This window comes from Sphingomonas flavalba (genome assembly GCF_047553045.1).
Classification (GTDB): Bacteria; Pseudomonadota; Alphaproteobacteria; order Sphingomonadales; family Sphingomonadaceae; genus Sphingomonas_L; species Sphingomonas_L flavalba_A.
Window position 1 is genome coordinate 1,973,883 of sequence record NZ_CP180208.1, and the last position, 57,130, is coordinate 2,031,012.

Below are 57,130 nucleotides of genomic sequence, written 5' to 3' on the forward strand. Positions count from 1 at the left end.
ATTGAACAGAAATTCCTTCATCGCCGCGCGGTCCAGCCCGGCCAGGCCCAGCGCCTCCAGCGTCCGCCCGTTCGCGTACAGGTCCTCGCCGACAATCGCAGAGCCGATCGCCAGCAGGCCCGCCGCGATCGGCGTCGGCGCTCCGGCCCAGCGCCCGATCGACACGATCATGCTCAGTCCAAGCGCGGTATCCTCGCGCATGTAGCGATGGTCCTTCAGGTCGATCTTCTCGCGCCAGTCGCCGCTGTCGGTCAGTTTCTCATGCGCCGATCGGCCGTACATCCATTCGTCGCCATCGGTCGCGTAATGGTCGGCAAGGGGAAAATGCGGCGCGCCGTAGGACAGCGCCTCGCGTACCGCGATCCGCTCATTGTCCAGCGCGGTGGTCACCGCGCGGATCGACGGCTGGGTGCCTTCATTATGGATGTCCCAGGCCGGAAAATGCTCCAGCGGCCCGGCGTTCATGATGATCAGCGGCGGATGGATGATCGGCCCGGCATTCATCAGCCCGCCGGATAGCGCATCCTCGATCCGCTCGACCGCCGGATAGACCTGTTCCAGCACGGCAAAGGCGTGGTCGGCGTTGCGCGCCGGAAACACGCCGGTCGGCAGCCGGGTCGCATAGACGCTGATCACGATCTCGGCCGGTCCGTGCTTGCGAACCAGATAGGGCAAGGTGCCGGTTTCGGCGAAGCTGACGTCGGCGGTGTTGCCGGCATCCCGCGCCGCCCTGGCGAACAGGATCGAACCCAGCGTACCCGGCGGCAGGAACACCACCTGCCCGTCGCGCCAATAGGGCGCGGCCGCCGCCGCCAGCCCCGGCTGGGCCACCGCCGGCAGCGGTACGATCACCGCCTCGGCGGCGCCGATCGCCTCTTCGAGCGACGTCGTCGGGTGGGCGATGGCGACATCGCGCGTGCCCTTGAAATCGCGCACGCGGATTGTGCCGTTGGCCAGCACCGGCGCCAGCGCCTCGGCATCGCGCCGCCAGAACCAGACCTCATGCCCGCTTTCGCTCAATTCGGCCGCCGCCGCATAGCAGCCATTGCCGCCGCCCAATACCGCTACCCGCATCCGTCGTCTCTCCGTCCTGCCTGTCGAATCCTTGCCCAGCCTGTCTGGCTCCGCCTGGCGGCGCCAGCTATGCGCTATCAGCAAGCACCATGCGTTATCCGCAGAAAAGCGCCCGACAACACTCGACAAAAGGATGAATAGTGAACAAATAACCGGCTACCGGTTTGCCGGCACCCATGTCAGTTGTCATCAGCAAACACCCGGCCGAACACCGCTTTCATCTCGTCAAGCGTATAGGGTTTGGCCAACACCGGGGCAGCGGCATGGCGCGGCGGAACATTGTGGCCGTCGCCCCCGGTGGCCAGCACAAACGGGATTCCGCGCTCCGCCAGCCGGTCGGCGAGCGGCCACACCACCTCGCCTTCGCGCAGATTGACGTCGAGCAGCGCGGCATCGAACCCGCCCGCCTCCACCAGCGGCGCGGCATCGGCCAGGCAATCGGCCTGCGCGGCAACGCGATAGCCAAGCAGGTCGAAATAATCCTCGACCAGCATCGCGATCAGCGGCTCGTCCTCGACGAGGAGGATCGCCGGGGGTGCAGGGTCACGGGTCATCGCGCTGATGGATAGGCAGGAAATGCCCGGCGGGCCAGCCCTCATCGGATACCACGTCCTGCGTTCAGAACGAAACGGCGCCGTAGCGAATGGATGCGCGCCCTATTTCGGTTCGATCAGCTTGCGCGCCGCCTCGGCAAGCTGCTGGACAGAAAAGGGTTTGGGCAGGAACTCCATCCGGTCGAGGTCGATCGACTTGCGCAGTTGCTCCTCGGCATAGCCGGACATGAACAGCAGCGGCAGGTCGGGGTGTCGCGCGCGGGCCTCGCGCGCCATTGTTGGCCCGTCCATCGTCGGCATCACCACGTCGGAAATCAGCAGGTCGACGGTTATGCCCTCGGCCAGCCGCTCCAGCGCCTCTTCGCCGTTGGTCGCGGTGACCACCTTGTACCCGTGCCGGGTCAGCGCCCGCTCGGCGACGGCGCGGACCATATCCTCGTCCTCGACCAGCAGAATGGTGCCGCTGCCCCACAACTCACCGGTTCGCGCTTTCTCGCGCACCGGTGCCTCCGCCTCCGCCGGGTCGGCGCGGTGGACGGGCAAATAAAGGACAAAGCTGGTTCCCTTGCCCTCCTCCGATTCCGCAAAGATGAACCCGCCAGATTGCTTGACGATGCCGTAGACCGTCGACAGGCCAAGGCCGGTGCCCTTGCCGACTTCCTTGGTGGTGAAGAACGGCTCGAAAATCTTGGCCAGATGCTCGGCCGGAATGCCGACGCCGGTGTCGGTGACGCGCAGCGCGGTATATTCGCCGACCGGCATGATGTCGTTGTTCAGTTGGCGCGAATCCTGCCCTGTAACCGGGTAGGTCTGCAGGGTCAGCGTGCCGCCGCCTTCGCTACCGGCCTGCATCGCGTCGCGCGCGTTGACCGCCAGGTTGACGATCACCTGTTCCAGCTGGCCGGGGTCGGCGCGAACCGGCGCCAGGTTGCGGCCGTGGTTGATGGTCAGGGTAATCGTCTCACCCAGCAGGCGCTTCAGCAGGCTCGATACGTCCGACACGACATCGGGCAATTGCAGCACCTGCGGGCGCAGCGTCTGCTGGCGCGAAAAAGCGAGCAGTTGGCGGGTGAGGCTGGCGGCGCGGTTGGAATTGGCCTTGACCTGCTGGATGTCGTCATAATCGCTGTCGCCGGGGGTATGGCGCATCAGCATCAGGTCGCAATGGCCGATGATCGCGGTCAGGATATTGTTGAAATCATGGGCGACGCCGCCGGCAAGCTGCCCGACCGCCTGCATCTTGGTCGCCTGCGCGACCTGCCGCTTCAGCTTCGATTCCTCGCTATTGTCCTTCAGGCTCAGCAGTACCGCCGCCTCGCCCAGCCCGCGCGCGCCGGCGATCGACAGCGCCACCGTCTCCTCCGGCCGCGCGCGCAGCCGTACCGCGATGTCGCCGGAATAATGCTGACCGGCGGCGAAACGGCGCACAGCATCGGCCACCGCCGCCTTGTCTTCCCGCACGACCAGATCGCCGGGGTAGACCGGCGGCGGCGCGTCACCGACCCCGGCCGCCTTCAGGAACGCGGCGTTCAGGAACAGGAAGCGGCCATCGCGATCGGCCAGCGCCAGCGCGAACGGCAGCATCGAAAGCAGCGCCTCCAGATGCGGGGCGGCACCGGCCTCGGCGTCGATCCGCGGCGCCGCGTCGTCGTCGACCAGAAAAATCAGCGTCGGGCTGTCGGCCGCATCCCGCTCCAGCGGCACCTGGACCAGCCGCAGCGGTATGCCGCCCGCTCCCTCGCGCGCCAATCTTACAACCCCGCCCGCGTCGGTCTGCAACAGGTTGACGAAACTGCGCCCTTCCACGGCCGCTTCCGCACGGCCGGCGGCGCGCTGGGCAAACACCCGGTTGGCGGCACGGATCCGGCCATCCTGCCCGACCAGCACGGCCATCACCCCGGATTCGCCAAGCCGGTCGCCGCCGCCGCCGGACACCAGCCGCCGCGCCTCGGCGACGATGTCGAAACCGATCGCCGGACGGAATCGCCAGATCAGATGGTCCTCGCTACGGCCGCTGCGCACCACCTCGACCTGAAGCTGGATCGTGTCACGAGCCAACCGGTCGACATAGCCGGCGCCATCGCGCCAGGCGGCCCGCGCCGCCTCGGTCAGCCGGGCGATCGCCGCTTCGCCGACCGGCAATGCCGGCGGTGTCGAGAACCCGGAAAACCAGACGCCGAACAGATCGTTGGCGCAGACCAGTTGCCCGCCCCGGTCGGTAATCGCGATGGCGGTCGCGTCGCTTTCCGCCGCTTCGCGCATCAGCGACCAGTCCGTCGCCCCGGCCGTCGCCGGCATCGCCGGATAGAGCTGGCGATAGAGGTAGAGCAGGGCGGCAAGCGCGATCACCGCCGCCAGCCAGCCGGCGGCGGCGGCCATGCTGCCCAGCGCCCACAACACCAGCGCGGCGGACAGCAGCCCGGCACCAACAGCGATCAGCGCCAGCATCCGGCCGCGCCCGCCGACACCACCGTGGGCAGATGCGATCAGCGGGGGACGGAACGGCGCATTCATGCCGCCACCCTAGCCCAGCCTGCCGCCGGTTTCACCCCTGCCGCCGGCCGTGACCACGCCCGCGCCACTTGCGCCCGATCCACACGCGCCAGGCCAGCGCCGCCGTGACATAGCCGACAACGCCGGCGATGACCGAAATCGTCGTCAACCCCAGCAGAAAGGCGGGCGCCGCGTCGGACAGCAGCCAACGCGACCATTCGGACAGCGGCAACCCCTCGCGCACCATCATCAGCAGTTCGCCAGGCTGGGCGTGCATGCCGAACACCGCGCTGCCGACCCATAATGCCGCTATCACCAGCAATGGCGTCGTCACCGGGTTGCTCGCCAGCGTGGTTCCGGCGCAAAGCGGCACGTTGGCGCGGAACGGGATCGCGATCAGCGCCGCCGACACCGGCTGCACCACCGGCACCATCACCAGAATGCCGACAAACAGGCCCAGGCCGATCGCGCGCGGCACGGATCGGCGGGTGAACCGCCACAGCGCCGGGCGCAACAGCAGGTGCGCCACCGGCCGCAGCCAGCGGTTGCTCTCCAGTTCCTCGCGGCTGGGCATCAGCCGGCGGATCGTATCGACCGCCCAGGTCTTGCTTCTAGCCACGGTCCCTCAACAGCCGCGATTGCTCGCGTTTCCAGTCGCGTTCCTTCTCGGTGGAACGCTTGTCGTGCAGTTTCTTGCCCTTCGCCAGCGCCAGCTCCACCTTCGCCCGCCCACGCGGGTTGAAATAGATCGACAGCGGGATCAGCGTCATACCCTCGCGCTGCACCGCGTTGCGCAGCTTGTTGATCTCGCGTTCGTGGAGCAACAGCTTGCGTGGGCGCTTCGGCTCATGGTTGAAACGGTTGCCGTGGCTGAACTCCGGTACGTTGGCATTGACCAGCCAGACCTGATCGTCCTTCACCTCGGCATAGCTCTCGGCGATCGATCCCTCGCCGAAACGCAGCGATTTCACCTCGGTTCCGGTCAGGGCGATGCCGGCCTCGAAGAAATCCTCCAGGAAATACTCATAGCGCGCGCGCCGGTTCTCGGCGACGGTCTTGACCTTCTCGAACGCCGCTGGCTTCGGCCGGGCCATCAGACCAGCCCGGCGATCTCTAGCGCGGCATCCACCTGGGCGCGGGCGGCCGCCGACGGCGGCGTCATCGGCAGGCGCAGTTCCGCGCCGATGTCGGGCCTGACGCGGTTCAGCGCATATTTGACCGGGCCGGGCGATGCGTCGGCAAACAGCGCGGCGTGCAGAGGGAAAAGCCGGTCCTGCACCTCCAGCGCTTCCGCCCAGTCGCCGGCCAGACATGCCGCCTGGAACTCGGCGCACAGTCGCGGCGCGACGTTGGCGGTAACGGAAATGCACCCGCGCCCGCCCATCGCCATCAACGCCAGCGCCATGTCGTCATTGCCGGACAGCTGGCAGAAATCGGCCCCGCAGGCCAGCCGCTGGGCGGTGACGCGGCCAGCGACGCCGGACGCATCCTTGATGCCGACAATGCCGGGCAGCTTCGCCAGCCGGCCGACAGTATCGACCGAAATGTCCGTCACCGTGCGCGTCGGCACGTTGTAGAGCAGGATCGACAGGTCGCAATGCTCGGCCAGATAGGCGAAATGGGCATACACCCCGTCCTGGTTCGGCCGGTTGTAATAGGGCGCGACGACCAGCGCCGCCGCCGCGCCCGCGTCCTTCGCAAAGCGCATGTGGGTCAGCGCTGTCATCGTGTCGTTCGATCCGCAACCGGCGATCACCGGCACCCGGCCCGCCGCCTGGGCGATGGTCAGCGCGACGACGCGATGGTGCTCGTCGATGTCCATCGTCGCCGATTCGCCGGTGGTGCCGCACGGGACGAGCGCGCTGCTGCCGCTCTCGATCTGCCAGTCGATCAGCGCGCGCAACGCCGTCTCGTCGATCGCACCGTCGCGAAACGGCGTCACCAGGGCCGGAATGGATCCGGAAAACATGGCGTGAATCCTTCACTTCTGCTTCGTCACGCCGCATAGTGCCGGCATGCGTAGATGGCCTCGTTCATCGTCAGATAAGGAGCGTGGGGGCAACCTGTCCAGCATGGTTATGCGTGTTCCCCTGATGGCGCTGCTGCTCGCAACGCCCGCTCCCCTTGCCCTGCAACCGATCCGCGCGCAGCCGACGGCGGCCGCGACCGCCACCGTCGGCCCGGCGATCATCGAATGGAATCGGCTGCGCCAGACCGATTCCCTGCCCTTCTCCAGCTATGCCGGCTTCCTGATCGCCCACCCCGGCTGGCCGGGCGAAGCGGCGATGCGCCGCACCGCGGAACGCGTACTGGCGCCGGAAACGATGGAACCGCGCCAGACGGCGGCGTTCTTCGACCGCTTCGCTCCGCTCACCAACACCGGCCAGGCCCGCTATGCGGAGGCCTTGGCCGCGATCGGCCGGCAGGACGAAGCCCGCGCCGCCGCGCGCAAGGCGTGGACCTCCGGCTCACTGTCCACCGCCGATGAAGCGCGGATGCTCACCGCTTTCGGCGGCAGCTTCACCCCCGCCGATCAGGACGAACGGATGGACCGGCTGCTGTGGGCCGGGGCGACCAGCGCCGCCACCCGCCAATTGCCGCTGGTCACCATCGCCCGCCGCCCGCTGTTCGAGGCCCGTCTGGCCATGCGGACCCGCGCCGCCGATGCCGCGACCAGGGCCAATGCGGTACTGCCGGCCGCGCTCGGCGACGCCGGTTACCTCGCCGATCGGGCGTTGTGGCTGCGCGCGACGGGTCAGGCCGGCGCCGCCCGCCAGTTGCTCGCCCAGCGCCGGCCGCTCACCGCCCGCCCATCCGAACCGGTCAAATGGTACGAAACGCTGCTGACGGTGGCGCAAGATGCGCGATCCGGCGGCCAGCCGCAACTGGCGTGGGACATCGCCCGCCAGATCGACGACGCTTTCCCGCCCGGCACCGACTTCCGCAACCAGCCGCTGGCGGTGCGCGATCGCTATACCAGCCTCGCCTGGCTCGCCGGAATGACCGCGCTGAGCGATCTGCGCCGCCCGGCCGATGCCATCGGCCTGTTCCAGCGTTACGCCGCCGCCGCCAAGACCCCGCAAACCCAGACCAAGGGCTATTACTGGGCGGGGCAGGCCGCGAAGGCCGCCGGCAACAATCCGGCCGCTCATTTCGAACAGGCCGGCGCCTTTGCCGATCAGTTCTACGGCCAGCTCGCGCTGGAAGCGCTTGGCCGGCCGCTGCGCCCACCACCCGACATGCCCGCCGATCGCCCGTCACAGGGGGAACGCCAGGCATTTATGAACCGCGAAGTGGTGCGCGCCGCACGCTATCTCGGCCAGACTGGCAACTGGCGCGACCAGACGCTGTTCGTCCGGGCGATCGCCGAAAGCGTCGACAGCGGTGTCGATCACGTGCTGGCGGACGAATTGTCGCGAACGATTGGCCGCCCGGACCTTGCGGTCATGGTCGGCCGCGCCGCGCGCAGCGACGGGCGCAGCGATTACGCGCGGATCAGCTATCCGCAGGTGCCGGTACCGTCCGACAGCGCCCATGCCTGGACGATGGTCCATGCAATCGCCCGACAGGAAAGCCAGTTCGACCGTGACATCGTCAGCCGCGCCGGCGCGCGCGGCCTGATGCAGCTTATGCCGGCCACCGCCGCGGAAACGGCGCGCAAGCTCGGTATCGCGCACGATCCGTCGGCGCTGTCGGACACTGGCTACAACATCCGGTTGGGCGCCGCCTATTTTCACCGGATGCTCGATTATTACGGCGGCAGCCACGTGCTTGCCGTCGCCGCCTACAATGCCGGCCCTGGCAATGTGAACCGCTGGCTGAAGGCGAATGGCGATCCGCGCACCGCCGACGTCGACACGATCCGGTGGATCGAAAGCATCCCGTTCAGCGAGACACGCAACTATGTCCAGCGTGTGCTGGAAAATGCGGTCGTCTACGAACTGCTGAACCCGCAACGGGCGCGCACCGCCTCGGCGGCGTCACTGTCGGCCTATCTCGGCACCCGCCCGGCCGGCTGACGCGGTGGATCGGCCCAACTACATCACGCCGGCCGGCTATGCGGCGCTGCGCGCCGAATATGAGGCACTGTTCGCCGTTGAACGGCCGAAGCTGGTCGAAACGATCAGTTGGGCTGCCGGCAACGGCGATCGGTCCGAAAACGGCGATTACATCTACGGGCGCAAGCGCCTTCGTGAGATCGACCGGACGATCAACCGGTTGTCGCGCAAGATGAAGGCGGCAAAAGTCGTCGACCCCGCCGCCCAGCAGGATCGCAGCCGGGTGTTCTTCGGCGCGACGGTGACCGTCGCCGACGAGGATGACCGCGAACGCACGGTCACGATCGTCGGCAATGACGAGGCGGATGCCGGTGCCGGCCGCGTCGGCTGGGATTCGCCGATCGCGCGCGCCCTGCGTGGCGCCGCCGTCGGCGATCTCCGTCGCCTCCATCTTCCCGCGGGGGAGTGCGAATACGAAGTGATCGCGATTCGCTACCCGACTCCATAGGCTGCGCGCTGACGATGCGCCTGCCTTCGCGGGGGCACCGTGCGCTTCACGAACCAGCGTCGAACGCCGCCCTGCCTACACGCAGCGCGGGTCGCGCTCCGGCGGCGCGTTGGTCCGGGTCTTCCACTCACCGTTCGGCGACAGGTATTTTTCGCCCGGCGCGGTCTGCAGAATCAGGTTGCAACCGCTGGTGAACGCCATCTGCTCGACAGTGGCACCGGCGGCGGCGCTCGACGTGTACTTCGCCTTGCGCTGGATGTTGATGTTGTTGACCAGCCCGCGCAGCGCCGGAGTCGCGGCGCCGACGATACCAAGATAGCCGTCCGGCTGCTCGCCGACCTGCCCGGCGGTGCGCGCCGCCTGATAGGCCGGGTCGCGCTGGGCCAGCGCCATGCCGGATGTCAGGGCCAGCGCGGCCCCGGCGGCGATCAGTGTCAGTGTCCCGAATGTCTTCATCAGAAAATCCCCGGATTGGCCTGGATCAACGATTTCGCTTCCCCGTCCAGCCGATAGACGACCTGCTGGGTCACGTTGATGTTGAGGTTGATCTCGATCGGCTTGTCCGGCGCGCTGACGTTGACGCAACCGCCGGTCAGGGCGGCACCCGTCGCCAGCACGGCGCCCGGCAACAGCCTTTCGATCCACCAGACTGCCCTTCTCCTCATCGTCGTTGTTGATCCTGCGAATAGCATTGGCACAGTCCTGATTTAGCGGGGCTGAACGGGTTGGGGGGACCGGTCGCGCTTGTCCTGCTCCTCAAGCAGCGCCGGCAGATTGCGTTCGATCAGCCGGGCCGGATCGTAGAAGGACTGCGCCGAATCGATCAACTGCCGAAATGGCGCGGCGATCCTGACGTTAAAGACCAGCGGCAGCGTTTGCAGCCGGTCGAGCAGGAAATTCCGCTTGGTCCCCTCGCCCTGACGGATGCCGGCAAAGCGGACCTCGGTGATCACCTCGCCGGCCAACGCGCCGTTCATCACGATCGCCAGATCGCGGTAGCGCAGCGATTTCAGCGACTGGAAAGCCAGGTTGCCCCAGAAGCCCAGATCCTCCTGGCTGACCTCGCCAACATAGGCAAGGGTGCCGCCGCCTTCCGACCGCACGTTCAGCCGGCCGTTCTCGATCCGCCCGCCGTCGGCGTTGAACACGATCGGCAGGACGCCGTCGAACGTGCCGGTCGCGTTCAGGTTCTTGAAGTCGAATTGCTGGAGGAACTGGCCGGCATCCATCCCGGTGATGCGGAAGGTCATCCGCCGGTCCTGCGGCGTGCTGAAATCGAGCAATGTCGGCTCCAGCATCAGCGCGCCGCCGGCAAAGGGCCAGCGCCCCTCCTCCACCCGCACCCGCGCGCCCGGCAACGTCTGGTAACGGATGGTGCCGTCGTTGACGGCGATGCCGGGGTTGATCGTCGCGACGGTTGCCACCTGCCCCGGCGCGCTTTCCAGACTCAGCAGGTCGGTGAACCGGATGGTCCCGGCAATGCCGCTGACCGGGCCAAGTGCTGCCGCCAGATCGGTGCCATCGGTATGGAAACTGCCGGTGCTGGTCACCCCGTCCGGCGTCCAGGCGATATGCCCGTCGCCGCTGACGATGCCGACGACATCGGCAATGACGCCGAAGGTCAGCGGCGTCAGTTCGTCGGGCTGGAATGCCTTGTCGAACGTGATGCCCGGCACCGCCAGATCGGCATGCCCGCGCCCGCTGCCCAGGTCATGGGCGATCGACACGTCGGAAACGAAAACGCCCTTCTCGGGATGGACCAGCCGCCCGGTCACCGCGATCCGCCCGTCGACCAGCGTCAACGCGACATCGCGCCCGGCCAGCGGCAGGAAACGTGGCGCCGCCGCCGCATCGGCGACCATCAGCGCCCCGCTGACCGCCAGCCGCCCGTCATGCACCGCCCATGTTCCATCCGCCGCGGACATGACCAGCGGCACATTGGCGATCGCCCCGGCACCGCCGGTAAAGCCGCCGCCCGGCGCACCATCGAAACGCCCGTCAACGGTCGCGAAACGCAGGTGCGTGTTCTCCGCCCCCCCGCCGATCCGCACCGCCGGCGCCGCCAGCCGGAACCGTCGCTCGCCCAGCCGCACCTCGGCCCGCTCGGCGGCCAGCGTCACCGGCGCCTCGCCCATCCGCCCGGCCAGATGCACCGCGTTCAGCACCATGCCGCCACCCAGCCGCCCGCCGTCGAGCACGACCAGTCCGCCGTCGACCGGGCAGAGCGGCAACCGCGCCGTGCTAAGCACCAGCCCGCCGGCGGCCACCCGCGCCGCCCCCAGCGACGCGCATTCGCGGTTTACCACCACCCGCCGCCGCCCATCCCATTCGGCCGCGACGGGCAGGGTCAACCCGTCGACCCGCCCGTCGCCAAGCGGCCCGGACAGCGTCGCCGTCGTTGTCACCCGCATCCCGCGCCCCACCGCCGTCAGTCGCACCGGCGTCAAAGCCAGCCGCGCTCCGCCGGCCGCGTAAGGCTGCATAACGACCGTGCCGGTCACCGGCGCATCGGCTCGTGCCCGCACCAGCTCCGCCCGCGCATCGGGCAACCCGCCGCCGCCGCTGGTCAGCACCGCCGCGATCCGCGTCTCGCCGCCCGGCCAGGCGTAGCGCACCCCGCCACCGCCCAGCGCCACCCGCGCGCCGCTCGCCGCGATCAGCGCCAGCCGGCGCACTGTCACCACGCCGCGCGCACCAGCCGATTCGACCGTCACCGCCCCATCGACCGCGAAGTCCTTCGCGGCACCATCCAGCGCCTTGGCAAGCCCATCGGCAAGCGGCCCGACCGGCGTCCCCTGCCCGGTCGCCCCGAATGCCGCGATCGCGCGCCGCCGCCCGGCGTCCAGCGCGCCATGCTCCGCGCCAATCCGGCCGTCGAACCGCACACCGCGCGACGACAGGCTGTAACGGCCGTCGACCCGCAGCGCCTTGCCCGACAGCATCGCCGTGCCGAATGTCCCGGCCGCCAGCCGCGCGGCCCCGGCGGTGCCCTCCGCTCCCCCGGCAAAGCTGACCTGCCCGGCAATCGGCGCCAGCGCCCCGGCCGGGTGCCGCGCCGCCGCTGCCTTCACCTGCGCCCGCCCGCGCCAGCGCGTCATGTCCGCCGCCAGCGTCGCGGCCAGATCCAGCGCAGGCGCCCGCACCACCGCATCACCACAAGCCAGCGCCGCCGCATTCACCGACCCGCGCAACACCGGCCGCGCGCGATCGATGCGCAGCGCCAACGCGGCGGTCAGCCCGGTCGCCGCGCAATCGCCGCTGGTCAGCCGTGGCGCCCGCGCCTCAAGCCGCCCGGCAAACCCGCCGTCCAGCCGCCCCCGCCCGCTCAGCCGCAGCTCCGCCGGCCCGTATGGCGTGGTCAGCATCGCCCGTCCGTCCGCCACGGCAAGATCGATCGCCGGCAAGGCGAAGGGCTTGCCCGACGGCGCCGGCAACAACTTGTCGACCGCGCCCATCGACAGCGTGCCATCCGCCGCCAGCCGCGCCTTCAACCGCACGCGCCCGGCGCGGATCGCCTCGACATAGGGGCCGGACCAGCCGATCGCCGTGCGTATCTCCACCCAGTCGGCAACAAGGTCGGGGTTGGACGGATCGCCGATCACGACATCGGTCAGCCGCTGGCGCGCCGGGCCGAGATCCGCGATCCGGTAGCGCGCCGCCACCCCACGTTCGGCGAGCATCCGGTCGACATAGCCGCTGGCGATCGGCCGGCGCTGAACCCACAGCAATACAATCGCCGCCAGCACGATCAGCACCAGCGCTGCGGCAATCCGCGTCCATCGCCTGCCGGGCCGCTTGCGCCGCGGCGCGGCCGGCCCGGCTTCCGGGTCTTCCGTCAGGTCCGCCATACCGCGCTGCACGCCTCACACATCCGCACCAGCATAGAGCCGCCACCGCGCCGCGCAATCATGGCTCCGCTCCGCCGCGCAGGCGGCACCTACGGCGACAGGGTCGGCACCACCGCGCGCAGCGTATTCAGCACCGGCGCATCGGCGCGGGCGGCCGCGTCAACATGCCCCGCATGAAGAATGCCGATCGCCCGCACCAGATCGAACCCGGCCAGCCGTGGCCGCACCACGCCCGGCGCCGTGAAACCTTCCGGCATCACCGTCACGCCCAGCCCCGCCTGCACCATCGCCAGCGCCCGGTCGTCATTGGTCGTCCGCGCGGCAAAGAACGGGCGGACGCCGTGGCTGGTGAAATGGCGGCTGGTCTCGGGCAGCGCCTCGCACTGTCGGCGGACGATCATCACATTGTCGGCCAGCGCCGCCGCCGCCACCTCCGCTTCCCCGGCCAGCGGGTGACTGGCCGGCATCGCCAGCGTATAGCCTTCGGTCATCAACACCTCGCCGGCAAAGCGGCTGTCGTCGGCGCGGACGATGGTCAGCGCCGCGTCCAGCCGCCCGCGCCGCAGCCGTTCCTGCAGCTCGCGCTCGCGCCCCTCCACCCATTCCACCCGCTGAACGTCGCCGTGCGCGGCGCAGCGGCGGACAATCGTCGCGATCCACGCCGACGGCATCGTCGTCAGCACGCCCAGCCGAAAGGTCGACCGTACCGGCACCGCGCCCACCGCGCGTTCCGCCAGACTGAACTCCCCCTCGATCCGACGCGCATGGACGGCAAGGCGCGCGCCCGCCTCGGTCAACTCGACCCGGCGGTTACTGCGCTGGAACAGGCTGCGGTCGAGCAACCTCTCCAGCTTGGCGATGCCGACCGACAGCGTCGGCTGCGACACGTTGCACTGCGCCGCCGCCTTGGAGAAATTGCCATGGTCTATAACCGCCAGGAAATAGCGCAGCAGATAGCGGTCTATCATAGATACCATCTATGATGTTGCCGCGACTCTTTCAATTTTTATTCGAACGCCGCCGGCGCTATGACATCCTATCGGATGTGGAGGGATGCCAGTGGATTTCGATTTCGCGCTCGGCGAGATGGCCGACACCATTCGCGACAGCACCGCCCGCTTCGCCGCCGACCGCATCGCCCCGCTGGCGGCGCGGATCGACGCGGAGGACTGGTTCCCGCAGGAAATATGGCCCGAAATGGGCGCGCTCGGCCTGCACGGCATCACCGTGGAAGAGGAATTTGGCGGCCTCGGCCTCGGCTATCTCGAACATGTCGTCGCGCAGGAAGAGGTCGCCCGCGCCTCCGCCTCGGTCGGGCTCAGCTACGGCGCCCATTCCAACCTGTGCGTCAACCAGCTTCGCCGCTGGGGCAATGCGGACCAGAAGCGCAAATACCTGCCGAAACTGATTTCGGGCGAGCATGTCGGCTCGCTGGCGATGTCGGAGGCGGGCGCCGGATCGGACGTCGTGTCGATGAAGCTGCGCGCCGACCGCAAGGGCGACCGCTTCGTGCTCAACGGCACCAAATTCTGGATCACCAACGCCACTTACGCCGATACCCTCGTCGTCTATGCGAAGACCGGCGAAGGCTCGCGCGGCATCACCACCTTCATCATCGAAAAGGGCATGCCCGGCTTCGCGATCGGCCAGAAGATCGACAAGATGGGGATGCGCGGCTCGCCGACCGCCGAACTGGTGTTCGACGATTGCGAAGTACCGGAAGACAATGTGATGGGGCCGGAGAATGGCGGCGTCGGCGTGCTGATGTCGGGCCTCGACTATGAACGCACCGTGCTCGCCGGCATCCAGTTGGGCATCATGCAGGCCTGCCTCGACACCGTCCTGCCCTATGTTCGCGAACGCAAGCAGTTCGGCCAGCCGATCGGCGCGTTTCAGCTTATCCAGGCCAAGGTCGCCGACATGTATGTCGCGCTCAATTCGGCCCGCGCCTATGTCTATGCCGTCGCCCGCGCCTGCGATGCGGGGCGGACGACGCGCTTCGACGCGGCGGGCGCGATCCTGCTCGCCAGCGAAAATGCGATGAAGGTCGCGATCGAGGCGGTGCAGGCGCTCGGCGGCGCCGGCTATACGAAGGACTGGCCGGTCGAACGCTATATGCGCGACGCCAAGCTGCTCGACATCGGCGCCGGCACCAACGAGATCCGGCGGATGCTGATCGGCCGCGAGCTGATCGGCGCATGACCGTCCTGACCACGCTGGCCGATCCGGCAAGCCCGGCCTTCGCCGCCAACGCCGCCCACAACCGCGCGCTGGCGGAGGAATTGCGCACCCGCGTCGCCGCCGCCGCGCTCGGCGGCTCGGAAAAGCACCGCGCCCGCCATGTCGAACGCGGCAAGCTGCTGCCGCGCGACCGCGTCCACCGGCTGCTCGATCCCGGCGCCCCGTTTCTGGAGATCGGCCAGCTCGCCGCCAACGGCCTTTACGACGACACCGCGCCCGGCGCCGGGCTGATCGCCGGTGTCGGCCGCGTCTCCGGCCGCACCGCGATGATCGTCGCCAACGACCCGACGGTGAAGGGCGGCGCCTACTTCCCGATGACGGTGAAGAAGCATCTGCGCGCGCAGGAAATCGCCCGCGAAAACCGCTTGCCCTGCGTCTATCTGGTCGACAGCGGCGGCGCCAACCTGCCCCATCAGGCAGAGGTGTTTCCAGACCGCGAGCATTTCGGCCGCATCTTCTACAATCAGGCGCAGATGTCGGCGGACGGCATCGCCCAGATCGCCTGCGTGATGGGAAGCTGCACCGCCGGCGGCGCCTATGTCCCGGCGATGGCGGACGAAAGCGTCATCGTCCGCAATCAGGGCACGATCTTCCTCGCCGGCCCGCCGCTGGTCAAGGCGGCGACCGGCGAAGTGATCTCGGCGGAGGAACTGGGCGGCGCCGAAACCCACGGCCGCAAGTCCGGCGTCGTCGACCACGTCGCCGAAAATGACGAACACGCCCTGCTCGTCGTCCGCGACATCGTCGCCACCCTCGGCACCGGCGGCGGCGCCGCGCTCGACCTCACGGCCCCCCGCCCGCCAAAACTCGATCCGCAGGACCTTTACGGCATCGTGCCGCAGGATGTGCGCGCGCCCTATGACGTGCGCGAAGTGATCGGGCGGATCGTCGACGGCTCGGAACTGCACGAGTTCAAGGCGCTCTACGGCACGACGCTTGTCTGTGGTTTCGCGCGGATCTGGGGAATGCCGGTCGCCATCCTCGCCAACAACGGCGTGCTGTTCTCCGAAAGCGCGCAGAAAGGCGCGCATTTCATCCAGCTCGCCTGCCAGCGGCGGGTGCCGCTGCTGTTCCTCCAGAACATCTCCGGCTTCATGGTCGGCGGGAAGTATGAGGCGGAAGGCATTGCGAAACATGGCGCAAAGCTGGTGACGGCCGTCGCCACCGCCAGCGTGCCAAAGGTGACGGTGCTGATCGGCGGCAGCTTCGGTGCCGGCAACTACGGCATGTGCGGCCGGGCCTATCAACCGCGCTTCCTGTTCACCTGGCCGAACGCGCGGATCAGCGTGATGGGCGGTGAGCAGGCGGCGTCGGTGCTGGCGACCGTCCACCGCGACGCGGACACATGGACGCCGGAACAGGCGGAAGCGTTCAAGGCGCCGATCCGTCAGACCTACGAGGATGAAGGCAATCCCTATTACGCCACCGCGCGGATGTGGGACGACGGCATCATCGACCCGGTCCAGACCCGCGACGTCCTCGGCCTCGCCTTCGCCGCTGCGTTGAACGCCCCGATCCCGGAGCGCGCCCGCTTCGGCCTGTTCAGGATGTAGCCGCGATGATCGAATCCCTGCTGATCGCCAATCGCGGCGAAATCGCCCGCCGGATCATCCGCACCGCCCGCCGCCTCGGCATCCGCACCGTTGCAGTCCATTCCGACGCCGACGCGGCAATGCCGTTCGTGCGCGAAGCGGACGCGGCTGTCTACATCGGCCCGGCGGCGGCGCGTGAATCCTATCTGGTGCCGGAAAAGATACTGGACGCCGCCCGCGCCACCGGCGCGCAGGCGATCCACCCCGGCTACGGCTTCCTGTCCGAAAACGCCGATTTCGCGGAAGCGGTGCAGGCCGCCGGGCTGGTCTGGGTCGGCGCCCCGCCGGCCGCGATCCGCGCGATGGGGCTGAAGGACGCCGCCAAGGCGCTGATGATCGAGGCCAGCGTTCCGGTCACCCCCGGCTATCTCGGCGAGAACCAGGACGCCGCCTTCCTCCAGACGCAGGCCGACGCGATCGGCTATCCGGTGCTGATCAAGGCGGTCGCCGGCGGCGGCGGCAAGGGCATGCGCCGCGTCGATGCCGCCGACGCCTTCGCCGACGCGCTGGAATCGTGCCGGCGCGAGGCGGCGGCGGCGTTCGGCGACGACCGGGTGCTGATCGAAAAATACATTCTCGGCCCCCGCCATATCGAAGTGCAGGTGTTCGGCGACAGCCACGGCAATGTCGTCCACCTGTTCGAACGCGACTGCTCGCTGCAGCGCCGCCACCAGAAGGTGATCGAGGAAGCCCCCGCCCCCGGCATGGATGCCGACACCCGCGCCGCGCTCTGCGCCGCTGCGGTCAAGGCGGCGCAGGCGATCGATTATATCGGTGCCGGAACGATCGAATTCATCGCCGACGCCTCCGAAGGCCTCCGCGCCGACCGCATCTGGTTCATGGAAATGAACACCCGCCTACAGGTGGAACACCCGATAACCGAGGCGATAACCGGGCAGGATCTGGTCGAATGGCAGCTCCGCGTCGCCAGCGGCGAACCCCTGCCCCGCCGACAGGATGATCTGGCGATCACCGGCTGGGCGATGGAGGCCCGCCTCTATGCCGAGAACCCGGCGACCGGCTTCCTGCCGTCGACCGGCCCGCTCGACCGCCTGCGTTTCCCCACCGGCGCCCGCATCGACAGCGGCGTCGAGGAAGGCGGGGAAGTGACGCCGCACTACGACCCGATGATCGCCAAGCTGATCGTCCACGCCGCCACCCGCCCGGCCGCCGCCGCCGCGCTCGCCGCCGCCTGCGCCGGGGTGCAGGTCTGGCCGGTCAGGACCAACGCCGGCTTCCTCGCCCGCGCCGCCGCCCACCCCGATTTCGGCACCGGGCGCATCGACACCGGCTTCATCGAACGCCACGCCGCCGCACTGATCCCGGACGGCACACCGCCCGCCGCCGCCTGGCAGACCGCCGCCACCGCGCTGCTCCCGACCGACACCGACGCGCCGTGGACGGCGCTGGCCGGCTTCCGCGCCAACGCCGCGCCGGAACGCCGCGTCGCCGTCGCCATCGCCGGCGAGACGCAGGTCGTCACCCTCGACGGCCCCGCCCCCGGCGCCGTCGCGGAGGTGGCCGGCGAAACACTGCTGTTCCTGAACGGAGAGGCGTGGCGCTACGGCCCGGCGGTCGCCGCCGGCGCCGGTGGCGACGGGCCATCGGACGGCATGATCCTGGCGCCGATGCCCGGTCGCGTCGTCGCCGTCGACGTGGCGGAGGGCGATACGGTCAGCCGTGGCCAACGGCTGGTGGTGCTGGAAGCGATGAAGATGGAACAGGCGCTGCTCGCCCCGTTCGACGGCGTCGTCGCCACGCTGAAAGCCACCATCGGCGCCCAGGTCTCCGAAGGCAGCCTGCTCGTCCACGTCGACAAGCCGGTCTGATCCCCAGGTTCAAACCAGCGCGTCGGCGAGCGGGTCGTGCCGCCGTGTGTCGCGCATCAGCAGCGCCGTCACCAGCGACAGCAGGCAGACGCAGGTGACATACCAGTAGAAGCCACTCTCGTGACCGCCCTGCTTGAAACGCAGGGCGATGAACTCCGCTGTCCCGCCGAACAGCGCGTTGCCGATGCCATAGGCCAGGCTGACGCCCAGCGCACGGACATGGACCGGGAACAGCTCCGCTTTGAACAGGCCGCTGATCGCGGTGTAGAAGCTGTTGATCGCCAGCCCGCACAGCACCAGCGCAAAGGCGGCAACCGGGCTGCGAACGGTGGCGAGCAGCGACAGCAGCGGCACCGTGAACAGCGTCGCCAGCACCCCGAACAGCAGCATGTTGCTGCGCCGCCCGATATGGTCGGACAGCAGGCCGAACAGCGGCTGCATCAGCGCGAACGGGATCAGCACCGCTGTCATCACCCAGTTGGCGGTCGGCGCCGCCATGTGCGCGGTGTTGACCAGATATTTCTGCATGTAGGTCGAAAACACATAGAAGATCAGCGATCCACCCGCGGTCAGCCCGAGCACGGTCAGGAACGCCCGCCAGTGCGGCACCAGCGCACGAATGCTGCCGGCATCGTCGCGGCGGCCGTCCTCCCGCATCGTTTCGTGCAGGACATGGCGGAACAGCAGGATCGTCATCGCCGCCACCGCGCCGACCAAAAAGACGATGCGCCAGCCATAGCTGCGCATCGCTTCCGGGCTGATCGTCGATTGCAGGACGAGGATGACGAGCAGCGCCAGCAACTGCCCGCCGATCAGCGTCACATACTGGAACGAGGCGTAGAAGCCGCGCCGGCCGCTAAACGCGATCTCGCTTAGATAAGTCGCGGCGGTGCCATACTGGCCGCCGGTCGAAAAGCCCTGGATCATCCGGCCGATCAGCAGCAGCAACGGCGCGAGCGCACCGATCTGCGCATAGGTCGGCAGCAATGCGATCAGCAGCGCGCCGACCCCCATCATCACGATGGAAACGACCATCGCCGCGCGCCGGCCGTGCCGGTCCGCATACCAGCCGAAATACCAGCCGCCGAGCGGCCGCATCAGGAAGCCGACGGCGAAGATCCCGGCGCTGGCCAGCAGTTGCGCGGTACGGTCGCCGCTGGGGAAAAAAGCGGAGGAGAAATAGAGCGCGGTGAACGCGTAGGCGAAATAATCGTACCACTCGATCAGATTGCCCATCGAGCCGGCGACGATCGCCCGCACGCGCTGCCCGTCGGCCAGCCCCGGAGCGACGACGGGAATGCCGGCCGTCGTCATTCCGCTCCCTCCAATTTTGCCCCGCGCCCCGTCCTAGACCCGTTCGACCGCCATCGCGATACCCTGCCCGACGCCGATGCACATCGTCGCCAGCGCATAACGGCCCTGCCGACGCTGCAATTCTTCCACCGCCGTCATCAGGATGCGCGCGCCGCTCATCCCCAGCGGGTGGCCGAGGGCGATCGCGCCGCCGTTCGGGTTCACATGCTCGGCATCGTCGGGCAGACCGAGCCGGCGGGTAACGGCCAGCCCCTGCGCCGCAAATGCCTCGTTCAGCTCGATCACGTCGATCGCGCCGATACCAAGGCCAAGCCGGGCGAGCAGCTTCTCGGTCGCCGGCGCCGGGCCGATCCCCATCACCCGCGGCGCCACGCCGGCCACCGCCATGCCCAGCACCCGCGCGCGCGGCGTCAGCCCGTGGCGCTTCGCCGCCGCTTCGGACGCGATGATCAGCGCGGCGGCACCGTCATTGACCCCAGACGCATTGCCAGCCGTCACCGTCCCGTCGGGCCGGACGATCGGCTTCAGCGCCGCCAGCACCTCAAGGGTGGTTGCGCGCGGATGCTCGTCGCGGTCGACAACCAGCGGTGGCTGCTTACGGCGGGGAACCTCTACCGGCACGATTTCCACCGCGAACCGGCCAGCGGCCTGCGCGGCAGCGGCGCGGTTCTGGCTGCGCAGCGCGAAAGCATCCTGGTCTTCGCGCGAAATGCCGTGGTCGGTCGCAACATTTTCGGCGGTTTCCGGCATGGAATCAACGCCCCATGCATCGCGAAGCCGCTTGTTGACGAAGCGCCAGCCAATCGTCGTATCGTGGATTTCCGGAGCGCGGGCATAAGCGGCCGTCGCCTTCGGCATCACGAACGGCGCCCGGCTCATGCTTTCCACCCCCCCCGCGATGAGCAGGTCCAGCTCCCCCGCGCGAACCGCCCGCGCCGCCGTACCGGCCGCGTCCAGCCCCGATCCGCACAGCCGGTTGATCGTCGCGCCGCTGGCGGTTTCGCCCAGCCCGGCGAGCAGCGCGGCCATGCGCGCGACATTGCGGTTGTCCTCGCCTGCCTGGTTGGCACAGCCGAGCAGCACGTCGTCCAGCGCGCCCCAGTCGACCGATGGATTGCGCGCGATCAGCGCCTTTAGGGGTTCCGCCGCCAGATCATCGGCCCGCACCGGCGCCAGCACGCCACCATAACGACCAATCGGGGTCCGCACGGCATCACAGATGAAGGCTTCGGTCACACGCATTTCTCCGTTTTGCAGTCCGCCCCGCTGTGGCGGCGAAACGCGCCGAAGCCAAGCCCCGCCCCCGCCCTCACTCGCAAATGCGCCACGTATCGGCCGCCGCGCACCCCGCACGACTCGCCCTGGCGCAGAATCGACTCGGGCCGTCGTGCGTTCATTGAAGGGTCAGGCGGCACAGCGTTACTCTTTGCGCTCATGGGTGGGGTTTTGACGCAATGATGATTTCTTTCGGCAGCCGAACGACGATCCTGCTGGCCGCGCTGGCCATGGCAGCCGCACCATCGGCGGCGCAGGTCCGCACTGTCGATCCGAACACCGCGATCGACGCCGACGTGACACCGCCGCCCGGCCAGGCCAGCATCCCCTACGATCAAACGCTGCCGGCCGAAGCGCCCCAGCCAGCCGCGCCCGCGACCGATCCGGCCGCTGCCCCCTATGCCTCCCCCGCATATGGCACCCCCGCCCCGGCTCCCGCCTCAACGACCTATAAGCAGGATGACCTGATCGGCGCGGCGGAGGGCGTGTTCGGCAAAGGTGCAAAGGGCCTGGCCGACCTGATCGAGAAAATCCTGAAGGATCAGGGCGAACCCAACGCCTATATCGCCGGACGCGAAGCGGGCGGCGCGCTGGTCGCCGGCCTGCGCTACGGTTCCGGCACGCTGTTCCACAAGATAGAGGGGCAACGCCCCGCCTACTGGACCGGCCCGTCGATCGGCTTCGACGCGGGCGGCAATGCCGGCAAGACGTTCATCCTCGTCTACAATCTCTACGACAGCCAAGACCTGTACAAACGCTTCCCGGCCGGTGAGGGCAACGCCTATTTCATCGGCGGCTTCACCGCCAGCTACATGCGCCACGGCGATATTGTGCTAATCCCGATCCGCGTCGGCGTCGGTTACCGACTCGGTGCCAATGTCGGCTACATGAAGTTCAGCGAAAAGCAGCGCTGGCTGCCCTTCTAGGCGGCAAGGCCCGCCCCACGCCTCCGACGCAGCCAGCGCTTGCCCGCGCCGCCGCCAGCGACTAGGGGCGTGCTTCCCAGGACGCGGAGCGGTGGCCGAGTGGTCGAAGGCGCACGCCTGGAAAGTGTGTAGGGGTTAACAGCCCCTCGTGGGTTCGAATCCCACCCGCTCCGCCACTTCGGTATAAAACCGGGAACGCCGATTCCCGCCTGCCGATTCTCGCCTTAGGTTGCGTTGACCAAGTGAGGTAGCCATTGGCGGATGGCTGCCAGATTTAGGAAACTGGAGAAGGACAAGGCAGTTTTGTCGTAGCGAGTTGCGACGCGACGGAACTGCTTAAGTCGACCGAACCAGCGCTCGATGCGGTTGCAATGACGATAACGCCGGAAGTCGCATGGAATGGGCCCCCGCCGATTCGACTTGGGCGGGATGATCGGCAGGATGCCCTGCATCAGCAGATTTTCGCGTCGATCATCACCGCCTTCCGATCGGCGCCTGCGGAGGACAGCCCTTCCATCATCCGGGCGAACACGCCCGCTGCGCTCCATCGCCTCCAACGATTGTAGAGCGTCTTATGCGGCCCATATTCATTCAGCGCGCCCCACCAACGCAGCCCGTTGCGATTGACGAAGATGATCCCGCTCAACACCCGCCGATCGTCAACCCGCGGCACTCCGTGCGACAGGGGAAAATACGGCTCGAGACGCGCCATCTGCTCGTCCGTCAGCCAGTATCTCCAGCCTCCTCACGGAGCCTCAATCAGATCGTAACGCTCACATCAATGGGTCCTCAACCTAGGGGCTACTCAAACCTCTGGTGCATACTTGTTCGTCGTCTTGTTCATACAGGCTCCACCTTCTCAGGAGTTGGAGCCTCCGGCAGACCCGGCGCGGTTCAAAATGTTCTGACGACGGGCAGCTGATTGCCGGCTATTCCGCTGCCCCGCTCCCCAGCGTCGGCCATTTGACGCCAAGTTGCTCCAGATAAGAACCATAACGTTGCGGGTCATAATATCGCTTGGCCAGTTCCGGCTGATAACGCGTCATGACCTCTGTATTCAGCCAGGTCGCCGGAACATCGGCATTGGTCAGGACCGGCTCATACCGCTGGTTCCGAGTCTGCACGTCGCGGAAATAAGCCTTGGCATCGGCCATCAGGCGAGGTTTGGTCAGCAGGTCGACGATCGTCATCGCCATTGCCTTGGCGCCAGCTTGTACCCCCTTATGCGCGATCGGTGTCGCCATCGCTATCGCATTGGCCCAGTTATGCCCAGGCAGGCCGGGGATGTTTGACGGATAACGGATCGTGATGGTCGGCACCGTCCAGCTGACATCGCCGATATCGTCCGATCCGCCCGATTTCGGTGTCTCCGGCGGGGGACCAAGCATTGCCAGCTTGGTTTCCAGCCCGTCCGTCACCGTCGCTTTTACATTCACCTGTACCGCTTTGGCGAACGCCTGATCATCGGCATCCCATCTGGGCAAGCCAACCGCCGCGATATTAGCCTGCGCCGCCTCTGCCATCGGGCGATTGAAATGCTGGATCGCGGCAGACCCGAGCAGCCGGCGGTTCACGGTGGTGCTGGTCATCTTCGCGGCGCCATCGGCAATATCGTCTGCGGTCTTCAGCATGTCGGCGATTGCCGCGAAACTCTGCTCGCGCAGGTAGAACCAGATCGTCGCTTCGGATGGCACGACATTCGGCTGATCGCCGCCGTCGCTGATAACGTAGTGCGAACGCTGCTCAGGGCGCAGATGCTCCCGTCGCATCTCCCAGCCGGTTGCCATCGCCATCACGCCATCCAGCGCCGATTTCCCACGCCATGGTGCGCCAGCGGAATGCGCGCTCTCACCCTTGAACATATATTCGACGCTGACAACGCCAGTGCCGCTGGGCTGACCCCAACTGGTCGAAAGCTGGCTGGAGACATGGCTGAACAGCGCCGCGTCAACGCCGTTGAACACACCGGCCCGCACCATATGCGCCTTGCCGCCCAGCAATTCCTCGGCGACGCCCGGCCAGATCACCAAAGTCCCCGGAGTCCGCGTGCGGACCATCCAGTCCTTTACCGCCAGCGCGGCAACGATATTCACCGCCTGACCGCTGTTATGGCCCTCGCCATGGCCCGGCGCGCCGTCGACCATCGGCTGGCGCCACGGGATTCCCGGTGTCTGGCTCGCCTTGGGAATGCCGTCGATGTCGCTGCCGATCGCGATCACCGGGCCACCGCTGCCGTTGGTCCACCGGGCCACCCAGCCGGTCGGCAGGCCGGCGATGTCACGGTCGATGGCAAAGCCTTCCTTTTCGAGCAGTGCGGTCAGGTAACGCGCGGTCTCCCACTCCTGAAAACCAAGCTCGGCGTAGCTGAACAACTGATCGTTGATCACCTGCGCCAACTTCGCCCGCGCCTCTACGCCACGAACAACATCGGCCTTGGCCCCGGACAGCGCCGCCTGCGCGACCAACGGCGCAGGCAACGCCGTGACGACCGCCGCCAGCACGGCCCGCAACGCCACCCCCCCGGCCACACCAATCCAGCCACGTTCTGCGCTCCGCATTGTCCGTAATCCTCCCCGTCAGTCGAATAGCCCTTGTCCACCCGCGCGGCCAAAACCCGCACGGCGCCCGCTCTCCCTTGTCAGCCCGTCCTAATAGCGGGACTTCGGCAGTTGCGAAGCAATACCGGCGGACGATACCCCGCCCAAATCTTTCCGTACACCATCGCCCCACTATGCCCACCGGAACGGCGGCGCTGCCGGCCAACCGGCCCCCGGCACGCTGGCCCGATCGACAGACCGACCCCGATGAGGCCGCACACGCTTGGGTAGTGACCTCTGCGCGCACCTGCCCTACGGCATCGCCCGGGCGACCGGGGGAGGACCATGACCGTAGCGGACAAGGCGCAGATCGCGGGGATCATCATTCAGACCAGTGCGCTGCTCTGGGCGATATGGCAGTTTCGCCTCGAAAGCACGCGACGGCGGCTGGCGCAGGCAGCGGAAAGCCTGCTGCGGCGGGACAATGAGGCCAAGGCGCTCAGCGCCCAGCGGATCGAGATCTACCAGCGGCTGGAGATCGAATCGAACCGCGTGTTCGAATTCGAGGCACGCCACCCTCAACTGGTGCCGATGATGAAGCGGCGGCTGGCACCAGTCCACAGCCTCGACGAACTGAATGTCCAGAACGAATATGGCGACCGCATGGACGCACAGCAGATCGCCATGATCGCGCGCAAATATTACGAGATGAACTGCAATCTGTTCGAAATCGCGGCGCGGCTGCGCAAGCTCGACCTGATTGATGCCGACGTGTTCGGCAGCTGGGTCGCGTGGTATTTCGACACCGGCACCGAATGGGGTTTCCGCGCGCTGTGGGCCGACCTGCGCGACAATTACACCGCCGATCTGCGCGGGATCTTCGACCCGCTCTGCGTCGCGCTGATCGATGCATGGGATGTTCCCCACGCCGAAGGCCGGCTCGCCCCGGCCCGCCCGGATGGCACACTCCCCGATGTAACGCTGGAGGAAGTGGAACACCGGCGCGGCGCGTTCTACGAACAGATCGGTACGCTGCTCGCATGCCCGGTGATTTCCGGATGGATCCGGAAAGTCGACGAATCTCGGCTACCCCTGCCCCATCCGATGGCGTATTGTTGAGCCATGACAGACTATCGCTGGGCGCGTGCCGCGGAACTGCCGGCCATCGCCTCTTTCTTCGCCCGCATCGTCGCCCTCGACGATGCCTATGTCAGCCATGGTGAAGTACAAACCGGGCTCAGCGTCGACGGGCGCACATGGGTCGACGATCTCGACACCCGGATGGCGGAGGACATGGCGGCCCTCGGGCCAGAACGTTCGGTGGCGGTCGCCATGGATCAGCACAGGCTGCTCGGCGCCACGATCGTGCTGTGGGAAGTGACGCCACGGGTGTCCTTCATGGTGGTGGAGGACATGGCGATCGATCCGGCGGCCCGATCGGGCGGCGTCGGCGCCGGGCTCCTTGCTTTCGTCGAAGCGGAAGGCGCCGGGCGCGGCATGCAATGGGCCTTTCTGGAAAGCGGTCTCCACAACGACGGCGCGCACCGTTTCTTCGAACGCCATGGCTTCAAAGCGATGTCCAAGGTGTTTTCGAAGAAATTGCCTGGCTGATCCGTCTTACGAAAACCATCCTCCTCCGTCGGGATTCATGATAGCATCCGTCCCGCGCTATCGGGGGAAGGCGTATGCGGCGGTTGTGGAAAGCCTTAGCGATCGGCGGCGCCGGGGTCGCCCTCGCCAGCTTCTCGTCCGGGCCATATCTCGCGCCCGCCGGCCTGGCCGCGCTTGATCCCAGCCGGATGGCGGCGGCAAGCTGCGGTGGAAGGGAGGCCGGCGCCGGCCTTGCCCGGGCACTTCTGGTCGCGGCAACCGTCGCCGCTCCGGCAAGCGCCACCCGGCCGATGCCGCTCTATGCCGATCTGGCGGCCTCGCCGTTCCGCGTTTCGACGAACAGCCCGCAGGCGCAACGCTATTTCAGCCAGGGCCTGCTGCTCACTTACGGTTTCAACCACGCCGGCGCGGTCCGCTCGTTCCGCGAAGCACAGCGGCTCGACCCCGGCTGCGCGCTCTGCTGGTGGGGAGAGGCACTGGCGCCAGGCCCGAATATCAACGCACCGATGGACAACCGCGACCACGCCGCCGCGCTTGCGGCGCTCGACCGGGCGCTGGCGTTGCGCGATCGCGCCACCGCGCGCGAACGGGCGCTGATCGACGCGGTTGCGCGCCGCTACGCGCCCGCCGCCGACGCCGACCGGACAGAACTCGACGCCGCCTATGCCGACGCCATGCTGGCGGTGGCACGGCAATATCCGGACGACAACGACATCGCCATCCTCGCCGCAGAAGCCGCAATGGACACCACTCCCTGGAATTATTGGGAGGCGGACCGGCGGACGCCGGTCGGCCGCAGCGGCGACGCGATCCGGCTGGTCGAAACCGTGCTGCGGCGCGATCCCGCCCACGCCCAGGCCGCCCATCTCTATATTCACCTGCTCGAAGCAAGCGACCCGGCACGGGCCGAGGCGGCGGCCGACCGGCTCGCGGTACCGGTGGCGCCAAGCGCCGGCCATCTGGTCCACATGCCCGGTCATATCTACGCCCGTCGCGGGCGGCATGCGGATTCGATCCGGGTCAACATCGCCGCCGTCCGCGCCGACGAGGCCTTTATCCGGGCGACCGACGACCAGAGCCTCGTCCGCTACGGCTATTATCCACACAATATCCACTTCATCGTCACCTCGGCGCAGATGGCGGGCGACATGGCAACCGCGATCGGCGAAGCCCGGCGCCTGCGCACGGTGCTCGATCCGGCAACTTCCGCCCGTATCGCATGGATTCAGGTGATTGACGCCGCGCCCTATCTGGCCGCCGCGCAATTCGCCGCGCCGAAGACGATCCTCGCCATGGCGGCGCCAGACCGGCGGCTGCCTTATGCGGCGGCGATGCGCCACTACGCCCGTGCCGTCGCCCATGCCCGGCTCCGCAACAGCCGCGCCGTCGCCGTGGAGCTGGCGGCGATGACGGAACTGGCCCAGACACAAACCGTCGCCGCGATGGTCGAGCAAGGCATTCCCGTCCCCGATCTGCTGGCGCTGGCGGCAGCGGTGGTGCGGGGCCGTCTTGCCGCGGCACAGGGGCGGCACGGCGCAGCGGCGGCGGAGTACCGCCGGGCGATCGCCATTGAAACCGGGCTGCCCTATCAGGAACCGTCGCTATGGTACTATCCGGTCAGTCAGTCGCTCGGCGCCGCGTTGTTCGAGGATGGCCGCCCTGCGGAGGCGGCGGCGGCATTCCGCGCTGCACTGGTCCAGACGCCCAATAACGGCTGGGCGCTCTATGGCCTGATGCGCAGCGAAACGGCGCAGGGTCATGCGATGGAAGCGGCGGCGGCGCGGCAAGCACTGGACCGGGCGTGGCTCGGCAACCGGCGCTGGCTTCGCATGGATCGCCTCTAACCCACCCTTCGCCAGCTACGAATGACCCTATTGGCTTTTGACGCTTTATCGCCGGGACTGGCGCTCCGATCCTGCCCTGGCGGGGGCTTCGCCGCGTAGAACAGGCGCCCCGCCGGTCGTTTCAGCCGATAGGGAGGATGCCTTGGATAAACGCGGACTTGTGGTCGGCCACGGGCCAGCATGACCACGATCATCGACGCCGCCTATGATGGCGGACCGGGCGAACGGGCGGTTTTCGGCCTGCTGACCACCCAGAACGACATGGTCAGCGAACAGGAGGTCCGCGCATTCCTGCCCGAAAGGGGCATCGCGCTATGCGCCAGCCGGTTCGCCACCGGCACGCGCGGAACGGTGGAAACGCTGCGCGCGATCGAAGCGGCGATCCCTGCCGCGCTGCGCCTGCTGCTGCCCGACGACCGGATCGACGTGATCAATTTCAGCTGCACTTCGGCCACGGTCGTCATCGGCACCGATCGGGTCGAGGCGGCGATCGCCAGCATACGGCCGGACTGCGCACAGACCAACCCGGTCACCACCGCCATCGCCGCGATGCGGCATCTCGGCATGCGAAGCATCGGCCTGCTCACACCCTATCTACCCGACGTCCACCAGCGGATGGAGGCGTGCTTCGCCAGCCAGGGCATCGGAACCGCAACCGGCGCGACCTTCGCGACGGAAACGGAAGCTCAGGTTCGGGCGCTCAGCCCGGATCGGGTCCGCGACGCCGCGATCGCGATTGCCGACGCTCCGGCAATCGACGGCGTGTTCATTTCCTGCACCGCGCTGCGCTGTTCCGGCATCATCGCCGCGATCGAGCAGGCGACTGGCAAGCCGGTGGTGACCAGCAATCAGGCAGCCGCATGGCATATGCGCCGCCTCGCCGGTATCGCCGCGCCGATACCGGGCTTCGGCCGGCTGCTGGCCCGGTGACTCAGCCTTGCGCTGCCTCGGCCGCCGCGGTGCGGACCAGCATCTGGTAGAGCAGCGCCGCCACGCCGTTGACGATGAAGGCGAACGCGATCACCGTCGCCATGCCGGCACTGCCGAGGACCAGCGACGCCGCCATTGGCGCCAGGCCGAAACCGGCCTTTACCGCCAGCATGTGGACAATTGGCAGCCGCCCGGTGCCGTCCGCCTCCGATACCGCGCCAAAGCCGTAGAACGCCGCCGCGGTCGAAAATTGCAGCAGGAACGTGCCGATCAGGAACAGCGGCATGTTATCGGTCAGGCCGATGATCGCCATGCCCGTCAGGCCAAGCGCGAACAGCCCGGCAACAATCACCCCGCGCCGTGTCTGCCCCCCTATGATCATGGTGATCAGCGCGCCGATGCAGCCGCCGGCAAGGCCGACGTCGAACACCAGCACGGTCGCGTCGGCAGGCAGACCGGCGGCCCGCGCGGCGCCCGGAATACTGACCCAGAGCAGCATGAACCCGGCGGCGGCACAGAAATTGGCGGCAGCGGTGTAGCCGAACAGCGTCGGCCGCAGCCGGCGCGGCGGCACGCCGGACACCGGGGCATCGGGCAACACCGCCGTCCGGGCCAGCAGCGCAGCCGCGACAAGGCCGACGAGCTGCAACGCGAACATGCAGCGATAGATGATGCCCAGCCCGCCGGCGCCGCCCTCACCGAGCGAGGCGACCAGCGCACCGAACAGCATCTGGGTCAAGGTCAGCAGCGCGAAACTGCGGTCTGGAAAGCGCGCGTGCGAGAGGGCGGCAAGCCCGAGTGCCATCGCGATGCCGCCCGCCGTGCCGGACAGCAGGCGCAGAACCAGCAGCAGTGCCGCCGCGTCGAGGGTCAGCGATCCGGCATTGGCGAGCAGCGCGACGGTGACCGCGATCAGCGCCCATTTGCGCGGCGCGGCACGCACGAAGCGGAACAGTGCCAGCGCCGCGCCGATAAACATGCCGGCCGGGTCGGCGGAGCCGATCAGCCCGGTCCATAATTCCGGCACGCCGTTGTGGCGCAGTGCCGCGACGACGAGCGGCACGACGAGGAAACCGGCCGATCCGGCGAGCGCAACCAGCAGCCCTGCGGTAACGGGCAAACCGGCCCGAAGCTTTTCCCAACTGGCCTGCTTCGCCGGTCGCTCGCTGTCCGTCATGCCAGGTCCTGGTCCTTTCCCTGCCCGATCAGGGCAGCAGCGCGATCGCCTCGATCTCGATCAACAGGCCGGGCAGCGCCAACCCGCTGACCCCGACCAGCGTCTGCGGCGGGTGGGCGGCACCGCCGGTCACCTCGTCGATCGCGCTGGTAATCAGCTGGAACTCGCCGGGGAAGCGGGTGAAGATCGTGCGCTTGATGATATGGTCCCAACTGACTCCGGCGGCCTGCATCGCCGTCTCCAGATTGCGCATCGCGGCAACGGTCTGGGCGTGGAGATCGTCCTCGCCGATCAGGTCGAAATTGGGGTCGAGCGCCGTCTGCCCGGCGAACATGACCAGCTTCGTGCCCGAAGCGATGGCGATATGCGAAAAACCCGGTGCCGGGTGGAGCGATGGGGGGTCGATCAGCGCTCTGGTCATGGTGACGGGCCTCCTCACGGCGAAAAGCCCGAGGCTATGGCAATCACCCCCCCTGCTCCATTGCGCTGATGCGATGGCCATATTGATCCGCCGCTATGGACGCATCGCCACCCTCTTCCCCCAGCTCGCTCAGTTCTCGCGCCGTCTCTATCGCGTGCAGGATGATCGGGTTCGACAGCGAACTCTTGCGGAAGACGAGGCCGCCGGGGAAGTTGCAACCGTATCGCTCCGGCGCGATCCGGCGCAGGTCGCCGCGCCCGAACCACGGCTCTGCCAGCACATCGCTCAGATAGCCGACATAAGCGCCCGACATGATGAAGAAGATCGATGATTCCGAAGAGGATGTGACCTCGCTGTCGTCGCCGCGCAGCGGGTTGATGAACGGCGCATTGATGTCGAACACCACCGATGGAAAGCTTTTCAGCAACGCGTCGGTGATCCGGCTGTCCGCAACCTCAGCCAGCGGATGGCTGCTGGCGCAGTAGATGTTCGAATGCATATCGAACAACGCGATCGTTTCCAGGTCGCGGTGGAGGAAGCCGGTTTCCATATAGGCGATATCGAATTCGCCCTTGTCGATGCCGTCCTCCAGTTCAGCGGAGCTGCGCACCTCCAGCCTGATCCTGAGTTTCGGATTGCGGCCGTGCAGGCGGTTGATCAGCCCCGGCAGCCCGGCCAGCGCGTAATCGCGCGACACCACCTGCGACACGCCGATCGACAGCGAGCCGTGCAGTTCGCGCGTCACTTCAGACGCGCTGGCGATGAAGCTACTCATATCCTGTTCGAGCTGCCGGGCCGCTTCCAGGATTCGCCGCCCTTCCGGCGTCAGGGTGAAACCGGCCCGGCCACGGCGGCACAATGGCACGCCCAGCCGCTGCTCAAGCAGCTTGAACTGGATGCTGATCGTCGACTGGTAATGTTCGTCGCTCGCGCGGCGGCGCTGAACCCGGCGCTCTCGGCTACTTGAACGAACAAACGCAACAGCTTGATGTCAGAAGGCTGCAGGCGGGTAATCATTGCATTTCGCCCAAATTCCTGTCTCACGCCCCCGTTTTACGATGCAGCTAGGATGTAGACGCGGCAGGGAACCGTCAAGCAGCCATGATGCGGCGCAGAAAAACCTGTCAGCCAGCGATGGCCCCATTGCCATTCCACTATTCATCGACTGCGCGACCGCCTTCTAGGGTCCGGCAGCGGGCGGCGGACTTCGACAAACCCGCCATGCAGAACTGCCCGTGAGGAGATCGACACCGATGGCCGAACCCGCCGTAATTCTTCCGTTCGGCCAGATCGAGCGCCTCTACGCGGATGTCGCCCTGTCGCTTGGCGCCAGCACGGAGGAAGCCGCGCTGTACAGCCGCTGCTTCGCCACCGCAGACCTGCGTCACGATACGCAGGGCCTGTCGCTGTGGCTGGAATGGGCGCTGCCGATGGTCGAGGCTGGCGGCGCGCGTTTCGGTGTTCCGCTGAACGTCACCGCGCAATCGGCGGCGACCCTTGCCGTCGACGGCGGCGGCGGGGTCGGTCAGGTCGTGGCGACGCGGACGATGGACCGGCTAATCGCGATGGCGGCGGAAAGCGGCGCCGCCATCGGCTGCATCGCCAATGGCACCGATATGGCTATGACCGCCAACTATGCGATGCAGGCGCTCGACCACGGCTATATCGGTCTTGCCGCCAACACCGCCGGGCCGGCCAGCGTCGCGCCATGGGGTGGTCGGTCGGCCGCGTTCGGTACCAACCCCTTCTCGCTGGCCGTGCCGTCCGGCGCGGGTACGCCAATCGTCATCGACATGTGCTGCGCCGCCTATTCGATCGGCACGCTGGTCGAAGCCGGGCGCGCCGGGCTGGTCACCGGCGCGCCAGTGGTCGCGGCCGCCGATGGCAGCTATCGTTCAGACCCGGCAAGCATCGTCAGCGACCTCGCGGCGCGCGAACCGGCCCTGCTCGGCGCAATTCTGCCGGAAGGCGTGCGCAGCGCGGCGCTGCTGCTGATGGTCGAATTGCTCGCCGGGCTGCTCAGCGGCAACGGCACCTCGCGCGACCAGACTGACTGGTCGATGGCCCGCCCGCCCCGGGTCGGCGCGTTCCTGTGCGTCATCGACATCGCCCGCTTCGTGCCGCTCGCCCGGTTCGAAGCCAACGTCGCCGCCTTCGCGGAAGCGCTGCGCGCGATGCCGCCCGCCGACGGGTTCGAGGCGGTTCGCCTGCCCGGCGACCGCGCGGCGCGCCTGGCGGCGATGCGGCGCAGCGCCGGCATTGCGGTCAGCGCGCGGCACTGGGCCATGATACAGGCGGTTTCCACCCGCCGCGGCGTCGCGCTGCCCACCCCGGTGGCGGCTTCGTGATGACCCTATCACAAAACCGCAATTTATCCGCCGGCGGTTCGGGGCGAACCTCCACCCACTTCGCCCACCCCGGTTCCAGATCGCCGACAGTCGACGCGACACAGCACACCGGGAAAGGGCAGGACGGACAGCAAAGTCGCCTTCAGGGAGAGTGAACATGACGACCAGCCGCCCCGCCAATCCTCTTGCCCGCCGGATCTGCTTATCCTGCGTCGCCGCGTTGCTCGGCTCCACCGCCATGCCGGTGCTGGCGCAGGCGCCTGCGGCCGGTGCCGCCGCCCATGCCGATGACGACGACAGCATCGTTGTCACCGCCCAGCGCCGCGAACAGCGGCTGAACGACACGCCGGTCGCGGTCAGCGCTCTATCGTCCGATACGATCAGCGACCTGCAGGTTCGCACCGCCGCCAACCTCGTCGGCCTGATCCCCAATCTGTCGGCCAGCAACCCCGGCACGTCGATGCAGTTCAACGTGCGCGGCCAGGCGCTGATCGACGTATCCGACGTCAATGAGGCGCCGGTCGCCGTCTATGTCGACAACGTCTATGTCGCCGCCACCGCCGGCCAGGGCTCGCAGTTGTTCGATCTGGAGCGGGTCGAGGTGCTGCGCGGCCCGCAGGGCACGCTGTTCGGCCGCAACGCCAGCGCCGGCCTGATCCACTTCGTCTCGCGCGGGCCGACCGAGCTGCTCGACGGCTATGCGAACGTCCAGTTTGGCAGCTACAGCCAGTTCATTGCCGAAGGCGCCGTCGGCGGCGCGCTGGCGCCCGGCGTGCGCGGGCGCATCTCCATTCAGCGCAACGTCGACGGCGGCTATCAGAAGAACCTCGGTTCCGGCGGCGGCCGCTTCGGCAAGACCGATACCCTGTCCGGCCGCGCCCAGCTTGCCTTCGACCTTGGCGAGGACGCGACACTCAACCTGCGCGGCTATGGCACGCGGCAGCGCAACGTCCATCCGCTGTTTCCCTATATGGGTCGGCTCGACGCCAGCGGCAACGAATGCGCCCCGGCGGCGGTCCTCGGCGGCCAGTGCATGTCGGCAACCGGCTACCGCGTCGCCGATCCGAAACCGAACCGCGGCTATAGCGAACATACGCCGGACACGCTGCCCGACCACGTCAATCTGTACGGCACCGACGCGCAGCTGAACTGGAATTTCGGCGGCGTCACGCTGACCGCGATCACCGCCTATATGAAGCTGAAGCGCAATCTGGCGGACGACGTCGACGCGTCGGATGTCGGCATCGGCAACTACGGCGATTTCAACTACACCGAACTGTTCAAGGTCAAGGCGCGCCAATTCTCGCAGGAAGTCCGCCTGTCTGGCGGCGAAGGCGGCCTCTACTGGACGGTCGGTGCTTTCTACTTCAACGACCGCCGCCGGGCGTCGCTGTCGGTGGAGGAACTGGCCGCCACCCCGTCCGATTTCGATACGATGGGCCTGGTGCGGACCAAGAGCTGGTCGGCGTTCGGCCAGGTCGACTACCCACTGTCACCGACGGTCACCGCCAGCGGCGGCCTGCGTTACACCCGCGACAGCAAGCGCGCCCATATCGATACCTGCGACCAGTTCAGCGGCTGCGCGACGATCAACAGCGGCAATTTCGCGATCAAGGACGACAATGTGTCGTGGCGCGCCGGCCTCGAATGGCGCCCGAGCAGTGACTGGCTGCTCTACGGCACTGCCTCGTCGGGCTATAAGAGCGGCGAATTCAACGTCACCTTCCTCGGCGGCGTGCTGGCCAACGCCAACCCGGTCGGGGCCGAAAAGACGTTCAGCTTCGAAGTCGGCTCTAAGAGCGGCCTGTTCGACGGTGCGGCACAGCTGAACCTGGCGCTGTTCCATACGACGACCAAGGATAAGCAGGCGATTGCCACCACCTCGCTCAGCTCAACCTCGCTGATCAGTATCGGTGACCTCGTCTCCTACGGCGCCGAAGCAGAACTGACGGCGAAGCCGGCGCGCTGGCTGCGCACCAGCCTGTCGGTCGGCCTGCTCAACACCAAGATCGACGCACCGGCCGGCGTCACCGTTACCCGCAACTACGGCCGGGTGCCGCTGGCGCTGGACGGCAACAATTTCGTCAACAGTCCGGCGGTGTCGATCAACGGCATGATCCGGCCGACGGTCCATGACGGCGCGCTCGGCAAGATCGATCTTCAGGCCGACTTCCACTGGCAGTCGAAGAGCGACCTCGACATCGCCAACAGCCCCTATGACAAGCAGGGCAGCTACGGCTGGATCAACCTGCGCGCCTTCTGGAGCGACCCGAGCGACCGCTTCAACGCCTCGATCTTCATCGAGAACCTGACCGGCACCGAATACTATGCCCGCGCCGCGTCGATCGGCGGGCTCGACTTCCGTTTCAACGTCTGGGGCAGCAAACCGCGCATCTTCGGGGCGCAGTTCGGCGTCCGCTTCTAGGCCCCCTCCCATTCCCACATTCGCAAGCAGCATCGAAGGAGTAACAATGTTCTTCATTAATCAGGGCACCGGCCCCCTCGTCGAACCGACGGCGTTCGAAGATGCGGAGTTCGAAAGGCGCCTGGCCGGCACACGTGCGCTGATGGCCGAACAGGGGCTGGACGCGCTGGTCTGCTTCGCGCCGGAGAATCTCTATTATCTGACCGGCCACGACACGCCGGGTTACTACTGGTATCAGGCGTGCGTCGTCACCCATGATCACCTGCCGGTGAACGTCATCCGCAAACTGGAAGCGACCAACACCCTCGGCCGCAGCTGGTCCCGCCTGGTCGTCGAATATGAAGACGTGCAGGACCCGGTCGCCGCGACGCTGTGGCTGCTTCAGGACCTGGGCGTCGCCGGCAAGCGCATCGGCTACGAGAGCGAAACCTTCTTCCTGACCCCGAACCAGTTTGACCGGCTGCGCGACGGCGTCGCCAAGGCCGGCGGCACTTTCGTCGGCACCCCGGCGCTGGTCGAGACGATGCGTTCGGTCAAGTCGGAACCGGAACTGGCCTATATCCGCCGTGGCGGCAAGATCCTCGCCAAGGCGATGGCCGCCGGCTTCGAAGTCGCCGGCGAAGGCGTGACCGAGCGCGCCGTTGCCGCCCGCGTCAACGAAGTGCTGATCGCTGAAGGCAGCTGCTATCAGGGCCTGCCGACCTTCCTCGGCACCGGCCCGCGCCCGGCGCTGGCCCACTCGACATGGTCGGACCGGCTTATGGGCAAGGGCGATGCGCTGGCTTACGAGATCTCGGCCAGTGTCGAGCGCTACACCTGCGCGATGTTCCGCATGGGCGTGGTCGGCCAGCCGTCCGACGACTATCTGCGCAAGATGGATGCGTGCAAGGCCGCGCTCCACGCCATCCTGACCACCGCGCGCGACGGCGTGACGGCGGGCGAGGTGTTCGCGGCGGGCAACAAGGCGTTCCTCGATGCCGGCTTCAACGACGGCCTTGGTCGTCGGCTCGGCTATTCGGTCGGCATCTCCTATCCGCCTGACTGGGGTGAAGGCCACATCATCGACCTGCGCCGCGATAGCGAGAAGGTGCTGAAGAAGGGCATGGTTTTCCATACCACGCCGGGGCTGATCTACTTCGGGCATGAAGTGATCAACATCAGTCAGACGATGATCATCACCCAGACGGGCACCGAAGTCACAACCGGCGACTTCCCGCTCGACGCCGTGGTGGTATGACGGAGGCATGCCGGTCATGAATGCTCATTCCACACCCATCCCGTCCGCGGAAGCGCTGCTGCCGGAGGTCCTGGCCTTCCGCAAGCGCTTCCCGATCTTTCGGAACAAGGTGCACCTCGCCAACAACGCGATGGGCGCCGTGTCCGATGTCGTCGAAAAGGCGCATCGCCAGTTTCTCGACGATCGCATCGAACAGGGGGCGAGCTGGGAATCGGCGCTGGAGCAGCATGACCGGCTTCGTGACGGCTTCGCGGCCCTGATCGGCGCGAAGCCGCACGAGATCGCCCTTTGCTATGCGGCGACGCAGGCGCTGGGCGTCGTCTCGTCCTGCTTCGACTGGCGTGACCGCCAGACGATCGTGTTCGACGATTACAGCTTCCCGTCGGTGACGCAGTTGTGGCGCGTGCAGGAACGGCGCGGCGCCCGCATCCGCCAGGTCGCCGCCGATGCGGACGGGCTGATCCGGCCCGAATATTTCACCCCGCAGATCGACGAGAGCGTGGCGATCGTCTCCGCCTCCCACGTCTGCTACAAGAACGGCCACCGGCTCGACGCCGCCGGTGTCGCGCGCGAAGCGCATGCCGCCGGCGCGCTGTTCGCCCTAGACGACTATCAAAGCTGCGGCAGCCGGCCGTTCGACGTGCGTGCCGCCGATGTCGACATCCTTGTCGCCGGCACGGTCAAGTTCATGCTCGGCTCGCCGGGCGTCGCGATGATGTATGTCCGCGAGGAACTTCACGACCAGCTTCACCCGACGGTCACCGGCTGGTTCGGACAGGAATCGCCGCACGCGATGCGGATCGACGCCCATGTCGAGGCGCCTGACGCGGCGAAGTTCCAGATCGGCACGCCGGCGCTGTGCGCGATCTACGACAGCGTCGCCGGGCTGGAACTGCTCCAGTCGGTCGGCGTCGACAAGGTGTCGACCTGGATCGACCATATCACCGGCGTGCTGTTCACCCGGCTGGCGGAGGAAGGCTTCGTCTCGGCGACGCCGAGCGACCCGGCCCGGCACGGGCCGCAGGTGGCGATCCGCGCACACGACGCGGCGCAGGCGGTGGAGATGCTGGCGGCACGCAACATCACCAGTTCGCACCGCGACAACAACGTCCGCACCGCCTGGCACTTCTACAACACGCCGGACGATGTCGAGGCACTGATCGATGGGCTGAAGGCGATCCGGCCGCTGATGGTGAGTGCCGACGGATGACCGCGCCCGCAGCGGCGCCGCCGGCTGCCGGCGGCGCCATACGGATCAATGCGGAACGGCTGATGGCCGACATGCGCACCTTCCGCAGCTTCGGCGCGGACGGAACCGGCGTCGTCCGCCGCGCTCTCTCCGCCTTCGACGTGCAGTCCCGCGAATGGTTGGCCGACCGCTATCGGGAAGCCGGGCTGGTCGCGACGTTCGATCGTGTCGGCAACGTCTTCGCCCACGACCCGCGCCACGCGCGGGCGCTGCTGATCGGTTCGCACGGCGACACCCAGCCGCGCGGCGGTTGGCTCGACGGGGCGATGGGGGTAATCATCGGGCTGGAAATCGCCCGCGCCGCGCGCGAAGCGGCGCTTGATACCGCGATTGGTATCGACACGGTGTGCTGGAGCGACGAGGAAGCGCGCTTCGCCCATTTCCTCGGCAGCCGCGCCTATTGCGGCCTGCTGCCCGATGACGAGATCGCGGCGGCGGCCGACGATGCCGGCGTCCGCCTGACCGATGCGATCGCCGAGGCCGGCTATGCCGACCTGCCGCCGCGCGGCGCCGATCCGGCCCGCCACGCGGCCTATCTGGAAGCGCATATCGAACAGGGGCCGGTGCTCGACCGCAGCGGCGATCAGCTGGGCGTCGTTACCGCCATCGTCGGCGCGCGCGAATTTCTGGTCTCCTTTTCGGGCGAGGCGAACCACGCCGGCACCACGCCGATGGCGCTGCGCAAGGATGCCGGGCTGGCGATGATCCGCTTCGCCGCCGCGCTCGACACGCGCTATGCCGACGCGGCCGACGACGCGATCGTCTGGACGATGGGCCGGATAGAGATCGCGCCCAACGCGCCCAGCATCGTTCCGGCCGGTGCGACGATCAGCGTCCAGTTCCGCGGGCCGGATCTGGCGATGCTCGACCGCTTCGAGACCGAACTGATGCGGCTTGTCCTTGAAACCGGGAAGAACGATGGCCCGGTCGGCTGCACGGTGCGCCAGATCCTCGATTACCGCCCAACTCCTATGGACAAGGCGGTCACCGCCATCGTCGCCCGCGCGGCAGAGCGCACCGCGCCCGGCCGCTGGCGGCGGATGCCGAGCGGCGCCGGCCACGATGCCCAGTTCATGGCGCCACTGATGCCGACCGGCATGCTGTTCGTGCCCAGCATCGGCGGCATCAGCCACAGCTTCGACGAGGACACCGCCGAAGCGGACATCGTCGCCGGCTGCCGCGCGCTGGCGCTGGCGGCGGAAGAGGTGGCAACGCGCTTCGTCTGACCGGGGGCGGGAAACCCCCGCCCCCGGTCACAGCCCGGTCAGCGCAATATAGGCACCGACCGCGACGACCAGCAGCGCGAACAGCCTTTCCAGCAGGCCTTTACGAGGGCCGATACACCGGCCGATCGCCAGACCAGCGACAGCGCCACCCAGCCCGCCGACGACCAGCAACGCCGCCAACGGCCAGGCGACCAACCCGGACAGGGCATAGGAACTCGCCGTCGTCAGCCCCAACGCGGTGACGACGACCAGGGACGTGCCGACAGCATAGGTGATCGGCATCGCCGTCGCCGCGATCAGCCCCGGCACGATCAGAAAACCGCCCCCAATCCCGAAAAACCCCGCCGCCAGCCCAACCGCCAGCCCGATGCCGATCAGCCGGGGGAGCAGCGCCACGGCGCTCGCGGCGGTCAGCCGCACGTCGGGCGCCTCCGGCACCCGGCGGCCGCGCAGCATCGACAGACCGACACCGATCATCAGCAGGCCGAACAGCGTCAGCAGCCGCTCACCGTCGATCGCCTTACCCAGTTCGGCACCCATCGCCGCACCGGCGACACCGGCAGCGGCGAAGGTCATCGCGCAAGGCCATTTGACCGTGCCGGCGCGGGCATGGCCGACAAGGCCGATCAGCGCGTTGGCGGCAACCGCGACCGCACCGGTGCCGATCGCGACATGCGGCGACTCAACGCCGACCAGATAAACCAGCAACGGCACCGCAAGGATCGACCCGCCACCGCCAACCAGCCCCAGGATCACGCCGATCAGCCCGCCGGAAGCGAGCGCGGCCGCCACGGTCGCCGCGGTCATCGCCGGCTCAGGCCATCACCCGGCGGTTCCACGGCATCACCCGCAGCAACCGCGCCATGCCGCACCATCCGGTCGCCCCGGCAACAATCAGCCCGCCGCCGACAAAAGCCGGGATCGCGAAAAAACCCGGTGCGACCAGCAGGCCGAGCACCATGCCGGTCAACACCAACCCTCCGGCCGCCAATTGTACCTGCCGCATGATCTCCAGCGGCTGACGGCGATCGACACGGGTGGCTAACCCGGCCGCGCGCCAGCCCTGCAAGCCACCGTCGAGGATGTGGCAGGGCACATCGCCCGCCGCGCGCTCCAACGCTCCGGCACAGGCGGCGGTGCGCGCTCCCGACCGGCAATGGAACAGAACCGGCCGGCCGCCATGCGCCAGCCCGTCAAGCGCGGCGAGCGGAACATTGACCGCACCGGCGATATGTTCGCGGGCGAATTCATCCGGCTCTCGAATGTCGACAAGCAATGCGCCCGCCGCGATCGCGCGCTCCGCCTCGCGTGGGGAAAGGGTCGGTATCGCCATGGCCGCTACTCCTTGCAGTAGAGTTGGTAGAGGGTGGCGAGCAGCGCTTCGATGCGCGGATCGGCGATCCGGTACCACAACGTCTGGCTCTCGCGGCGAAAGGCGATCAGCCCCTCCTCGCGCATCCGCGCCAGATGCTGCGACAACGCCGACTGGGACAGACCGATCGCCCCGGCAAGGTCGCCGACCGTCATCTCGCCATGCTCGACCAGCTTGCACAGCACCATCAGCCGGCGGCCGTTGCCGATCGCCTTCAGCATGTCGGCGACCGCCGCAGCCTTCGCCTCGAACGTCGCCAGGTCCATTGGCGCCATCGTCATCGCGTCTACTCCATTAGGTATTGCTAATTTAGTATATTCTTATATATTGTCAACCAACATTGGAGGCAGCGCATGACAACCCCGTTCATCACGTCCTTCTTCGACGAACCGACCAACACGATCAGCCATCTGGTCGGGGACCCGGCGACGCGTATCGCGGCGGTCATCGATCCGGTTCTCGATTTCGACCTCGCCAGCGGAGAGGCCGACACCCGCTCGGCGGAGCGGATCGTCGCCTTCGCCGCCGACAATGGCTGGACCATTGCCATGGTGCTGGAAACCCACGCCCATGCCGACCACCTGTCCGCCGCCCCATACATCAAGGCGCGTACCGGCGCATGGATCGGCATCGGCGAGCATATTCGGCAGGTGCAACGCATCTTCCGCCCGGTCTTCGCGCTTGATGACCTGAACACCGATGGTTCCGATTTCGATCGGCTGTTCGCCGACGGCGAACATTTCGCACTCGGCGAACTGGACGTGGAAGTGATGCACGTTCCCGGCCACACCCCGGCCGACATCGCCTATCGGATCGGCACCGTCGCCTTCGTCGGCGATACGCTGTTCATGCCCGACTACGGCACCGCCCGCGCCGATTTTCCGGGTGGCGATGCCCGCGCCCTCTACCGCTCGATCTGGCGGCTGCTCGCCCTGCCCGACGACACCCGCCTGTTCCTGTGTCACGACTATAAGGCACCGGGGCGCGACGACTATCGCTGGGAAACCACTGTCGGCGAACAACGCCGGGCCAGCATCCACGTCCATGACGGCGTCAGTGAGGAGGATTTCGTCGCAATGCGCGAGGAACGGGATCGGACGCTGGCCGTGCCGAAACTGCTGCTGCCGTCGATTCAGGTCAACATTCGCGCCGGCCGCATGCCCCGCGCGGAAACAAACGGAGTCTCCTATCTGAAGATACCGGTGCGCCACAAAAACGGCCCGGTCGGCGATGCCGCGCCAGGCGGCATATAACCCCGGCGAACACCGGCGAAGGCGCTGCTGCTCCCCCGCTCAACCCTGCGACTCGGACGCTGGGAATACCCGCACGCCCGCCGGGTCGACCACAACCCCGACCATATCGCCGGCGCGCGGCGGGGTGCCCGTCACCGGGCAGGAAACCCGCAGCGCACCCAGCCGGATATCGGCGACATGGCCTGCCCCGGCAAAGCGCACCGCCTCCACCACCCCGGCAACGCCCTCGGGGGAAAGGCGCAGCACTTCCGGTCGCAGAATCAACTCGCCCGCCCCGTCGGCCAACCCCGCCGCCGGGAACATGCCCAGCGTGCCATGAGCGGCGCCATCCTCGATCCGCACCGGCACGGTGATCGCATCGCCAAGCAGGCGCGCCGCCGCCGCCGACACCGGGACACGATAGCATTGCTCCGGCGCTCCGGTCTGGAGGATGCGGCCGTCGGTCATCAGGATCAGGTGATCCGCCAGTTGCATCGCCTCATTCGGATCATGGGTGACAATCAGTACGGCCGCGCCGGTCGCGCGCAGATCGGCAAGCACAGATTGGCGCACCTCCGCCCGCAAATGGCCGTCCAGCCCGGAAAACGGCTCGTCGAGCAACAGCAATGCCGGCGCCCGCGCCAGCGCGCGGGCAATCGCTACCCGCTGCTGCTCTCCACCCGACAGGGTATGCGGAAAGGCCCTCGCCAGATGCGCGACATGGAAGCGGTCGAGCAATTCCCTGATCCGTTCCGCCCGCGCGGCCGGCGGCAGATCACCGATGCCGAAACCGATATTATCGGCGACGCTCAGGTGCGGAAACAGCGCCAGGTCCTGAAACACCAGCCCGACGCCCCGTGTTTCCGGCGGGGTGGTCCGGCCCGGCGCGGAGACGAGATCCCCGCCGATGACGATCTCACCACCGTCGACCGGCTCCAGCCCGGCGACCATTCGCAACAGCGTGCTCTTGCCGCAGCCCGACGGGCCGAGCAGACAGGCGATCTCGCCCGCGTCCAGCCGCAGACTCGCCGCGTCCACCGCCTGTCGCGCGCCATAGCGGCGGGTGACGGCGCGAACCTCCAGGATCGGATCATTCACCGCGGCATCCCCTATGCGCCCGGCCGCGCCCGCGCAATCCGCCGGGTCAGCCACGCCACGGCGGGCAGCGACAGCATGACGATCAGGATCGACGGCAACCCCGCCTGCCCCAACCGCTCATCAAGCGCATAATTGTTGGCGATTACCGCGAGCGTGTCGAAATTGAACGGTCGCAGGATCAGCGTCGCCGGCAATTCCTTCAATATGTCGATGAACACGATCAGCCCGGCGGTCAGCATCACGCCGCGCGCGACCGGCAGCTCGACCGCCATCGCCGCCCCGGCCTCGCTCCGCCCCAGCGTGCGCGCCGCCTGGATCATCGACGGAGTAACGCGGGTCAGCCCGGCGTCGATCGGCTCCAGCGCCGCCGCCATCAGCCGGGCGGCATAGGCGTAGATCAACAGCGCTACCGCAACCGCGGCACCGGACCCCGGCACCAGTGCCCAGATCGCCCCGGCCGGCGCCAGCAGCCCGATCGCCATCACCGCCCCCGGCGTCGCATAGCCAAGGCTCGCCAGCCGCGCCGCCATCGGCAGCCGCCGGCTACCCAGCGCCAGCATCGTCGCCAGCGCGACGGTGACGAACGCGCCGGCGAGGCCCAGCATCAGACTGTGCAGCGCCGCATCCGCCAGCCGCGGCCAATCGGGCAAGGTGCGCCAAAGGTTCCACGCCAGCCAGCCGACCGGCAACAACAACCCGGCCGACAACAGCGACAGGCAGAAGGCCGACGCCGCCCAGCCAGCGACGCCGGAAATCCGGCGCGGCTCGATCGAACGCCAGCGCCCCCGCCCGGATTCGTGCGCCCGCCCCTTGCGTCCGCGCCGCTCGATCCACAGCAACAGCGCGGCGGTGACAAGAAGCGGCAAGGCGAAGCGCGCCGCACTCGCCGTCGACCCATAAACCGACCATGCACGCACCACGCCCGTTGTCAGCGTCTGGACGCTCAGGAACTGGACCGCGCCATAGTCCGCCAGCGTTTCCATCACCGCCAGCGCAACGCCGGCGGCCAGGGCCGGCCGTGCCAGCGGCAGTCCGACCCGCCACAGCGCTGACCACCCATCGCACCCCAGCATCCGCGCTGCTTCCAGCACGTTGACCGACTGGTTGAGGAAGGCGGCACGCATCGCCAGATAAACATAGGGATAGAACGCGCAGGACAGAACAAACGCGGCGCCCCCGACCCCACGCATGCCGAACGGCAGGTCGATGCCCACCCCGCCGCGCAACGCAGTCCGCAGCGGACCAGCAACGTCGAACAAGTCGGCATAGCCATAGGCAAGAGCAAAGGCGGGGACCGCCAGCGGCAGCGCCAACGCCCAGGCAAACAGTTCGCGCCCGGGGAAACGGTGCATGACCACCAGCCAGGCGGCGATCGTGCCGGCAACCGCCGTCACCGCGCCAACCAGCAGCGCCAGCCAGGCCGACGTCGCCGCATAGCGCAGGATATCGCGTGTCGCGATGGCGGCGGTCTCGCCGCCGAACGCGGCGAGCACCACTCCGATCAACGGCAATGCCACCGCCGCCCCCGCCAATCCGGCAAGGGCGGCGAGCGGCGACGGTCGCGGCAGTGAAACGGTCAGGGCTGGCGTCAGCGCCAACCCGCCGCGCTCATCATCGACTGCGCTTCCGGCTGACGGCCAGCAAAGGCAACGGCATCCATCGGGTGGGCGGTGAAATTCGCATAGGCGTCGACCGGCGGCGGCGCGGCCACGTCGGGGGACGCCGGAAACTCGTTGTTATTCTGCGAAATATGCCGCTGACTTTCGGCGGAAGCGAAAAACTCCAGCAGCTTCAGCGCGTTGTCGCGGTTCGGCGCGTTGGCGGCGATACCGCCACCGGAAATGTTCACATGGGCGCCCTTGCCGTCAAGGCTGGGGAAACCAAGCTTGACCTTCTCCGTCACCGCGCGGTCACCCGCATTGTCGCCGTTCGCCATGCGGATATAATAATAGCTGTTGGTCAGCGCGACCTGGCAGACACCGGCACCAACGGCGCGAATCTGGTCGCGATCACCGCCCTCCGGCGGTCGCGCCATGTTGGCGACAATGCCCTTGACCCAGCGATCCGCCCGCTCCGGCCCCCACGCCTCGATCAGCGCGCCGACCAGCGACAGGTTGTAGATGCTGTCGGATGACCGAACGCAGATCTGCCCCTTGAAGCGCGGCCCGGCCAGCTTCTCGTAATCATCGACCTCCTCCGGCTTCACCTTGGCCGCGTCATAGGCGACGACGCGGGCGCGGCGCATGAAGCCATACCAGTTGCCGTTCGGTTCGCGCAGATTGGCGGGGATGCGTTCGTTCAGCGTGTCGGACTGGACCGGCTGAAACAGGCCGGCCTGCTGGGCGCGCCACAATGCCCCGGCATCGGCGGTGATGAACAGGTCGGCCGGGCTGTTGGCCCCTTCGCTCTTCATCCGCGCGATCAGTTCGTTCGCATTGCCCTCGATCCGGTTGACCTTGATCCCGGTTTCGCGGGTGAAGCGTTCGTAAAGCGGTGTATCGCTGTCATAATGGCGCGCGGTGTACAGGTTCACCACCTGCTCGCCAGCCTCCTTCTTGCCGTCGGCGCAGGCGGCCAGAAGAGTCAGTCCAAACATGGCGAGGGGCAGGAACTTGCGCAACAGTGCCTCCATTGGCAGCTAAAGACCGGTACTGCCTAGGGTGATTGAAAACGATTCTCAACTAAGTCAATCGGTCGAGCCGCGGCAGGCATATTGTCACGCGCAGCCCGCCTTCTTCCCGGTTGGCCAGGGCGATGGTGCCGCCCAGCCGCTCGCTCAGGCGCCGGGCGATGGTCAGCCCCAGACCGACGCCGCCGGTATGGCGACCGCGCGCCGGGTCAATCCGCGCAAACGGCTCGAACACCGTCTGCATCTGCGTTTCGGGAATGCCGGGACCGTCGTCGTCGACAAAGATGACGACGGCGACCGCGTCGGCTTCTAACCGCACGCGGGCACTCCCGGCATGGCGGGTCGCGTTCTGGACAATATTGCGGATCAGCCGCTTCAGCTTGACCGGCCGGGTCAGGAGTTCGACCCGATCCGGTCCGTGATAATCGACCGCTTCCCCCCGGTCATGCGCTTCATCGACCACCGTCATCAGGATCGAAGCGACATCGGCGCGCTGGGCGTGCTCTGCTTCGTCACCACGCAGATAATCGAGGACGGAGGTGACGAAAGTCTCCATCTCCGCCACGTCTTCCTTTAACGCGGCGCGGGTCTCGCCGTCCTCCACCGTCGCCAGGTTCAGGCGCAGCCGCGCCAGCGGGGTGCGCAGGTCGTGCGACATCGCGGCCAGCGACTGTTCGCGCTCGCGGACATGGTTCAGCAGCCGCGCCTGCATCCGCTCGAACGCGGCGGCGACCTGACGCACCTCGCGCGGGCCTTCCACGGCAATTGGAACCGCCTCGGCGCCGCCCACCCGTTCAGCCGCCTCGGCGATGCGGCGCAGCGGTCGGCCGAGCATCCGCCCGAACAGCAGCGCCATCAGCACCACGCAGGCGACCAGCAACAGTACCGATGCGGTGTAATGCAGCAACATGGAATTACCGGAAAAATAATCGGTCTCTCGAAAATGCAGCCAGCTTCCGTCGGCAAGGCGGACACCGCCGCGCAGCGTCGCGCCGTCACGGGCAAGCCGCAGCGGCACGCCGGCCAGTTGCGGCCGTGCCGCGACCATCACCTCGGCGACCGCCGCCAGATCGGCCCGGCCCGCGCCGCCCATCCCGGCCGGCGGCACCGGGGTACGGGCGACGACCAGCGACGGCGCCCACAGCCCGTTCATCGCCGTCACCGCATCGGCATGGCTTTCCGCCAGCTTGCCCGCAATGACCAGCCGCTCCGCCAGCCGGCGGGCATGGGCGCGCTCGATGCGCGCCGCCTCGATCCGCTCGAAGATGATCTCGCCGCCAATGAACTGGGCGAGCAGCGCGACCAGCAGCGCCGCCGCCATCCGCGCGCGCAGACCGTCGAACCAGCGCGCCGGGCGCTTCACATGCGGTCGACCGGCTGGGTGAAGATGTAGCCGACACCGCGTACCGTGCGAATCAGGGCGCGCTGCTCTTCATCGCCCAGCTTGCGGCGCAGACGACAGACATGGACGTCGATCGACCGGTCGGACGCATTGCCGAGGCGGGAGCGCGACATTTCCAGCAACGGTTCGCGCCCGATCACCCGCTGCGGGTTCTCCAGCAAGGCGATCAGCAAATCGTATTCCGCGCCGGTCAGTTCGACCCGGGCGCCCGACGGGCTGAACAGCTGGCGCTGGAGCAGGTCCACCGTCCAGCCGAGAAACCGCATCTGCCGTACCGGCGGCGTCCAGGCGGCATAGGGCATCCGTCCCCGGCGCAGCGCTGCCCGCACCCGGGCCAGCAGCTCGCTGTCGCCGAACGGCTTGGCGATGTAATCGTCCGCTCCCAGTTCAAGCCCGCTGACCAGATCCGCTTCCGCGCCGCGCGCGCTGATCATGATCACCGGCACCGGATTGCCCTGGCGCAGGCGCAGGTCACGACAGATGTCGAACCCGCTAGCACCCGGCAGCATCACGTCGAGCAGGATCAGGTCGACCGGGCTGCGCGCCAGCATGTCCGCCATCTCGGTGCCGTCGGCGGCCGCCAGGCAGTGAAAACCGTTGGCGCGCAGCACCTTCAGCAACGCGGCACGCATGCCGGCATCGTCATCGACGATCAGCACCGTCGCCGACGCCGCTTCCGGCACAGGCCCCACCGCGCCGGCCGCCTGATTATTGCGGAATTGTTGCGTCAGCATTTTCTATTCTTACCTGCCCCGCGATTGGTTGACAGCCCCGCCCGGTTTCCGCCTTTGCGCGCTGCAATTGCGAGTAATTATCATTCTGAGGCGGAGAATCATAGTGAACCAGAACGTCCCGGCTGTCATGCGAAACGATGCGACGACGCCCGTTTCCCCCAGCGCGCTGCTCGCGCTCGGTTGTGCCGGCCTGATGGCGGGCGCCTCCCCGGCGCTGGCGCAGGGCGACGCGGCACAGCGCCTCGGCGGCGTCACCGTCACCGACACGGCGATCGACGACAGCTACAACCGGGCGGAACGGGATTCGGCGAAAAGCACCGCGCCGCTGCTCGATACACCGCAAACGGTCAGCGTGATCCCACAGGAGGTGATCCGCGACCGTGGCGCCCGCACCCTGTCGGAAGTGCTGCGCAACACGCCGGGAATCAGCTTCAACGCGGGCGAAAACGGCTTCGGCACCTCGGCCAGCAACTTCTCGCTGCGCGGCTTCGACGCCAGCGGTGACGTGTTCATCGACAATGCGCGAGATTCCGGCAGCTACGCCCGCGACATGTTCAACACCGAATCGGTGGAAGTGGTGAAGGGCGCCGCCGCCGACAACGGCCGCGGCAGCGCCGGCGGCTTCGTCAACATCAACACCAAGAAGCCGGTCCTCGACACATTCGTGGCAGGCGACGTCAGCTACGGCTTCGACCAGTATAACAGCAAGGCCCGCAAGCGCGGCGCCATCGACATCAATCAGTCGCTCGGCGGCCTTGCGGCCGTCCGCCTGAACGCGGTCGTCGAAGATAGCGGCGTCGCCGGGCGGGAGCTCGCCCGCGCAAAGCTGTGGGGCGTCGCGCCGTCGATCGCGATAGGCCTCGGCACCAACTTCACCGCCACGCTATCCTGGGAACATGTCGAGCGCGACGACCGGCCGGACTGGGGCGTGCCCGGCGCGGCGATCGAAAACACCTTCCGCTATGATCCGGCGACCCGTGGCGCACCGCGCGACGCCTATTACGGCCTCGTCACCGATTTCGACGACGCGACCAGCGACGCCGGTCTCGCGCGGTTTACCTACGAACCGGTCAGCGGCCTCGTTCTCGCCAACCAGACGCGCTGGTCGCGGGTGAAGCGGCACGCGCGTTTCACCATCCCGACCGGCTTTGTCGCTCCCGACACCGTCAACAGCAACACGCTGTTCTACAACCGGGTCAACAAGAGCATCAGCAACCTGACCTCGGTCAACGCGCAGTTCAATACCGGCGTCGCCCGCCATTCGGTCGCGGCCGGCGTTGAGCTAAGCTGGGAAAAGTCGGACGCGCTGCGTTCGGGTAATGGCGTACCGGCATCGGGCGCCACTGATCTGTTCGACCCCGATCCGCGCCGTGTCGGCGCCGCGCCGTTCACCCCGACGCAGATCGCCCGCGCCGATATCGAGACCTTCGCCGTCTACCTGTTCGACACGATCTCGTTCGGCGACAAATTCGAGATCAGCGGCGGCGTGCGCGGCGAAGGCTACCGCGTCGAAATCGACAGCCTGACGACGGCCGGCGCGCCGACCGGCGCCTTCGACAATTTCCGCCGTTCGCCCTTCACCTGGGGCGGCCGCATCGGGCTGAACTGGAAGCCGGTGGAAAACGCCAGCCTCTATGCCTCCTTCGGCACCTCTGCCCTGCCGGCCGGTTCCTACCTGTCCAACCCCGATGCGTCGCGGACCGGCGACAACGTCTTCCCAGGCCTCGTCGACGGCGCCCGCCCGGTGCGCTCGCACAACTATGAGGTCGGCGCCAAGCTCGACCTGTTCGACGGCGGTTTGTCACTGGCACTGGCCGGCTTCCGGGGTGAAAAGCGCAACGTCCCTGTCGTCGGCCGCCCGGCCGCGACCGGCAGCAACAGCCTGCAGGGCTATCAGAAACTGATCGTCCAGGGCGGCGAATTCAGCGTCAGCGGCCAGGTCACGCCGGAATGGAACATCTTCGGCGGCATACTGGTCATGGACAGTAAGCGCCGGTTGAGCGATGCGATGGAAACCGCCCTCGGCTTCGGCAATCCGGGCGACTACAACGCCAGCTTCCCGGCCTCGGGTCTGAATGGCGACCGGCTGGCCTTCACGCCCAATTTCCAGGCGACGATGTGGACCAGCTACCGCCTGCCGTTCGGCCTGACCATCGGCGCCGGCGTCCAGCATGTCGGCTCGTCCTACCTTGGGCGGCCGGACGATGCGACCCGCGTCATCCCCAACGGCATCTTCGGCAAACTGCCGGCTTATACGCTGGTCAATGCGATGCTTGCCTATGATGTCACCGAAACCGTCAATATCCGCCTCAACATCGACAATATCGCTAATGAGAAGTATGCGCTGTCGACAAACTGGAACGGAACCCGCGCCAGCCTAGGGGCGCCGCGCAGCTTCCTCGTGAGCCTCGGCTTCCGTTTCTAGGGACAAGGGGGAGTCCGTGCGTCGTCCGGGTCCCTCCGGACGGCGCATGGACGGAGGTTGCGATGCTCATCCAGATTCCGGCCGTGCTCAGCCCCGAAGAGGCGGCCGGGTATCGCGCCCGGCTGGAACAGGCCGCCTGGCGGGACGGCGCCGGCACCGCCGGGCATGTCGCGGCACAGGCCAAAACCAACCTCCAGCTTGCCGACGACGATCCGCTCGGCCGCGCGCTCGGCGCCGCGATCGTCGACCGGCTGGCGGCAATGCCGCGCTTCATCGCCGCCGCGCTGCCGCTGCGTGTGCTGCCGCCACGCTTCAACTGCTATGCTGGCGGCGGCGCCTATGGTCGCCATGTCGACAGCGCAATATTCACCGCCCCCGGCGGCCGGGAAAGGGTCCGCAGCGATCTGTCCGCCACCCTCTTCCTCAGCGAACCGGACAGCTATGACGGCGGCGCGCTGATCGCCGAATTCGGTGCCGGCGACCAGCCGGTGAAGCTGCCGGCCGGCCATCTCCTGCTCTACCCGGCGAGCTCGCTGCATCAGGTGACGCCGGTAACGCGCGGTATGCGCTTCGCCGCATTCTTCTGGGTGCAGAGCATCGTCCGAACACAAGCGCGGCGGACGATGCTGCTCGCTCTCGACGACAGCATCCAGGCGCTATCGGCCCGCGATCCGGCGGAACCGGAGGTCGTGCGACTGACCGGCCTCTATCACAACCTGCTGCGCGAATGGGCCGAAACATGACGTTGCCGCCGCTCGCCCGCATCCCGGCGGAGGTTGCCGCCGTCGGCGATTATGTGGCGCTCGCCCACGAAAGGCTAAGCGCTGGCGCCTGGGCCTATCTCGCGGGCGGGGCCGGCGACGAAGCGACGCTGGCCGAAAATGACGCGGCCTGGGCGCGGCTGCAGCTGCGCCAGCGGGTGCTGCGCGATCTGTCCGGCGCCACCACCCGCACCACCCTGTTCGGGACGGAGATGACCGCGCCGATCCTCATCGCCCCGATCGCTTTCCAGCGCCTCGCTCACCCGGATGGCGAGCGGGCGACGGCCGCGGCCGCCGCCGCCCTCGGTACGCCGATGGTGGTCAGCACTCAGGCCAGCGAAACGATCGAGGCAATCGCCGCGGTCAGCCCCGCCCCGCTGTGGTTCCAACTCTATATCCAGCCGGATCGCGCCTTCACCACGGCGCTGGTCCGTCGGGCCGAACAGGCGGGGTACCGCGCGCTGGTCGTCACCGTCGACGCGCCGGTCACCGGCATGCGCAACCGTGAACAGCGCGCGGGCTTCACACTGCCGCCGGGGGTGGAGGCGGTCAATCTCCGCGGCCTGCCCCCCCTGCCACCGGCGCCGCAGGACGCATTGCTGTTTGGAACCCCGCTCGCCGCCGCCGCACCGGGCTGGGACGATCTCGCCTGGCTCCGCGCACAGACCCGGCTGCCGCTGCTTGCCAAGGGGGTTACCGACCCTGGCGACGCTCGCCGCGCGCTCGCCGCCGGGGTGGATGGGATTATCGTCTCCAACCATGGCGGCCGGGTACTGGACGGCCTGCCGGCGACAGCGGCGCTGCTGCCGGCGGTGGTAGAGGCGGTCGCCGGCCAGGTGCCGGTTCTGGTCGACGGCGGCATCCGACGCGGCACGGACATCGTTCGCGCCCTCGCCCTCGGCGCGGCGGCCGTGATGGTCGGCCGCCCGTGCATATTCGCGCTCGCCGCGGCCGGTGCCCCCGGCGTCGCCCATGTACTGCGTATCCTGCGCGCCGAACTGGAACTGGCGATGGCGTTGACCGGCTGCCCCACCCTCGCAGCGATCGATCGCTCTGTGCTCGCGCCGTCCGCATGATCCACGCTCGCGTTCAACCGGCCGAAGCTAACGGCGGCAGTCGCTACCGCCCGCGCGGCGGCCTCGACCCGACGGCACTCGGCGTCGTGGTGCTTTTGCACCTGCTTGGGCTGGCGGCGATCGCCACCCATCGCATCGCGGCCGAAGCGAAAACGGAGGTACGGATGGAACTGCTGACCTTCGACCTTGCGCCACCTCCGCCGCCGACCGACCCGGATATCCCGGAGCAGGTGGTGCCGCCGCCCCCGGCCGTCCACATCCCACCGCCAATCGTGCCAGTCGCGCTGGTCCGCCCACCAACCCTTGCGGTGATGACCGAGCCGCCACCCCCCGAACCGCCGTCGGAACCGCGCCCGGCGGCATCGCCTACCGTCGTCCCGGTCTCGCGGCCAATGGCTGGCGGCGACCTGTCGACATCGATGGTCCACGCCCCACCGCCGCGCTACCCGCGCGAATCCCGCCGGCGGCGGGAACAGGGCACCGTGCTGCTTGCCCTTGTCCTCGGCGTGGACGGCAGCGTCACCGAGATCCGCGTCGCGCGTAGCAGCGGCTTCGCCCGGCTGGACGAGGCGGCGCTTGACGCTGTCCGCCGCTGGCGCTGGTCGCCCACTGTCCGCAACGGCGTTGCCGTGCCGATCCGCGGCACGGTGGAGATACCCTTTGTGCTGACCGGCTGACCGCGCCGATGCGAATTGGGGCTGCCAAGCGGGCGCGGCGACAGTATGAGGCGCCGTTGCGTAAGGGAGTTCCGGTGATGATCACCCGGCTGGCATCGATATCGGTCGGCGCGGCCCTGGCTGCGGGCATGGCCATGCCGCTGCACGCGGCGGAAGACCGCTCGATCGGCATCTGGCGCAACCCGCAAAACAGCGTCCATGTCCGCTCGGCGCCATGCGGAGACAGCATGTGCGGCACCGTTGTCTGGGCAAACGAAAAGGCAAAGGCCGATGCCCGGCGCGGCGGCACGGAAACGCTGATCGGACTGGAGCTGTTTCGCGACTTCCGCAAGGACAAGGCAGGCAACTGGCGTGGAAAGGTGTTCGTGCCCGACATCAACAAGACATTTTCTGGGGCGATCAAGGTGATAGACCCGAACACGTTGAAAGGCAGCGGCTGCCTGATCGGCCGGGTCGGCTGCAAGTCGCAGACCTGGACGCGGATCGAATGACCGCTCCCGTCGTCCTGTCCCGGCGCCGGCTGATGGCGGCGGTGCCGCTGCTGGCGCTATTCGGTGCCGCCCCGGCCCTTGCCCAGTCGCTTGCCAGCGGCTCGATCGCCGACAGCGTCGAACGAATGAAGCCCGGCGAATATCTGTGGGCGCCGGATATCGCGCCGCAAGGACCGGTGGTGATCATCGTCAGCATCGAAACCCAGCGCGCCTATGTTTACCGCAACGGCGTGCTGATCGGCATCTCGACCGCCTCGACCGGCAAGGCGGGCCACGAAACCCCGACCGGGGTATTCACGATCCTGCAGAAGAAGGTCGACCACAAGTCGAACCTCTACAACAACGCGCCGATGCCGTTCATGCAGCGGCTGACCTGGGACGGCATCGCCATGCACGCCGGCAACCTGCCGGGCTATCCCGCCTCGCACGGCTGCATCCGCTTGCCGCGCAAATTTGCCGAGCAGCTCTATGCTGTCACCCGCCTCGGTCTGACCGTGGTCGTCACCGACCGCGCGGCAGTGCCACGGATCGCGCCGGAACCCGGCTTTCTTCAGGAACCGGCGGCAGAGGCGGCCACCCTTGCCGGCCGCGCCTGGTGGCGGCCGGAACGGGCGCCGGACGGCCCGTTGTCCATCGTCATCAGCACCGCCGACCGGCGCATGCTGGTCCTGCGCAACGGCGTGACGATCGGATCGGCGCCGGTCGCGATCTCCGAGACGGTCGACGGCCCGCGCGCCTATACGCTGCGCGCGGTCGATGCGGCCGGTTTCCACTGGATGCGCCTGCTGCTGCCCGGCCAGGGCGCCGATGGCGAGCCGGCCGAAGTCAGCTCGGCCGAGCGCGCCCGCCTCCGCCTGCCGGAGGATTTCCGCCAGGCCCTCGCCGCCGCGCTGGCCCCCGGCGCCACGGTTGTGGTAACCACCGACACGTTGCAGAGCGGCGCCACCGGCAGAAAGCTGACGGTGATCGCCGGAGAGGACAGACCGGAATGACCGACAGCCTGTCGCGTCGACAGATTTTGCGGGTGGCCGCCGGGGCGGCGCTGGGCGGCATCGCTTCGCCGCTGCTCGCCGCCCTGCCCGCCGGCGATCCGAAGGCGCTGTCCGGGCTGATCGCCCGCGCCAACGCGGCGCTCGACCGGCATGGCGCGCGCGTCACCGTCCGCGACCGCTTTGCCGTGGCGGACTTTTCGGCACCGTCCTGGTTGCCGCGCTTCCACCTTGTCGACCGGGCAAGTGGGCGGGTCACGCCGCTGCTCGTCGCCCATGGCCGCGGTTCAGACCCGGCGCACAGCGGCTGGGTCCGGCGGCTGTCCAACGAGCCCGGTTCGCTCGCCTCCTCGGCCGGCGCCTATCTCGCCGGCGACGCCTATGTCGGCAAGCACGGCCGGTCGCGGCGGCTGATCGGGCTTGATCCGACCAACAACAATGCGGAGGCGCGGGCAATCGTCGTCCATGCCGCATGGTATGTCGGGCCGGGCATGGTGCGCGACCACGGCAAGCTGGGGCGCAGCGAAGGCTGTTTCGCCTTCTCCGATACCGACCTCGCCCTCGTCATGGACCAGCTGGCGCCGGGCACCCTGCTCTACGCCGACCGCGCCTGAACACCGCCTTCCTCGTCCGCTAAAAAATGACGGCGGGAGATGGCTGCCATCACCCTTTCCGCAGGCACCATTGGTGCCGACCCGTTCCCGGAACCGGGTGACGGGCCGGCACTCCTTGCTTTAGAATCGCGTCCTGACGCCGATCGTGATGTACCGTCCCATCACGTCGTACAACGCCCGCGCCGTCGGCAACTGGCTGCCGGGATTCTGGTCGGTGACGAAGAACTGCCCCTTCTTGTTGAACAGATTGTTGACCGTCGCGAACATCTGCAAGCCGTCACCCATTCCGCCGATATTCTTGCTGAAATTGATGTCGGTGTAGAAGGCCGGGGCAATGTGATTGTCGACATAATATTGGATCTTCGACTTCACATAGGACCCGATCATCCGCTCCTGCACGCCGATGCTGAAGCTGTCATTGGCGTAGGTGATGCTCAGGTTACCGCGCCATTTCGGCAGCGGGTAGGTCGACGACAGGAAGCCCGGCAGGTCGGACGTGCCGGCATATTCGATCAGGTCCGCCGCCGCGGTATCCTGCCGCTTGTACGAAATCAGCCGGGTTCCGAGCAATCGCGCGGATAGCGTACCGTTGCCCAGATCGGCGCGATAGCCGAACTCGAAGTCGACGCCCTTGGTGCTAAGCACCGCGACATTGTTGTTCACCCCAGACACCTCGACCGGGACATTGTTGGCGTCGCGAGTAATCAGGCTGCACAGCGGGCTCTGCGGGTTCGACCCGCAGCCGAGCAAGATCTGGCTGGAACTGCCCGGCGTGCCGATCGCGTCCTTGATCTTGATCCGGTAGAAATCGACCGATCCATAGAATCCGGCCAGCGCCTGCGGCTGCAGGACGACGCCCAGTGTCAGCGTGTCGGCCTTCTCCGGCTTCAGCACCGGGTTGCCACCGCCACGCGTGCGCACGTCATACGTACCGTTGGTCACCGGATCGAACACCGACTGGATCAGCAGCGTCTGCCCGGCGAACAGTTCGAACAGCGAAGGCGCACGGATGTCGCGCGACACCGCCGCGCGCAGGCGGATGTCGCTCACCGGCTCCCACACGCCGCCGATCTTGAAGCTGTCGACGCCGCCGCTGGTCGAATAGTCGGCGTGGCGGAACGCGCCGTTCAGTTCCAGCATCCTGGTAAACGGCGCGTCGGCGATCAGCGGCAGCACCGCTTCGCCATAAATCTCCTTCACCGTGTACGACCCGCGCGCAACACCCACGTTGGTGGACGAGAACAGCGCGCCGTTGCCGCCGCGAATACCCTGGAAATCAACCGGAACGTCCGGATCGCTGTTGCTGTCCTGGACGATTTTCTGCTTACGGATCTCGCCGCCGAAGGCGACCGTCACCGGCCCGGCCCAGGTCGAGAACAACGAACCGCGAACATTCAGCACGCCGCTGGTCAGCTGGTTCTTCGTCCGCCACCAGGAATCGTCCAGCACCCACTGCATCGCCGCCGGGTCGCCGCGCCCCATGCCTAGCACGTTCAGCGGCACGCAATCTGCGAAACGGCTGGGGTCGACCTGCGTGATGCGGCAGACCGGCGCGCCGTTCGGCCCCGCCACGGCATCGACCGCGGCGAACAGCTTGTCACGGCGGATTTCCTGCGAAACACTGGAAAAACGGGATTCGCCGTAGGTAAACGCGGTATCCCATTTCCAGTCGCCGCCCAGCCCGCCGGCAGCACCGACCCGCGCGATCGCCGACTTCATCTTCTGCTCGCTGGGAATAGCGCCAAGCCGCTTGGCACGCGTATCCCATTCGGTGAAGTGGCGGGCGATCTGGATGCTGGACGTGCCAAGCGCGGCAAGCTGCGCCGGGGTCAACTGCTGCTGCAGATAGACGTTGTCGGCGTAGATCGGGATATTGGTGGTCCTGAGGTTGAAATTCTCACCCCTGTTCTGGTCGGTGTTGAGGCTCAGCTGCGCGAACAGTTCCAGCTCGTCAGCGGCTTCGTAGGTTGCCCGGAAAAACGCCTGACCGGTGCTCGATTCCGGCACCAGCGTGCAGTCGACGCATTCCTCAGGGCCATCGCTTCCCTGCCCGAAACCGGCCCGGCCGATCGCGGTGCCGCCGTTCATCGGCACCAGCGCGCCGGTCGGCAGGAATTGCAGGTTACGCAGCGCCGCCGGACCGGACGTGATCAGGCCGCCGCGCGTCGTGCGATTGGTGGTGACCCCCGAATAGTCGAGGAATGGGTTGTTGATCGTACCGATCGCGCCGGACTGCAACGACGGGTCGCGCGCGCCGGTCACCCACAGTTCGCCGGCGCCCGAACGCGCGTTGCGGCGGGGAATGCCGTCGGTCGCATAATACTCGATGCTCGCCTGCAGCCGCAGCCGGTCGTCAAGCAACGCGGTGCCGCCGGCAACGCCCAGCCGGTAGGAGAAACCATCGCCATAGGTGGACAGCCCGGCCTGGGCCAGCGCCTTCACCCCCCGGAACCGCGTGTCGGTAATGTAGTTGACGACCCCGGATACCGCGTCGGACCCATAGACCGCCGATGCGCCGCCGGTCACCGTCTCGACCCGCTGGATCAACATCTGCGGGATGACGTTGGTGTCGACGCCGCCATTGTTGCCGCTCGGCGGCAGGCGGTAGCCGTCCTGCAAAACCAGCACGCGCTGCGGACCAAGGTTACGCAGGTTCAGATAGTTGCCGGACCGGACGCGATTGGAACTGACCAGCTGCGCCGTCTGCGCGTTGACCGCGCCCTGGAACACCGGAAGCTGGTTCAGCCCTTCGGCAATGCCGCCCGGCGCGTTGGCGGCAAGCGATTCGGTCGTGGCGACGGTCAGCGGCGTCGGCGCGCGCGTGCCGTCCGACACGACGCGCGATCCGGTGACGACGATCGCTTCCTCGGCGGCGCCGTCATCGGCGGCAGTTGGCGCCTGCGCCATCGCGATGGAACTGGCCCCAAACAGCAGGCAGGCGATAGATAATGTGGCACGCGACATGATGTTCCC

At 67.7% G+C, this 57,130-nt stretch carries 49 protein-coding genes, 1 tRNA gene and 1 pseudogene (2 of these 51 only partly in view); 24 read left to right on the forward strand and 27 right to left on the reverse strand.

Annotated elements, in window-relative coordinates; translation table 11 throughout:
- Window positions 1–2, reverse strand: partial view of a 3-hydroxybutyryl-CoA dehydrogenase gene (locus tag ACMT1E_RS09430; RefSeq protein ID WP_414899879.1) — a 2-nt sliver only. It extends 991 nt beyond the left edge of the window; just 2 of its 993 coding nucleotides fall inside the window; its start codon straddles the left edge of the window (only 2 of its three bases are visible, at window positions 1–2); its stop codon lies off the left edge, out of view.
- Window positions 1–1,074 carry the 5' portion of an NAD/NADP octopine/nopaline dehydrogenase family protein gene (locus ACMT1E_RS09435; RefSeq protein WP_414899881.1) on the reverse strand. Its footprint begins 9 nt before the window's first position, so only the first 1,074 of its 1,083 coding nucleotides appear in the window; its start codon is at window positions 1,072–1,074; its stop codon lies off the left edge, out of view. Before ACMT1E_RS09435 ends, ACMT1E_RS09430 begins: the two co-directional genes overlap by 11 nt.
- Before the next feature lie 179 nt (window positions 1,075–1,253).
- Complete coding sequence (locus ACMT1E_RS09440; protein WP_414899882.1) at window positions 1,254–1,628, reverse strand: response regulator; 375 nt, start codon at window positions 1,626–1,628, stop codon at window positions 1,254–1,256.
- A gap of 102 nt (window positions 1,629–1,730) precedes the next feature.
- Complete coding sequence (locus ACMT1E_RS09445) at window positions 1,731–4,076, reverse strand: response regulator (protein ID WP_414903363.1); 2,346 nt, start codon at window positions 4,074–4,076, stop codon at window positions 1,731–1,733.
- 97 nt (window positions 4,077–4,173) lie between these two features.
- Complete coding sequence (locus tag ACMT1E_RS09450) at window positions 4,174–4,740, reverse strand: DUF2062 domain-containing protein (protein ID WP_414899883.1); 567 nt, start codon at window positions 4,738–4,740, stop codon at window positions 4,174–4,176.
- Window positions 4,733–5,215 (reverse strand): SsrA-binding protein SmpB, encoded by a 483-nt coding sequence (gene smpB, locus ACMT1E_RS09455; protein WP_414899884.1) that lies wholly within the window; start codon window positions 5,213–5,215, stop codon window positions 4,733–4,735. Before smpB ends, ACMT1E_RS09450 begins: the two co-directional genes overlap by 8 nt.
- Complete coding sequence (gene dapA, locus ACMT1E_RS09460) at window positions 5,215–6,090, reverse strand: 4-hydroxy-tetrahydrodipicolinate synthase (RefSeq protein WP_414899885.1); 876 nt, start codon at window positions 6,088–6,090, stop codon at window positions 5,215–5,217. The genes smpB and dapA overlap by 1 nt, the downstream gene beginning before the upstream one ends.
- 103 nt (window positions 6,091–6,193) lie before the next feature.
- Here dapA and ACMT1E_RS09465 point away from each other — a divergent pair, with 103 nt between their 5' ends.
- Window positions 6,194–8,140, forward strand: coding sequence for a transglycosylase SLT domain-containing protein (locus tag ACMT1E_RS09465; protein ID WP_414899887.1), 1,947 nt, complete (start codon window positions 6,194–6,196; stop codon window positions 8,138–8,140).
- A gap of 4 nt (window positions 8,141–8,144) precedes the next feature.
- On the forward strand, window positions 8,145–8,627 hold the full coding sequence (gene greB, locus ACMT1E_RS09470; protein ID WP_414899888.1) for a transcription elongation factor GreB: 483 nt from the start codon (window positions 8,145–8,147) through the stop codon (window positions 8,625–8,627).
- Between the two features lie 75 nt (window positions 8,628–8,702).
- On the opposite strand, the gene ACMT1E_RS09475 is transcribed toward greB, so the two are convergent.
- The 4 genes from ACMT1E_RS09475 to ACMT1E_RS09490 all read right to left on the reverse strand — a co-directional run bounded on the left by ACMT1E_RS09475 (window position 8,703) and on the right by ACMT1E_RS09490 (window position 13,443).
- Window positions 8,703–9,083 carry a YdbL family protein gene (locus ACMT1E_RS09475; RefSeq protein WP_414899889.1) on the reverse strand — a complete coding sequence of 127 codons (381 nt, stop codon included), beginning with the start codon at window positions 9,081–9,083 and terminating at the stop codon, window positions 8,703–8,705.
- On the reverse strand, window positions 9,083–9,292 hold the full coding sequence (locus ACMT1E_RS09480; protein ID WP_414899891.1) for a YnbE family lipoprotein: 210 nt from the start codon (window positions 9,290–9,292) through the stop codon (window positions 9,083–9,085). The genes ACMT1E_RS09475 and ACMT1E_RS09480 overlap by 1 nt, the downstream gene beginning before the upstream one ends.
- 42 nt (window positions 9,293–9,334) lie before the next feature.
- Window positions 9,335–12,475, reverse strand: coding sequence for a YdbH domain-containing protein (locus tag ACMT1E_RS09485; protein ID WP_414899893.1), 3,141 nt, complete (start codon window positions 12,473–12,475; stop codon window positions 9,335–9,337).
- An 89-nt stretch (window positions 12,476–12,564) separates the two neighbouring features.
- Window positions 12,565–13,443, reverse strand: a complete 879-nt coding sequence (locus ACMT1E_RS09490) for a LysR family transcriptional regulator (protein ID WP_414899895.1) — start codon at window positions 13,441–13,443, stop codon at window positions 12,565–12,567.
- Window positions 13,444–13,528: 85 nt separating this feature from the next.
- Here ACMT1E_RS09490 and ACMT1E_RS09495 point away from each other — a divergent pair, with 85 nt between their 5' ends.
- The 3 genes from ACMT1E_RS09495 to ACMT1E_RS09505 are packed head-to-tail and all read left to right on the forward strand — an operon-like array spanning window position 13,529 to window position 18,137.
- Window positions 13,529–14,677 (forward strand): isovaleryl-CoA dehydrogenase, encoded by a 1,149-nt coding sequence (locus ACMT1E_RS09495; RefSeq protein WP_414899897.1) that lies wholly within the window; start codon window positions 13,529–13,531, stop codon window positions 14,675–14,677.
- Complete coding sequence (locus tag ACMT1E_RS09500; protein ID WP_414899898.1) at window positions 14,674–16,269, forward strand: carboxyl transferase domain-containing protein; 1,596 nt, start codon at window positions 14,674–14,676, stop codon at window positions 16,267–16,269. The genes ACMT1E_RS09495 and ACMT1E_RS09500 overlap by 4 nt, the downstream gene beginning before the upstream one ends.
- 5 nt (window positions 16,270–16,274) lie before the next feature.
- Complete coding sequence (locus tag ACMT1E_RS09505) at window positions 16,275–18,137, forward strand: acetyl/propionyl/methylcrotonyl-CoA carboxylase subunit alpha (protein WP_414899900.1); 1,863 nt, start codon at window positions 16,275–16,277, stop codon at window positions 18,135–18,137.
- Window positions 18,138–18,146: 9 nt separating this feature from the next.
- Here ACMT1E_RS09505 and ACMT1E_RS09510 read toward each other — a convergent pair whose 3' ends face one another.
- On the reverse strand, window positions 18,147–19,451 hold the full coding sequence (locus tag ACMT1E_RS09510) for an MFS family transporter (RefSeq protein WP_414899901.1): 1,305 nt from the start codon (window positions 19,449–19,451) through the stop codon (window positions 18,147–18,149).
- A gap of 33 nt (window positions 19,452–19,484) precedes the next feature.
- The gene (gene pcaF / locus ACMT1E_RS09515) at window positions 19,485–20,687 is read right to left on the reverse strand and encodes a 3-oxoadipyl-CoA thiolase (protein ID WP_414899902.1); all 1,203 of its coding nucleotides are present in this window, start codon (window positions 20,685–20,687) and stop codon (window positions 19,485–19,487) included.
- A gap of 221 nt (window positions 20,688–20,908) precedes the next feature.
- Between pcaF and ACMT1E_RS09520 the strand changes: the two genes are divergently transcribed.
- A complete protein-coding gene (locus tag ACMT1E_RS09520) occupies window positions 20,909–21,652 on the forward strand; it encodes a DUF1134 domain-containing protein (RefSeq protein WP_414903365.1) in 744 nt (247 codons plus the stop codon).
- 85 nt (window positions 21,653–21,737) lie between these two features.
- Window positions 21,738–21,828, forward strand: a tRNA-Ser gene (locus tag ACMT1E_RS09525).
- Window positions 21,829–21,876: 48 nt separating this feature from the next.
- Here ACMT1E_RS09525 and ACMT1E_RS09530 read toward each other — a convergent pair.
- Together ACMT1E_RS09530 and ACMT1E_RS09535 are read right to left on the reverse strand one after the other, a co-directional pair.
- Window positions 21,877–22,364, reverse strand: a pseudogene (locus ACMT1E_RS09530) (transposase).
- A gap of 217 nt (window positions 22,365–22,581) precedes the next feature.
- Window positions 22,582–24,210: an amidohydrolase gene (locus tag ACMT1E_RS09535; RefSeq protein ID WP_414899903.1), complete on the reverse strand. Its 1,629-nt coding sequence runs from the start codon at window positions 24,208–24,210 to the stop codon at window positions 22,582–22,584.
- Window positions 24,211–24,534: 324 nt separating this feature from the next.
- Between ACMT1E_RS09535 and ACMT1E_RS09540 the strand changes: the two genes are divergently transcribed.
- From ACMT1E_RS09540 to ACMT1E_RS09555, 4 genes are all read left to right on the forward strand, one after another.
- Window positions 24,535–25,308 carry a hypothetical protein gene (locus tag ACMT1E_RS09540; protein ID WP_414899904.1) on the forward strand — a complete coding sequence of 258 codons (774 nt, stop codon included), beginning with the start codon at window positions 24,535–24,537 and terminating at the stop codon, window positions 25,306–25,308.
- A 3-nt stretch (window positions 25,309–25,311) separates the two neighbouring features.
- On the forward strand, window positions 25,312–25,800 hold the full coding sequence (locus tag ACMT1E_RS09545) for a GNAT family N-acetyltransferase (protein ID WP_414899906.1): 489 nt from the start codon (window positions 25,312–25,314) through the stop codon (window positions 25,798–25,800).
- Between the two features lie 74 nt (window positions 25,801–25,874).
- Window positions 25,875–27,644 carry a hypothetical protein gene (locus ACMT1E_RS09550; RefSeq protein WP_414899908.1) on the forward strand — a complete coding sequence of 590 codons (1,770 nt, stop codon included), beginning with the start codon at window positions 25,875–25,877 and terminating at the stop codon, window positions 27,642–27,644.
- A gap of 180 nt (window positions 27,645–27,824) precedes the next feature.
- A complete protein-coding gene (locus tag ACMT1E_RS09555; RefSeq protein WP_414899910.1) occupies window positions 27,825–28,574 on the forward strand; it encodes a hypothetical protein in 750 nt (249 codons plus the stop codon).
- A 1-nt stretch (window position 28,575) separates the two neighbouring features.
- Here the strand turns inward: ACMT1E_RS09555 and ACMT1E_RS09560 are convergent, their stop codons facing one another.
- The 3 genes from ACMT1E_RS09560 to ACMT1E_RS09570 are packed head-to-tail and all read right to left on the reverse strand — an operon-like array spanning window position 28,576 to window position 30,947.
- The gene (locus ACMT1E_RS09560; RefSeq protein ID WP_414899911.1) at window positions 28,576–29,751 is read right to left on the reverse strand and encodes a hypothetical protein; all 1,176 of its coding nucleotides are present in this window, start codon (window positions 29,749–29,751) and stop codon (window positions 28,576–28,578) included.
- A 28-nt stretch (window positions 29,752–29,779) separates the two neighbouring features.
- Window positions 29,780–30,172, reverse strand: coding sequence for a RidA family protein (locus tag ACMT1E_RS09565; RefSeq protein WP_414899912.1), 393 nt, complete (start codon window positions 30,170–30,172; stop codon window positions 29,780–29,782).
- 43 nt (window positions 30,173–30,215) lie between these two features.
- A complete protein-coding gene (locus ACMT1E_RS09570; RefSeq protein ID WP_414903367.1) occupies window positions 30,216–30,947 on the reverse strand; it encodes a substrate-binding domain-containing protein in 732 nt (243 codons plus the stop codon).
- A 478-nt stretch (window positions 30,948–31,425) separates the two neighbouring features.
- Here ACMT1E_RS09570 and ACMT1E_RS09575 point away from each other — a divergent pair, with 478 nt between their 5' ends.
- The 5 genes from ACMT1E_RS09575 to ACMT1E_RS09595 all read left to right on the forward strand — a co-directional run bounded on the left by ACMT1E_RS09575 (window position 31,426) and on the right by ACMT1E_RS09595 (window position 38,657).
- Window positions 31,426–32,520 (forward strand): Ldh family oxidoreductase, encoded by a 1,095-nt coding sequence (locus ACMT1E_RS09575; RefSeq protein ID WP_414899913.1) that lies wholly within the window; start codon window positions 31,426–31,428, stop codon window positions 32,518–32,520.
- Between the two features lie 157 nt (window positions 32,521–32,677).
- Window positions 32,678–34,945, forward strand: coding sequence for a TonB-dependent receptor (locus tag ACMT1E_RS09580; protein ID WP_414899914.1), 2,268 nt, complete (start codon window positions 32,678–32,680; stop codon window positions 34,943–34,945).
- Window positions 34,946–34,991: 46 nt separating this feature from the next.
- Complete coding sequence (locus tag ACMT1E_RS09585) at window positions 34,992–36,182, forward strand: M24 family metallopeptidase (RefSeq protein WP_414899915.1); 1,191 nt, start codon at window positions 34,992–34,994, stop codon at window positions 36,180–36,182.
- A gap of 16 nt (window positions 36,183–36,198) precedes the next feature.
- Entirely contained in the window at window positions 36,199–37,392 is a 1,194-nt protein-coding gene (locus ACMT1E_RS09590) for an aminotransferase class V-fold PLP-dependent enzyme (protein WP_414899916.1), read from the forward strand.
- Entirely contained in the window at window positions 37,389–38,657 is a 1,269-nt protein-coding gene (locus tag ACMT1E_RS09595) for a hydantoinase/carbamoylase family amidase (protein WP_414899917.1), read from the forward strand. The genes ACMT1E_RS09590 and ACMT1E_RS09595 overlap by 4 nt, the downstream gene beginning before the upstream one ends.
- 27 nt (window positions 38,658–38,684) lie before the next feature.
- Here ACMT1E_RS09595 and ACMT1E_RS09600 read toward each other — a convergent pair whose 3' ends face one another.
- From ACMT1E_RS09600 to ACMT1E_RS09610, 3 genes are read right to left on the reverse strand one after another with little or no spacing between them, the layout of a single operon-like run.
- Window positions 38,685–39,464: a sulfite exporter TauE/SafE family protein gene (locus tag ACMT1E_RS09600; RefSeq protein ID WP_414899918.1), complete on the reverse strand. Its 780-nt coding sequence runs from the start codon at window positions 39,462–39,464 to the stop codon at window positions 38,685–38,687.
- Window positions 39,465–39,471: 7 nt separating this feature from the next.
- Window positions 39,472–39,990, reverse strand: a complete 519-nt coding sequence (locus tag ACMT1E_RS09605) for a rhodanese-like domain-containing protein (RefSeq protein WP_414899920.1) — start codon at window positions 39,988–39,990, stop codon at window positions 39,472–39,474.
- 5 nt (window positions 39,991–39,995) lie between these two features.
- Window positions 39,996–40,310 carry an ArsR/SmtB family transcription factor gene (locus ACMT1E_RS09610; RefSeq protein ID WP_414899921.1) on the reverse strand — a complete coding sequence of 105 codons (315 nt, stop codon included), beginning with the start codon at window positions 40,308–40,310 and terminating at the stop codon, window positions 39,996–39,998.
- A gap of 72 nt (window positions 40,311–40,382) precedes the next feature.
- On the opposite strand from ACMT1E_RS09610, the gene ACMT1E_RS09615 reads away from it, so the two are divergent.
- Window positions 40,383–41,282 carry an MBL fold metallo-hydrolase gene (locus ACMT1E_RS09615; protein WP_414899922.1) on the forward strand — a complete coding sequence of 300 codons (900 nt, stop codon included), beginning with the start codon at window positions 40,383–40,385 and terminating at the stop codon, window positions 41,280–41,282.
- Between the two features lie 39 nt (window positions 41,283–41,321).
- Here the strand turns inward: ACMT1E_RS09615 and ACMT1E_RS09620 are convergent, their stop codons facing one another.
- From ACMT1E_RS09620 to ACMT1E_RS09640, 5 genes are all read right to left on the reverse strand, one after another.
- On the reverse strand, window positions 41,322–42,359 hold the full coding sequence (locus tag ACMT1E_RS09620; protein ID WP_414899924.1) for an ABC transporter ATP-binding protein: 1,038 nt from the start codon (window positions 42,357–42,359) through the stop codon (window positions 41,322–41,324).
- Between the two features lie 11 nt (window positions 42,360–42,370).
- Window positions 42,371–43,957 carry an ABC transporter permease gene (locus ACMT1E_RS09625; protein WP_414899925.1) on the reverse strand — a complete coding sequence of 529 codons (1,587 nt, stop codon included), beginning with the start codon at window positions 43,955–43,957 and terminating at the stop codon, window positions 42,371–42,373.
- Entirely contained in the window at window positions 43,948–44,979 is a 1,032-nt protein-coding gene (locus ACMT1E_RS09630; RefSeq protein WP_414899927.1) for an extracellular solute-binding protein, read from the reverse strand. The genes ACMT1E_RS09625 and ACMT1E_RS09630 overlap by 10 nt, the downstream gene beginning before the upstream one ends.
- A gap of 61 nt (window positions 44,980–45,040) precedes the next feature.
- A complete protein-coding gene (locus tag ACMT1E_RS09635) occupies window positions 45,041–46,351 on the reverse strand; it encodes an ATP-binding protein (protein WP_414899928.1) in 1,311 nt (436 codons plus the stop codon).
- Window positions 46,348–47,022 carry a response regulator transcription factor gene (locus ACMT1E_RS09640; protein ID WP_414903369.1) on the reverse strand — a complete coding sequence of 225 codons (675 nt, stop codon included), beginning with the start codon at window positions 47,020–47,022 and terminating at the stop codon, window positions 46,348–46,350. The genes ACMT1E_RS09635 and ACMT1E_RS09640 overlap by 4 nt, the downstream gene beginning before the upstream one ends.
- Before the next feature lie 205 nt (window positions 47,023–47,227).
- Here ACMT1E_RS09640 and ACMT1E_RS09645 point away from each other — a divergent pair, with 205 nt between their 5' ends.
- From ACMT1E_RS09645 to ACMT1E_RS09675, 7 genes are all read left to right on the forward strand, one after another.
- Window positions 47,228–49,549 (forward strand): TonB-dependent receptor, encoded by a 2,322-nt coding sequence (locus ACMT1E_RS09645; protein WP_414899930.1) that lies wholly within the window; start codon window positions 47,228–47,230, stop codon window positions 49,547–49,549.
- Between the two features lie 62 nt (window positions 49,550–49,611).
- On the forward strand, window positions 49,612–50,292 hold the full coding sequence (locus ACMT1E_RS09650) for a Fe2+-dependent dioxygenase (protein ID WP_414899931.1): 681 nt from the start codon (window positions 49,612–49,614) through the stop codon (window positions 50,290–50,292).
- Window positions 50,289–51,386 (forward strand): alpha-hydroxy acid oxidase, encoded by a 1,098-nt coding sequence (locus tag ACMT1E_RS09655; protein WP_414899932.1) that lies wholly within the window; start codon window positions 50,289–50,291, stop codon window positions 51,384–51,386. The genes ACMT1E_RS09650 and ACMT1E_RS09655 overlap by 4 nt, the downstream gene beginning before the upstream one ends.
- On the forward strand, window positions 51,383–52,063 hold the full coding sequence (locus ACMT1E_RS09660; RefSeq protein WP_414899933.1) for an energy transducer TonB: 681 nt from the start codon (window positions 51,383–51,385) through the stop codon (window positions 52,061–52,063). The genes ACMT1E_RS09655 and ACMT1E_RS09660 overlap by 4 nt, the downstream gene beginning before the upstream one ends.
- Window positions 52,064–52,191: 128 nt before the next feature.
- A complete protein-coding gene (locus ACMT1E_RS09665) occupies window positions 52,192–52,554 on the forward strand; it encodes a DUF2147 domain-containing protein (RefSeq protein WP_414903370.1) in 363 nt (120 codons plus the stop codon).
- On the forward strand, window positions 52,551–53,546 hold the full coding sequence (locus ACMT1E_RS09670) for a L,D-transpeptidase (RefSeq protein WP_414899934.1): 996 nt from the start codon (window positions 52,551–52,553) through the stop codon (window positions 53,544–53,546). Before ACMT1E_RS09665 ends, ACMT1E_RS09670 begins: the two co-directional genes overlap by 4 nt.
- Window positions 53,543–54,157: a murein L,D-transpeptidase catalytic domain family protein gene (locus tag ACMT1E_RS09675; RefSeq protein WP_414899935.1), complete on the forward strand. Its 615-nt coding sequence runs from the start codon at window positions 53,543–53,545 to the stop codon at window positions 54,155–54,157. Before ACMT1E_RS09670 ends, ACMT1E_RS09675 begins: the two co-directional genes overlap by 4 nt.
- A 120-nt stretch (window positions 54,158–54,277) precedes the next feature.
- On the opposite strand, the gene ACMT1E_RS09680 is transcribed toward ACMT1E_RS09675, so the two are convergent.
- A complete protein-coding gene (locus ACMT1E_RS09680) occupies window positions 54,278–57,121 on the reverse strand; it encodes a TonB-dependent receptor plug domain-containing protein (protein WP_414899936.1) in 2,844 nt (947 codons plus the stop codon).
- Window positions 57,122–57,130 lie beyond the last annotated feature (9 nt).

Excerpts from the sequence above, each read along its gene's own strand:
- ACMT1E_RS09670 (WP_414899934.1), top strand. The coding sequence starts at position 52,551 with ATGACCGCTCCCGTCGTCCTGTCCCGGCGCCGGCTGATGGCGGCGGTG.
- ACMT1E_RS09440 (WP_414899882.1), bottom strand. The coding sequence starts at position 1,628 with ATGACCCGTGACCCTGCACCCCCGGCGATCCTCCTCGTCGAGGACGAG.
- ACMT1E_RS09520 (WP_414903365.1), top strand. The coding sequence starts at position 20,909 with ATGATTTCTTTCGGCAGCCGAACGACGATCCTGCTGGCCGCGCTGGCC.
- ACMT1E_RS09560 (WP_414899911.1), bottom strand. The coding sequence starts at position 29,751 with ATGACGGACAGCGAGCGACCGGCGAAGCAGGCCAGTTGGGAAAAGCTT.
- ACMT1E_RS09550 (WP_414899908.1), top strand. The coding sequence starts at position 25,875 with ATGCGGCGGTTGTGGAAAGCCTTAGCGATCGGCGGCGCCGGGGTCGCC.
- ACMT1E_RS09665 (WP_414903370.1), top strand. The coding sequence starts at position 52,192 with ATGGCCATGCCGCTGCACGCGGCGGAAGACCGCTCGATCGGCATCTGG.
- ACMT1E_RS09660 (WP_414899933.1), top strand. The coding sequence starts at position 51,383 with ATGATCCACGCTCGCGTTCAACCGGCCGAAGCTAACGGCGGCAGTCGC.
- ACMT1E_RS09590 (WP_414899916.1), top strand. The coding sequence starts at position 36,199 with ATGAATGCTCATTCCACACCCATCCCGTCCGCGGAAGCGCTGCTGCCG.
- ACMT1E_RS09585 (WP_414899915.1), top strand. The coding sequence starts at position 34,992 with ATGTTCTTCATTAATCAGGGCACCGGCCCCCTCGTCGAACCGACGGCG.
- dapA (WP_414899885.1), bottom strand. The coding sequence starts at position 6,090 with ATGTTTTCCGGATCCATTCCGGCCCTGGTGACGCCGTTTCGCGACGGT.
- ACMT1E_RS09595 (WP_414899917.1), top strand. The coding sequence starts at position 37,389 with ATGACCGCGCCCGCAGCGGCGCCGCCGGCTGCCGGCGGCGCCATACGG.
- ACMT1E_RS09565 (WP_414899912.1), bottom strand. The coding sequence starts at position 30,172 with ATGACCAGAGCGCTGATCGACCCCCCATCGCTCCACCCGGCACCGGGT.
- ACMT1E_RS09465 (WP_414899887.1), top strand. The coding sequence starts at position 6,194 with ATGGTTATGCGTGTTCCCCTGATGGCGCTGCTGCTCGCAACGCCCGCT.
- ACMT1E_RS09545 (WP_414899906.1), top strand. The coding sequence starts at position 25,312 with ATGACAGACTATCGCTGGGCGCGTGCCGCGGAACTGCCGGCCATCGCC.
- ACMT1E_RS09600 (WP_414899918.1), bottom strand. The coding sequence starts at position 39,464 with ATGACCGCGGCGACCGTGGCGGCCGCGCTCGCTTCCGGCGGGCTGATC.
- ACMT1E_RS09480 (WP_414899891.1), bottom strand. The coding sequence starts at position 9,292 with ATGAGGAGAAGGGCAGTCTGGTGGATCGAAAGGCTGTTGCCGGGCGCC.
- ACMT1E_RS09500 (WP_414899898.1), top strand. The coding sequence starts at position 14,674 with ATGACCGTCCTGACCACGCTGGCCGATCCGGCAAGCCCGGCCTTCGCC.
- ACMT1E_RS09580 (WP_414899914.1), top strand. The coding sequence starts at position 32,678 with ATGACGACCAGCCGCCCCGCCAATCCTCTTGCCCGCCGGATCTGCTTA.
- ACMT1E_RS09485 (WP_414899893.1), bottom strand. The coding sequence starts at position 12,475 with ATGGCGGACCTGACGGAAGACCCGGAAGCCGGGCCGGCCGCGCCGCGG.
- ACMT1E_RS09535 (WP_414899903.1), bottom strand. The coding sequence starts at position 24,210 with ATGCGGAGCGCAGAACGTGGCTGGATTGGTGTGGCCGGGGGGGTGGCG.
- ACMT1E_RS09640 (WP_414903369.1), bottom strand. The coding sequence starts at position 47,022 with ATGCGTGCCGCGTTGCTGAAGGTGCTGCGCGCCAACGGTTTTCACTGC.
- ACMT1E_RS09555 (WP_414899910.1), top strand. The coding sequence starts at position 27,825 with ATGACCACGATCATCGACGCCGCCTATGATGGCGGACCGGGCGAACGG.
- ACMT1E_RS09540 (WP_414899904.1), top strand. The coding sequence starts at position 24,535 with ATGACCGTAGCGGACAAGGCGCAGATCGCGGGGATCATCATTCAGACC.
- ACMT1E_RS09605 (WP_414899920.1), bottom strand. The coding sequence starts at position 39,990 with ATGGCGATACCGACCCTTTCCCCACGCGAGGCGGAGCGCGCGATCGCG.
- ACMT1E_RS09610 (WP_414899921.1), bottom strand. The coding sequence starts at position 40,310 with ATGACGATGGCGCCAATGGACCTGGCGACGTTCGAGGCGAAGGCTGCG.
- ACMT1E_RS09650 (WP_414899931.1), top strand. The coding sequence starts at position 49,612 with ATGCTCATCCAGATTCCGGCCGTGCTCAGCCCCGAAGAGGCGGCCGGG.
- ACMT1E_RS09445 (WP_414903363.1), bottom strand. The coding sequence starts at position 4,076 with ATGCTGGCGCTGATCGCTGTTGGTGCCGGGCTGCTGTCCGCCGCGCTG.
- ACMT1E_RS09490 (WP_414899895.1), bottom strand. The coding sequence starts at position 13,443 with ATGATAGACCGCTATCTGCTGCGCTATTTCCTGGCGGTTATAGACCAT.
- ACMT1E_RS09510 (WP_414899901.1), bottom strand. The coding sequence starts at position 19,451 with ATGACGACGGCCGGCATTCCCGTCGTCGCTCCGGGGCTGGCCGACGGG.
- ACMT1E_RS09675 (WP_414899935.1), top strand. The coding sequence starts at position 53,543 with ATGACCGACAGCCTGTCGCGTCGACAGATTTTGCGGGTGGCCGCCGGG.
- ACMT1E_RS09570 (WP_414903367.1), bottom strand. The coding sequence starts at position 30,947 with ATGAGTAGCTTCATCGCCAGCGCGTCTGAAGTGACGCGCGAACTGCAC.
- ACMT1E_RS09495 (WP_414899897.1), top strand. The coding sequence starts at position 13,529 with ATGCCAGTGGATTTCGATTTCGCGCTCGGCGAGATGGCCGACACCATT.
- ACMT1E_RS09655 (WP_414899932.1), top strand. The coding sequence starts at position 50,289 with ATGACGTTGCCGCCGCTCGCCCGCATCCCGGCGGAGGTTGCCGCCGTC.
- smpB (WP_414899884.1), bottom strand. The coding sequence starts at position 5,215 with ATGGCCCGGCCGAAGCCAGCGGCGTTCGAGAAGGTCAAGACCGTCGCC.
- ACMT1E_RS09475 (WP_414899889.1), bottom strand. The coding sequence starts at position 9,083 with ATGAAGACATTCGGGACACTGACACTGATCGCCGCCGGGGCCGCGCTG.
- ACMT1E_RS09615 (WP_414899922.1), top strand. The coding sequence starts at position 40,383 with ATGACAACCCCGTTCATCACGTCCTTCTTCGACGAACCGACCAACACG.
- ACMT1E_RS09680 (WP_414899936.1), bottom strand. The coding sequence starts at position 57,121 with ATGTCGCGTGCCACATTATCTATCGCCTGCCTGCTGTTTGGGGCCAGT.
- ACMT1E_RS09575 (WP_414899913.1), top strand. The coding sequence starts at position 31,426 with ATGGCCGAACCCGCCGTAATTCTTCCGTTCGGCCAGATCGAGCGCCTC.
- ACMT1E_RS09505 (WP_414899900.1), top strand. The coding sequence starts at position 16,275 with ATGATCGAATCCCTGCTGATCGCCAATCGCGGCGAAATCGCCCGCCGG.